Genomic DNA, 57,671 nt, shown 5'->3' with positions numbered 1-57,671 from the left:
TGGATAACCTGTGCGCCTTTTTCCTGACAAACGCTTTTTCTGCATTCTAACTACATGATTTACATACATATTTTATGAAAGAGCAAAATACCGAAAAACGTGCATAAGTTTTTTTTGGGCGCAAGAAAACCGGCTGATATAGCCGGTTTTTTTATGGCCGATTCATAGCGTCGCGTGAATGTCGCGCGCCTGCGCATGATCTCCGCTTGCAACAAGGCGCCGCTCAGGCAGAGTTCAGCACACAAGCCGCCCTGGGCCAGGTTGTAGAGCCGTAATTTGCAACCAATCTTGCGGCCGATCATCTGCACGATGGCCAACCCCAGACCGGCGCCGCGAAGGCACCTTTCCCATCATCGGCGGCGTCACTCAAGACTTCCTGCTGCAGATGCAGCACGACGGCATCTCATCGACGCTGCACAACCTGGCTTCGCTCACCCCCCGCGAAGACGTGGCCGACCGGCATCCCGAGGAGTTTCAACGCTTGCAGGCGCTGACCCGAGGGCTGCATGAAACCGCGCGACTGATGCTGCATCGCAACGTTCGGGAAGACGGCCATCCCCCCGCAGAGCGATAAAAGCGCGGCAAAAAAAAACCAGCGCAGAGCGCTGGTTTTTTTTTGAGCCTTGGCCCACCGCCAGGGTGGGCTGACTCATTGCTTGGCGAGTCTGTTGCCGGATCAGAAATCCAGGTTGGACACCGCCAGGGCGTTGCTTTCGATGAAGTCACGGCGAGGTTCGACCGCATCACCCATCAGGGTGTTGAAGATCTGGTCAGCGCCAATGGCGTCTTCGATGGTCACTTTGAGCATCCGGCGAACGCTTGGGTCCATGGTGGTTTCCCACAGCTGATCCGGGTTCATTTCACCCAGACCTTTGTAACGCTGGATGGTGTGACGCTTGGTGCTTTCCGCCATCAGCCAGTCCAGGGCTTCCTTGAACTCGGTAACCGACTTGCGACGCTCGCCGCGCTGTACGTACGCGCCTTCGTCCAGCAGAGTGCTCAGTTGTGCGCCCAGCGAGACGACGGTTTTGTAGTCGTTGCTGCCGAAGAAGTCGCGGTTGAAGGTGACGTAGCTCGACAGGCCATGGGAGGTCAGTTCGACTTCCGGCAGCCACACGCCACGCTCACGGTCTTCACGCAGGCTGGCTTTGTAGACCAGGCCCGACTTCTCGGACGTGCGCAGGCGGGTTTCGTATTGGGTCAGCCATTCCTGCATGGCGGCGTGATCGCCGAGTTTTTCCAGGCTCACGGCCGGCAGGTAGATGAAGTGCTCGGTCAGCTCCTGCGGGTACAGGCGCGACAGACGCTTGAGGGTCTTCATCACCATGCGGAAGTCATTCACCAGGCGCTCCAGCGCTTCACCGGAAATGCCAGGAGCATCTTCGTTCAGGTGCAGGCTCGCATCTTCCAGGGCCGACTGCGTCATGTACTCTTCCATGGCGTCGTCGTCTTTGATGTATTGCTCTTGCTTGCCTTTCTTGACCTTGTACAGCGGTGGCTGGGCGATGTAGATGTAGCCACGCTCGATCAGCTCCGGCAACTGACGGAAGAAGAAGGTCAGCAGCAGGGTACGGATGTGCGAACCGTCGACGTCAGCATCGGTCATGATGATGATGTTGTGATAACGCAGCTTGTCGATGTTGTACTCTTCGCGGCCGATACCGCAGCCCAGCGCGGTGATCAAGGTGCCCACTTCCTGGGAAGAGATCATCTTGTCGAAGCGTGCCTTCTCGACGTTGAGGATCTTGCCCTTGAGCGGCAGGATCGCTTGGGTGCGACGGTTACGACCCTGCTTGGCGGAACCGCCAGCAGAGTCACCTTCCACCAGGTACAGTTCGGAGAGGGCAGGGTCCTTTTCCTGGCAGTCAGCCAGTTTTCCCGGCAGGCCGGCGATGTCCAGCGCGCCTTTGCGGCGGGTCATCTCACGGGCCTTACGCGCCGCTTCACGGGCACGCGCCGCGTCGATCATCTTGCCAACGACCAGCTTGGCTTCGTTCGGGTTCTCCAGCAGGAAGTCGGAGAAGTACTTGCCCATTTCCTGTTCGACAGCGGTCTTCACTTCGGAAGACACCAGCTTGTCCTTGGTCTGGGAGCTGAACTTCGGATCCGGCACCTTCACCGAGATGATCGCGGTCAGGCCTTCACGGGCGTCATCACCGGTGGTGGCGACCTTGTGCTTCTTGGCCAGGCCTTCCTGCTCGATGTAGTTGTTCAGGTTACGCGTCAGCGCCGAACGGAAGCCCACCAGGTGAGTACCGCCATCGCGCTGTGGAATGTTGTTGGTGAAGCACAACAGGTTCTCGTTGAAGCTGTCGTTCCACTGCAGGGCGATTTCCACGCCGATGCCATCTTCACGCTGGATGTTGAAGTGGAACACCTGGTTGACCGCAGTCTTGTTGGTGTTCAGGTATTCAACGAACGCACGCAGGCCGCCTTCGTACTTGAACAGCTCTTCCTTGCCGCTGCGCTCGTCCTTGAGGACGATACCGACACCGGAGTTGAGGAAGGACAGTTCACGGATACGCTTGGCCAGGATGTCCCAGCTGAAGTGAATGTTCTTGAAGGTTTCCTGGGAAGCCTTGAAGTGAATCTGGGTACCGGTGGTGTCGCTGTCACCCACGATGGCCATCGGTGCCTGCGGCACGCCGTGGACGTAGGTCTGTTCCCAGATCTTGCCGCTGCGGCGAACGGTGAGCACCAGCTCTTCGGACAGGGCGTTCACTACCGATACACCTACGCCGTGCAGACCGCCGGATACTTTGTAGGAGTTGTCGTCGAACTTACCGCCGGCGTGCAGCACGGTCATGATGACCTCGGCTGCGGAAACGCCTTCTTCTTTGTGCACGTCTACCGGGATGCCACGGCCGTTGTCGCGAACGGTGATGGATTCATCCGGGTGAATGATGATGCTGATGTCGTCACAGTGACCGGCCAACGCTTCGTCGATCGAGTTGTCGACCACCTCGAACACCATGTGGTGAAGACCGCTGCCATCGTCAGTATCACCAATGTACATACCGGGACGTTTGCGCACGGCATCCAGGCCTTTCAGCACTTTAATGCTCGATGAGTCGTACGTGTTTTCTTCGCTCAATGCCTTCACTCCCGATGGTCGTGGGTCTGGGTGATACGGCCCTGTTCCACGTGGAACAGAGCGACTGGCGTTTCCGTCTGCCAGCCGTCCCTCAGTAATTCGTGGTCTACACAGGTGATGAACACCTGGCAGCGTAAGTCTTCCAGCAAGCGGCAGAGCGCGCGGCGATGCTGCTCGTCGAGTTCGGACGGCAAGTCATCCACCAGATAAATACACTGGCCGCGTCGAGCCTGGCTGACTAGATGCCCCTGGGCGATACGCAACGCACAGACCACCAGCTTCTGCTGACCGCGGGACAAGATATCCGCGGCATTGTTTGCCCCCAGTCTGAGGCGCAAATCAGCACGCTGTGGTCCGGCCTGGGTATGACCCATTTGCTGGTCCCGTTGAAGGGACCCGGCGAGCACTGCACTCAACTCGCGGTCTTTGTCCCAGCCTCGGTAATAGCTGAGCGTCAAACCCTCAAGCTCAACCAATTCGCTCAAGGTCTGTTCAAAGACTGGTTTCAAGGCTTTGATATAGGCGCGGCGGTATTCATCTATTTCAGCGCTGGCCTGGCACAGTTCCCTGTCCCAAACCGCTTGCGAAACGGCGTCAAGTGTACCATGTCGCAGCCAAGAGTTTCTCTGGCGCAGGGCCTTCTGCAACCGCTGCCAGGTCGACATGAATCGTGGTTCCACGTGGAACACACCCCAGTCGAGAAACTGCCGGCGGATCTTCGGTGCCCCTTCGAGCAGCCGAAAGCTGTCCGGGTTGATCAGTTGCAGTGGCAGTATTTCCGCCAGTTGCGCCGCGCTACGTGCATTCTGCCCGTCGATGCGAATCTGGAATTCGCCCTGGCGGTCCCGGGAGATCCCCAATGCGCTTTGCCCACCTTCAGCCAATTCGACCTGGCCAAAGACCGTGCAGGCCAACTGTTCGTATTGGATGACCGGCAACAAGCGGGTGCTACGAAACGAACGGGCAAGCCCCAGCAGGTGAATGGCTTCCAGAACACTGGTTTTGCCGCTGCCGTTGGCGCCGTAAAGAATGTTGATTCGGGGGGAGGGGGAGAAGGTCACCGGGTGCAGATTGCGCACCGCGGTGACCGAGACGCGACTTAAGGACATCTCGCTTTGCGCTGATTACAGACGCATCGGCATGACGACGTAGGCCGAATCATCGTTGTCCGATTCCTGCACCAGCGCACTGCTGTTGGAGTCGGACAGGATCAGGCGAACCTGTTCGGTGGTCATCACGCCCAGGACGTCGAGCAGGTAGCTCACGTTGAAGCCGATCTCCAGGTTGCCGCCGTTGTACTCAACGCCAACTTCTTCTTCCGCTTCTTCCTGTTCCGGGTTGTTGGCCTGGATTTTCAACTGACCGTTGGCCAGTTGCAGGCGAATGCCACGGTATTTCTCGTTGGACAGAATCGCGGTACGGCTGAATGCTTCACGCAGCGCCTGGCGATCACCCAGTACCAGTTTGTCGCCGCCCTTGGGCAGGACGCGCTCGTAGTCAGGGAACTTGCCGTCGACCAGTTTCGAGGTGAAGGTGAATTCGCTGGTGGTGGCACGAATGTGGTGCTGGCCCAGTACGATGCTGACATTGCCATCCGGCTCGGTGAGCAGGCGCGCCAGTTCAAGGATACCTTTGCGCGGCACGATCACCTGATGGCGATCCTGCTGGCCGATATCGGCTTGCATCGAGCACATCGCCAGGCGGTGACCATCGGTCGCCACGGCACGGATAACGTCGGTGGAAACTTCCAGCAGCATGCCGTTGAGGTAGTAGCGCACGTCCTGCTGAGCCATGGCGAAGCTGGTGCGCTCGATCAGGCGGCGCAGCTTGCTTTGTTCCAGGCTGGTCGTCAGCGAACCCGGACCTTCTTCAACAGTCGGGAAGTCGTTGGCAGGCAGCGTCGACAGGGTGAAGCGGCTACGGCCGGCCTTGACCACCAGCTTTTGCTCATCGACCTTGATGTCGATCAGCGCGTCGTTCGGCAAGCTCTTGCAGATGTCCATCAGCTTGCGCGCAGGCACGGTGATGGAACCCGGATCGGCCGGCTCTTCGAGCTCTACACGACCGACCAGCTCGACTTCCAGGTCGGTACCGGTCAGCGACAGTTGCTGGCCTTCGACAACCAGCAGCACGTTGGAGAGCACCGGCAAGGTCTGGCGGCGCTCGACGACGCCTGCGACCAGTTGCAGGGGTTTCAACAGGGCTTCGCGTTGAATGGTGAAATGCATGGTCTAGTCCCTTGCCTTAGTTAGCTGCGCTGGAGTTCATCAAGTGGTCAATGTACGCAGCAGGTTCTTGTAGTCCTCGCGGATGTCCGCGTCGGATTCCTTAAGCTCGTTGATCTTGCGACAGGCGTGCAAAACCGTGGTGTGGTCGCGGCCGCCAAACACATCGCCGATTTCCGGCAGGCTGTGGTTAGTCAACTCCTTGGACAACGCCATGGCAACCTGACGCGGACGTGCGACCGAGCGCGAACGGCGCTTGGACAGCAGGTCGGAAATCTTGATCTTGTAGTACTCGGCGACGGTGCGCTGAATGTTATCCACAGAGACCAGTTTATCTTGCAGCGCCAACAGGTCTTTCAGGGATTCGCGGATCAGCTCGATGGTGATGTCGCGGCCCATGAAGTGCGAGTGGGCGATGACACGCTTGAGCGCGCCTTCCAGCTCACGGACGTTGGAGCGAATACGCTGGGCGATAAAGAACGCCGCGTCGTGAGGCAGTTCGACTTTGGCCTGGTCGGCCTTCTTCATCAGGATCGCCACACGGGTTTCCAGCTCCGGCGGCTCGACGGCAACCGTCAGGCCCCAGCCGAAACGGGACTTGAGGCGCTCTTCGAGGCCTTCGATTTCCTTCGGGTAGCGGTCACTGGTGAGAATGACCTGCTGGCCACCTTCAAGCAGGGCGTTGAAGGTGTGGAAAAACTCTTCCTGGGAGCGTTCCTTGCGGGCGAAGAATTGAATGTCATCGATCAGCAACGCGTCCACCGAACGGTAGAAGCGCTTGAACTCGTTGATGGCGTTCAGTTGCAGCGCCTTGACCATGTCGGCCACGAAACGCTCGGAATGCAGGTAAACGACCTTGGCATTCGGATTCTTCTTCAGCAGATGGTTACCCACCGCGTGCATCAAGTGGGTCTTACCCAGGCCGACGCCACCATAAAGGAAGAGCGGGTTGTAACCATGCTTGGGGTTGTCCGCCACCTGCCAGGCCGCAGCCCGGGCCAGTTGGTTGGACTTACCCTCGACGAAGTTCTCGAAGGTGAACGTGCGGTTCAGGTAACTGGTGTGCTTGAGCGCACCTTCAACCTGGACCGTACGCTGTTCGGAACGAACCGGAGCCTGCTGCGAGCTGGCGCCCGCCATGGGATCGAAGCTGTCGCGCGACGGCTCTTCATCTTCCTGCGTCACGCTCTGGCTCGATGCCTTCGGTGCCGCTGCCGGCGCCGAGACGGGTGCCGGTGCGCTGACTGGCGCGTGGGCCGCCTGGGCTTGAGCCTGAGAGGCAGCGGCTGCCGCCAGTGGCGCATTGGGTGCGGCACGTGGGGCAGAGCTGCGCTTGCTGCCTATTAATAAGGAAAGCGCGGGCGCCATGCCGTTGCCATGCTCATCCAGCAGTTCGAGGACACGGCCCAGGTACTTTTCGTTGACCCAGTCGAGAACAAAACGGTTCGGTGCGTAGACACGCAACTCGTCGCCTTCGGCTTCGACCTGTAGTGGACGGATCCAAGTGTTGAATTGTTGGGCAGGCAGCTCATCGCGCAAAAGCTCCACGCACTGCTGCCAAAGTTCCACTGACACGGATATCCCCTAAGTTGAAAGCCGGTGCGGCAAAAACAAGCGGCCATTGTAGCGACCAGACGCCGACTTATCCACACGTAGGTGGGTCAGTGACCAAGAAGAATCAACGATTTATACGAAAAAAAGACGACCAGTGGTCTGTGAATAAGCTCTGTGGATAACCATCCTTGAGATCGTTGCACAACTCGAAGGGTAAGTCGGTGGATAACCTGCCTGTGGATAACCGCTCGTTTCACACACAGCTTATCCGCCATCGCAGCACAGGCTGAACACGGTTTTCCACTGTAGTTGTCATTCTCTGTACATCACGTGATAGAAGGCTTCGAGCTGGTTATCCACAGAAGATGGCGGCCTAAGCTTTTACAAGCTTTACAGAAAAGCTTTAAATACTTTCCTTCTTTATTTTTATGTTTAGCCAGGATGACAAGCGTGCCAGGGTCGTCACGGATCTATCTATAAGGAAATGCTGGTTGGAAATTGACCTGCGGGCTTGCTTTCTCTAGAATCCCCGGTCTCTTAAAACGGGGGCCATTCCGGCCCGTTGTGGACGAACCAGGTAACACGACATGAAACGTACTTTCCAACCAAGCACTATCAAACGCGCTCGCACCCACGGTTTCCGTGCTCGCATGGCTACCAAAAACGGTCGTGCCGTCCTGTCGCGTCGTCGCGCCAAAGGTCGTGCGCGTCTGGCAGTTTGATAATCCGGCACTGCAGGTGAGTCAGGACTTCAGTCGGGAAAAGCGTCTGCTTACACCCCGGCATTTCAAGGCAGTCTTTGACTCCCCTACCGGCAAGGTACCGGGGAAAAATCTCCTGCTCCTTGCGCGCAACAACGAACTCGATCACCCCCGTCTCGGGCTGGTTATCGGGAAAAAGAGCGTAAAGCTCTCCGTTGAGCGCAATCGCCTCAAACGTCTTATGCGCGAATCGTTCCGTCTGAACCAGGATTCACTGGTCGGCTGGGACATCGTTATCGTCGCGCGCAAAGGTTTGGGTGATGTAGAAAACCCCGAATTGATTCAGCATTTCGGCAAACTCTGGAAGCGTCTGGCACGCAGCAAGCCAGCACCAGCAGTCAAAACCGAAACTGTAGGGGTAGACAGTCCAGATGCGTAAACTGGCGCTCGTTCCGATCCAGTTTTATCGCTACGCCATTAGCCCACTGATGGCCAGTCACTGTCGTTTCTACCCCAGTTGTTCCTGCTACGCGTTGGAAGCCATCGAAAATCATGGCCTTCTGCGCGGTGGCTGGCTGACCTTTCGTCGTTTAGGTCGCTGTCATCCGTGGAATCCCGGTGGTTATGACCCGGTTCCACCTATCCCTACCTCCCGTTCTTCTTCGATGGCCGAGTAATCATGGATATCAAACGCACGATCCTGATCGTCGCCCTGGCAATCGTGTCCTACGTTTTGGTTCTCAAATGGAACCAGGACTATGGCCAGGCTGCCCTGCCGACTCAGAATGTTGCAGCCAGTACGACCACTGCCGGTCTGCCGGATACGCCAACTGGCAATAATGCTGCTGTCAGTGACGACATTCCGCGCGCCGCAAGCGATACCAGTGCACCGGCTGAAACGCCAGTGGCTGTGAGCAAGGACCTCATCCAGATCAAAACGGATGTGCTCAACCTGGCAGTCGATCCACAGGGTGGCGATGTTGCCCAGTTGACTCTGCCGCTGTATCCGCGTCGCCAGGACCATCCGGAAATTCCGTTCCAGTTGTTCGACAACGGTAACGAGCGTACTTATCTGGCCCAAAGCGGCCTGATCGGTACCAACGGTCCGGATGCAAATCCTGCCGGTCGTCCGGTTTACTCCTCGGAGAAGAAGGTTTATCAGCTGGCTGACGGTCAGGACCAATTGGTCGTGGACCTGAAGTTCAGCAAGGACGGCGTCAACTACATCAAGCGTTTCACCCTGAAGCGTGGCCTGTATGACGTCACCGTCACCTATCTGATCGACAACGAAAGCGCCCAGCCATGGTCGGGTGCAATGTTCGCGCAGTTGAAGCGCGATGCCAGCTCCGATCCGTCTTCCAGCACTGCCACCGGCACCGCGACTTACCTGGGCGCCGCCCTGTGGACAAGTTCCGAGCCGTACAAGAAAGTGTCGATGAAGGACATGGACAAGGCTCAGCTGAAAGAAACCGTCAACGGTGGTTGGGTTGCCTGGCTGCAACACTACTTCGTGACCGCGTGGATTCCGGCTAAAGGCGAAAACAACGTCGTCCAGACCCGTAAAGACAGCAAAGGCAACTACATCATCGGTTACACCGGTCCTTCGCTGACCGTGGCTCCGGGTGCCAAGGCTGAAACCAGCGCCATTCTGTACGCCGGCCCGAAAAGCCAGGCGGTGCTGAAAGAGTTATCCCCAGGCCTGGAACTGACTGTCGACTACGGCATTCTGTGGTTCATCGCTCAACCGATCTTCTGGTTGCTGCAACACATCCACGCAATTGTGGGTAACTGGGGCTGGTCGATCATTTTCCTGACCATGCTGATCAAGGGGATCTTCTTCCCGTTGTCGGCCGCCAGCTACAAATCCATGGCCCGCATGCGCGCTGTAGCCCCGAAACTGGCTGCGCTGAAAGAGCAACATGGCGACGACCGGCAGAAAATGTCGCAAGCCATGATGGAGCTGTACAAGAAAGAGAAGATCAATCCGCTGGGTGGTTGCTTGCCAATCCTCGTGCAGATGCCGGTTTTCCTCTCCTTGTACTGGGTTCTGCTGGAAAGCGTGGAAATGCGTCAGGCGCCGTTCATGCTGTGGATTACTGACCTGTCGATCAAGGATCCGTTCTTCATTCTGCCGATCATCATGGGTGCAACCATGTTCATCCAGCAGCAGTTGAACCCGACTCCTCCGGATCCGATGCAGGCCAAGGTGATGAAAATGATGCCAATCATCTTCACCTTCTTCTTCCTGTGGTTCCCGGCCGGTCTGGTGCTGTACTGGGTAGTGAACAACTGCCTGTCGATCGCCCAACAGTGGTACATCACCCGTAAAATCGAAGCAGCTACCAAAGCGGCTGCCTGATTTACACTGTGGATAACCACTCAAAACGCCCCCTAGTGGGGCGTTTTGCTATCTGTCACTTTTGTCTCTGGATACCGGTTTATGAGCGCTCCCCGTGAAACCATCGCTGCCGTCGCCACGGCTCAAGGTCGTGGCGGTGTCGGCATCGTGCGTATTTCCGGGCCGTTGGCCAGCGTTGCAGCCAAGGCTTTCAGCGGTCGCGAACTTAAAGCCCGCTTCGCTCACTACGGGCCGTTCCTCGGTGCAGACGACGAGGTCCTGGATCAGGGCATCGCGCTGTACTTCCCCGGGCCGAACTCGTTCACCGGCGAAGACGTGCTGGAGTTGCAGGGGCACGGCGGGCCGGTGGTCCTGGATATGCTCCTGCAGCGTTGCCTGGAACTGGGTTGCCGTCTGGCCCGGCCGGGGGAATTCAGCGAACGCGCCTTCCTCAATGACAAGCTCGACCTGGCACAGGCCGAAGCCATCGCCGACTTGATCGAAGCGAGTTCTGCACAGGCCGCGCGCAATGCATTGCGTTCGTTGCAGGGCGCGTTCTCCGCGCGCGTGCATAACTTGACCGAACAGCTGATCGGCCTGCGCATCTATGTTGAGGCAGCGATCGACTTTCCGGAGGAGGAAATCGACTTTCTCGCCGACGGCCATGTGTTGAGCATGCTCGACAAGGTACGTGGAGAGTTATCCACAGTGATGCGTGAAGCCGGGCAGGGCGCCTTGCTCCGTGATGGCATGACCGTGGTGATCGCCGGTCGGCCGAATGCCGGCAAATCCAGCCTGCTCAATGCCCTGGCCGGGCGCGAAGCGGCGATTGTCACCGAGATTGCCGGCACCACCCGTGATGTCCTGCGCGAACATATCCACATCGACGGCATGCCCCTGCACGTGGTGGACACCGCCGGCCTGCGCGATACCGATGACCATGTGGAAAAGATTGGCGTCGAACGGGCACTCAAGGCCATTGGCGAAGCCGATCGCGTGTTGCTGGTGGTCGATGCCACGGCCCCCGAGGCGCTCGATCCGTTTGCGCTGTGGCCGGAATTCCTCGAAAGCCGCCCGGATCCGGCGAAGGTCACGCTGATCCGCAACAAGGCCGACCTGACCGGTGAAGCCGTCGCCCTGGATGTCAGCGACGACGGCCACGTGACGATCAGTCTCAGTGCCAAGTCTGCCGACATGGGACTGGAACTGCTGCGCGATCACCTTAAGGCATGCATGGGTTATGAACAGACGTCGGAAAGCAGTTTCAGCGCACGCCGTCGTCATCTGGAGGCACTGCGCCATGCCAGTGATGCCCTGGAGCACGGCCGTGCCCAGCTGACCTTGGCGGGAGCGGGGGAATTGCTGGCCGAGGACCTGCGCCAGGCCCAGCAATCGCTGGGTGAAATCACCGGCGCGTTCAGCTCCGATGATTTGCTCGGCAGGATCTTCTCCAGTTTCTGCATCGGCAAGTGATGAAAGGCGCTGTGGACAACTTATCCACAGCGCCCTTCAGCCTTACCAGTTGTAAGACACCGTCCCCAGCAAGGTGCGTTCTTCGCCCCAGTAGCAGCGACCGGCGTCGTTACATCCAGACACGTATTCCTTATCGAACAGGTTCTTCGCGTTCAGGTCGACGCTCCAGTGGCTGTCGATCTGGTAGCCGATAGCCGCATCCACCAGAGTGACGTCGCCGGCATCGAGTTTTCCGTACAGGGTGGCCGGGGTGTAGGCGAAGGCACTGTCGAAGTAACGCACGCCACCACCGACATACAGACCTTTGAGGCTGCTTTCGAGAAAGCGGTATTTGGCCCACACCGACGCCTGGTTACGCGGGACGCCAGTCATCTGATGCCCTTCGACCAGCGACGTCGCGGAGTCCTTGGTAATCCGCGCATCGGTGTAGGTGTAGGCCGCCGTCAGGTTGAGGTTGGGCGTCAGGTTGCTGTTCAGCTCCAGTTCCACGCCCTTGGACCGGCTTTCGCCCACCTGGCGATAGGTCGAAGTGGTGGCGTCCAGGTAAGTGTCGTCCTTCTTGCGCAGGTCATACACCGAGGCGGTGAAGGAGGTATCCCAACCCACCGGTTCATATTTCAGGCCCACTTCATACTGGCTGCTGGTGATCGGGTCCAGCGGCCGGCCGGAGTTGGAGATCTGCTGTACCGGGACAAAGGCTGTGGAGTAACTGACGTAGGGCGTCAGGCCATTGTCGAACTGGTACATCACGCCGCCCTGGTAGGTGAACTTCTTATCCACAGAGCTGATGTTGCCGGCGCTGGCCACCTTGTCGCGGAAATCGCTGTCGACCCAGTCCTGACGACCACCCAGCAGGAACAGCCAGTGGTCATACTTACTCTGGATCTGTGCATAAACCCCCTTCATTTCCTGTTCCAGCAAGGTGTTCTGCACGGCAATCGGGGTAGTCGGATCACGCAGGTAAACCGGATTGTAGACGTCAATCGGCCCCACCAGCCCGGCGTTCCAGTCCTGATTGAACGAGGTGCGGTCAAAGCTGCCGCCAAACAGTACGGTGTTTTCCAGGCCACCGACCTGGAATTTGCCTTCCAGCTGGTTATCCAGCGAGTAGACCATCGACTTGTTGAAGCGATCGTAGGCGGTCATGTTCACGCGCGTACCAAACCCGGCGTTGTTCAGGTTGCCCGGCCAGGTTTCATGACGGTTGATGCGCGATTGCATGTAGCGCGAGTTCTGCCGGAACTGCCAGTCATCGTTGAAGCTGTGGCTGAACTCGTAGCCGGCACTCCAGGTTTCCCGTTCGAAGGTGTTCCAGTCCGGATCCCCCAGCATGGTGTCCTTGTCGAGTTTGCCGTTGGGGTTGTTCAACAGGGTGCCGGCGGCGGGCAGGCCAAGTTCCATGTTGGTGTGATCCTTCTGGTAGTTGGCCAGCAGGGTCAGCGTGTTGTAGTCATCGAAATTCAGGGTCAGGGAAGGTGCGATGTAGATCCGGTCGTCCGGCACATGTTTGGTTTGCGTGTCGGAATTGCGTCCCAGCATCACCACCCGGCCCAGCACATTGCCGCTGTCGTTCAACGGGCCGGAGACGTCGATACCCAATTGCCGACGGTTATTGGAACCGTAACCGAGCTGCACTTCGCCTTGCGGCGCGGCGGTCGGACGCTTGCTCACCAGGTTGACCAGGCCGCCCGGCGCGTTTTCGCCATACAGCAATGACGACGGGCCGCGGAATACTTCAACCCGCTCCAGGCCGTAGGGTTCGGTAGTGGTGTCATAGCGGTTGCCTTGCACACGCAGACCGTCGCGCAGCAGACCGTAGCCGTAGTCCGTCGCGTTGAAACCGCGGATGAAGAACAGGTCGCCGGCCAGGCTGTCACCGGCCGCGAACGGCGGGGCGAAGATACCGGGCACATAACCCAGGACCTCGGTCAGGGTCTGGGATTTCTGATCCTTCATGCGCTGGGCGGTGACCACCGAGATCGAGCGCGGGGTTTCCGACAGGGGCGTGCTGGTCTTGCTGCCCACCCGACTGTTGTTGGCCTTGTACCCTGTGTCAGCGGCGTAATCGAGGTTCATCGCGTTCGGCTGCTGGCCGTTGATGTTGGTGGTGCCGAGTACCAGGGGACCGCTGTCGGGGACCGTTTGCAGGATGTAACTGCCTGGCGCCTGGGGCACGGCCTGCAATCCGGAACCTTGCAACAGAATGGAGAAGCCCTGATCCACCGAATAACTGCCGGACAGACCCTGTGTGCGCAGGTTGGCGGTCTGTTGTGGCGAGAACGAAAGAATCACGTTGGCCACCGAGGCGAACTGGCTCAGGGCTTTATCCAGCGGGCCGGCCGCAATGGCGTAACGCTGCGTCGCATCGGCGGCCATCACCTGGGGAGCGAACAGCACGCCAGTGGCGGCGCTGGTCATCAGCAAACTGTAGGCGATGCAGTGGGGAGTAAAACGCTTACGCAAGTGAGGAAGTCGCATGGGTAGTCAAAGCCCTGAAGGTGGCAAATGCCGCGTTGAACCGCGATTACCTGTAGGGCCGTTACAGGGAAAAAAAAGATAACCCCCGACGTGAAAAAGTTTTGATCGGCTCAACCGACCTGCTTGATCGACACCCAATAACGCGTGAAATAACTGACACTGACCGGCAGTGAAGCTTGCAGGTTGGCCAGCACAGCCTCCGTGGAATCCAGGCGGAACGTTCCGGAAACCCGCAGGCGTGCCGCACGCTCATCACAATGCAGGACCCCGGCGCGGTAACGGCCGAGTTCTGCGATCACTTCCCCCAGGGGCGCATCGAGGACGATCAATTGGCCGTTGATCCAGGCCGCTTCGGTCGAGCGATAGGGGTGAATGACCCCTACGCCATGACTGTCGAAGTCCACGCCTTCCCCAGCAACCAGCACCTGGGAATGCCCCGGCTGATCATTCGGCTGCACGCTGACACGGTCCTCGAGCACGCCGATTCGCGATGATCCGGACAACTGCCGCACCGAAAAGCGCGTACCCAGTGCCCTGACCCGGCCTTCGCGGGTTTCGACGAAGAACGGTCGCTGATCGCCGAGTTTGCCGGTGCGGACCAGGATTTCCCCTTCACGCAAGCGGATCAGGCGTTGCTCGCCGTCGAACAGCACATCAATGGCGGTGCCGGTATTGAGGTGAACCTGAGTGCCGTCGGCCAGTTCGATCTTGCGCCGTTGCCCGACCTTGGTCCGGTAGTCCGCCCAGACATTGCCCAAGGGCGTGTGCTGCTGGACATTCCAGCCCAGGTAACCGGTACCGGCCACGATCAGCAACAGCTTGAGCACCTGGCGACGTTGTTGCGTCGAAGACAAGGCCCGCCGCGACACATCCCGGGGCAGCCCGCCCAGATGACGTTGCACCTGTTCCATCTGATTCCACGCCGCCAGATGCGCCGGGCTGCTGTCGACCCAGTGTTGCCAGGCCTGACGTTGGGCAGCCGTCGGCGGCTCGGCCTGAAACTGTACGTACCAGGTGGCGGCGGCTTCGAAGACCTTGCGATCCGGAGTCATCAGAGCGTCGCCATGATCATTGAACATTCGGTGAGGACACGGACCATGTGCTTTTTGACAGTGGTCAGCGACACCTTCATCTGCTCGGCGATCTGTTGATAAGTCAGCCCTTCGATCTGCGACAGCATGAAAATGCGCTGGGCCCGGGCGCCGAGGTTCGCCAGGGCTTTATCCACAGCGACCAGAGTTTCGATGATCAGCGCCTTGTCTTCTTCACTGATCGCGGTCGCTTCAGGCCGTGCGGCCAGGGATTCCAGATAAGCCACTTCGATGGCACGCCGACGATAACGGTCGATCACCAGCCCGCGTGCGACGGTGGCCAGGTAATCCCTGGGCTCGCGAATCTGACTGGCATCCCGTGAGCCGAGAATACGTACGAACGTATCGTGCGCCACGTCGGCCGCATCGCAGGCGTCATGCAGTTTTCCCTTCAACCATCCATACAGCCACGAATGGTGCTGCACGTAGATGCGCTCGATTGCTGCGGTGTGGGGTGGCATGGACATAAAAGGGAGAGGAGGGTGGCTTAATGATAATAGCTATTATTAGCTTTTGTTACACTTCCTCACAATACCCTGCCTTCACCCCTCTGCGATGGATTACGGCTGCCGTTTGTAACGGGAGGTGGTCATGCGTGCCGGATTTTGCCGCCATTGAGCGGTTTTCTGTGGATTAAGCCCTGTGAATAACCGTGCCTGAGGGCCGTTGATAACAGGCCTCGAAAGCTGAACATAACCGCCTCTGTGGATAACCACCACTTTAATCCACAGGCTTAAACCGGTTATCCAAGGGCCTCCTTCACACATGGGCACAGGGTTATAAATCTCTGTACACCTTGATTACAAAGGCCTGTGTCAATCTATCCACAGATTGGAGGGGCACTAAGAATAAACATAAAAACAAAGATTTAATAAATTTCTCTCTTTTTAATTTCTATAACTCCGACTTCTCCACAGCTGGTTAAATTTTGTGCAAAGGGTTCTTTAGAGAAGGCGAAGTCCCTATACTTGTCGACCAGGTCCAAAAACCTGTCCCAAATTTTCCTGAATTACCTACTTAAGCAGGCACGAGGTGCGTGGTGGATTTCCCTTCCCGTTTTGAAGTGATCGTCATCGGCGGCGGTCATGCCGGTACCGAGGCAGCACTGGCCTCAGCACGTATGGGGGTCAAGACCCTGTTGCTGACGCATAACGTGGAAACCCTCGGTGCCATGAGCTGCAACCCCGCCATTGGCGGTATCGGCAAAAGCCATCTGGTCAAGGAAATCGACGCCCTCGGCGGCGCGATGGCCCTGGCTACCGATAAAGGCGGTATCCAGTTCCGCGTGTTGAACAGCCGTAAAGGCCCGGCCGTGCGTGCAACCCGCGCCCAGGCTGACCGCGCGCTCTATAAGGCGGCCATCCGGGAAATCCTGGAAAACCAGCCGAACCTGTGGATATTCCAACAGGCGGCGGATGACCTGATCGTCGAGCAGGACCAGGTGCGCGGTGTCGTCACCCAAATGGGCCTGCGTTTCCTCGCAGATTCGGTGGTTTTGACCACAGGCACCTTCCTTGGTGGACTTATCCACATCGGCATGCAGAATTTTTCCGGCGGTCGTGCCGGTGATCCGCCGTCGATTGCCCTGGCACACCGCTTGCGCGAGTTGCCACTGCGCGTCGGCCGCCTGAAAACCGGTACGCCGCCGCGTATTGACGCCCGATCCGTGGATTTCTCGGTGATGACCGAGCAGGCCGGTGACACACCGATCCCGGTCATGTCGTTCATGGGTTCCAAGGAACTGCATCCACAGCAGATCAGTTGCTGGATTACCCACACCAATGCGCGTACCCACGAAATCATCGCGGCCAATCTCGATCGGTCGCCGATGTATTCCGGGGTGATCGAAGGCATTGGCCCGCGTTATTGCCCGTCGATCGAAGACAAGATCCACCGCTTTGCCGACAAGGAAAGCCACCAGGTGTTCATCGAGCCTGAAGGCCTGACCACCAACGAGCTGTACCCGAACGGGATATCCACATCCCTGCCGTTCGACGTGCAATTGCAGATCGTCCAGTCGATCCGCGGCATGGAAAACGCGCACATCGTGCGTCCGGGTTACGCCATCGAATATGACTACTTCGACCCAAGGGACCTGAAGTACAGCCTGGAAACCAAGGTCATCGGCGGTCTGTTTTTCGCCGGTCAGATCAACGGCACCACCGGTTACGAAGAAGCCGGCGCCCAGGGTTTGCTGGCCGGAACCAACGCCGCGCTGCGTGCCCAGGGCAAAGAAGCCTGGTGCCCGCGTCGCGATGAAGCCTACCTCGGCGTGCTGGTCGACGACCTGATTACCCTGGGTACCCAGGAGCCGTACCGGATGTTCACGTCCCGCGCCGAATACCGCCTGATCCTGCGCGAAGACAACGCCGACCTGCGCCTGACCGAAAAAGGTCGCGAGCTGGGCCTGGTCGATGACGCGCGCTGGGCGGCTTTCTGCACGAAACGCGAAGGCATCGAGCAGGAAGAGCAGCGGCTGAAAAGCACTTGGGTCCGGCCGAACACCGAGCAGGGCGATGCCATTGCCGAAAAATTCGGCACGCCGCTGACCCACGAATACAACCTGCTCAACCTCTTGAGCCGTCCGGAAATCGACTACGCTGGCTTGGTCGCTGTGACCGGTGGCGGGGCAGAAGATCAACAAGTCGCCGAACAGATCGAGATCAAGACCAAGTACGCCGGCTACATCGATCGTCAACAGGACGAAATCGCCCGTCTGCGCGCCAGTGAAGACACCAAACTGCCTGTGGATATCGACTACACGAGCATTTCCGGCCTGTCCAAGGAGATCCAGAGCAAGCTGGGCGCCACCCGTCCGGAAACCCTGGGCCAGGCTTCGCGCATCCCGGGCGTTACGCCGGCGGCGATTTCCCTGTTGATGATTCACTTGAAAAAACGCGGCGCGGGCCGTCAGTTGGAGCAAAGCGCTTGAGTTCGTTGGTCACCTCGAAACACGCCGAAGAGTTATCCACAGGCGCTCGCCAGCTCGGTGTCGCACTGACCGAAACCCAGCACGCGCAGTTGCTGGGTTATCTGGCCCTGTTGATCAAATGGAACAAGGCCTACAACCTGACCGCCGTGCGTGATCCGGACGAAATGGTCTCGCGGCATCTGCTCGACAGTTTGAGCGTGATGTCATTCATCGAAGACGGTCGCTGGCTCGACGTCGGTAGCGGCGGCGGCATGCCGGGTGTGCCGTTGGCCATCCTGTTCCCGCAGGCGCAAGTCACCTGCCTGGACGCCAATGGCAAGAAAACCCGCTTCCTGACCCAGGTCAAACTCGAACTCAAGCTGGATAACCTGCAAGTTATCCACAGTCGTGTCGAAGCCTTCCAGCCTGCCCAGCCGTTCAACGGGATCATTTCCCGGGCCTTCAGCAGCATGGAGAACTTCACCGGCTGGACCCGCCACCTCGGCGATGCCGATACGCGCTGGCTGGCAATGAAGGGCGTTCATCCGGCCGATGAACTGGTAGCATTGCCCGCGGACTTCCACCTCGATAGCGAACACGCCCTGGCCGTACCCGGTTGCCAAGGCCAACGCCATCTGCTGATACTGCGCCGCACGGCATGATTGGGAACACAAGCAAGAATGGCTAAGGTATTCGCGATAGCGAACCAGAAAGGTGGTGTGGGTAAAACCACCACCTGCATCAACCTCGCAGCTTCCCTGGTCGCTACCAAGCGTCGGGTGCTGCTGATCGATCTCGATCCACAGGGCAACGCCACCATGGGTAGCGGTGTGGATAAACACGGCCTGGAAAACTCGGTCTACGACCTGCTGATCGGCGAATGCGACCTGGCGCAAGCCATGCATTTCTCCGAGCACGGTGGCTATCAGCTGCTGCCGGCCAACCGCGACCTGACTGCGGCGGAAGTGGTTCTGCTGGAAATGCAGATGAAGGAAAGCCGCCTGCGCAGCGCATTGGCGCCCGTGCGTGATAACTACGACTACATTTTGATCGACTGCCCGCCGTCGCTGTCGATGCTGACACTGAACGCGCTGGTTGCCGCCGATGGGGTAATTATCCCCATGCAGTGCGAATATTTTGCGCTGGAAGGCTTGAGCGACCTTGTGGATAACATCAAGCGCATCGCCGAGCTGCTCAACCCGGACCTGAAAGTCGAAGGCCTGCTGCGCACCATGTACGACCCGCGACTGAGCCTGATGAACGACGTATCGGCCCAGCTCAAGGAGCATTTCGGCGAGCAGCTGTACGACACGGTCATTCCGCGCAACATCCGCCTGGCGGAAGCACCCAGCTACGGCATGCCGGCGCTGGCGTACGACAAGACATCGCGGGGCGCCATTGCCTATCTGGCGCTGGCGGGCGAGATGGTTCGCCGTCAACGCAAAAATCCACGCACCGCCGCTGCCCAGGCAATTTAAGGAATCCCCATGGCCGTCAAGAAACGAGGTCTCGGACGAGGACTGGATGCACTGCTCAGTGGTCCGACTGTCAGTGCGCTGGAAGAACAGGCGGTACAGGCCGACGAGCGTGAATTGCAACACCTGCCCCTGGACCTGATCCAGCGCGGCAAATACCAGCCGCGTCGGGACATGGACCCGCAGGCGCTGGAAGAGCTGGCGCAGTCGATCCGCACCCAGGGCGTCATGCAGCCGATCGTGGTGCGTTCCATCGGCAGCGGTCGCTTCGAAATCATCGCCGGCGAACGCCGCTGGCGCGCCAGCCAGCAGGCCGGCCAGGAAACCATCCCGGCGATGGTGCGCGATGTACCGGATGAAACCGCGATCGCCATGGCGCTGATCGAGAACATCCAGCGCGAAGACCTCAACCCGATCGAAGAAGCGGTGGCCCTGCAGCGTTTGCAGCAGGAATTCCAGCTGACCCAGCAACAGGTGGCCGAGGCGGTGGGCAAGTCCCGCGTGACCGTGGCCAATCTGCTACGCTTGATCGCGTTGCCGGAAGTCATCAAAACCATGCTGTCTCACGGCGACCTGGAAATGGGTCATGCACGTGCTTTGCTCGGATTGCCGGAAAATCAACAGGTTGAAGGGGCGCGACATGTTGTCGCACGAGGTCTGACGGTACGTCAGACCGAGGCACTGGTTCGCCAGTGGCTCAATGGCAAACAGGAGCCTGCGGAACCTGCCAAACCGGACCCGGATATCGCTCGACTCGAGCAGCGCCTGGCCGAGCGGCTAGGCTCTGCGGTGCAGATTCGCCACGGTAAGAAGGGAAAGGGACAGTTGGTGATCGGGTACAACTCTCTGGATGAACTTCAGGGTGTGCTCGCGCACATTCGCTGAAACATTTCCTCATGTAGCGCGCAGTCGGAAATCACTACCTGACAGTTGAATAGGGGCTGAACCGCCCCTATACTCTGCGCGCATTTTGTCGGCACAAATTATGCCAAGTTATTGATTTCTGGCAGCCGACCATTGGAGAGCAATAGTGATGGAAAGCCGCACGCCAAACCGCTTGCCGTTCCATCGACTGGCAGTTTTTCCGGTGTTGATGGCTCAGTTTGTCGTCCTGCTGATCGCCGCTTTGGCGCTTTGGCAATGGCGCGGAGTCGTTGCCGGATATTCGGGACTTTGCGGAGGCCTGATAGCCTTGCTGCCCAATGTTTACTTCGCTCACAGGGCATTTCGGTTTTCCGGAGCCCGAGCAGCCCAGTCCATCGTCCGGTCTTTTTATGCCGGCGAGGCAGGCAAACTGATTTTGACGGCAGTGCTGTTTGCACTGGTGTTTGCAGGTGTGAAGCCATTGGCGCCGATAGCAGTATTCGGTGCCTTCGTGCTGACCCAGTCGGTCAGCTGGTTCGCTCCCCTGCTGATGAGAACAAGACTTTCGAGACCTTAGGGCGTTTGAGGCAACCATGGCAGAAACAACCGCTTCGGGCTATATCCAGCACCACTTGCAGAACCTGACCTTCGGTCAGCACCCTACCGGCGGCTGGGGCTTTGCTCACACCGCAGCAGAAGCCAAGGAAATGGGCTTCTGGGCTTTCCACGTCGATACACTCGGCTGGTCGGTCGCTTTGGGTCTGATCTTCGTTTTCCTTTTCCGCATGGCGGCGAAGAAAGCGACCTCCGGTCAACCTGGCGCTTTGCAGAACTTCGTTGAAGTCCTGGTCGAATTCGTCGATGGCAGCGTGAAAGACAGCTTCCATGGCCGTAGCCCGGTGATTGCACCGCTGGCACTGACCATCTTCGTCTGGGTGTTCCTGATGAACGCCGTCGACCTGGTACCGGTCGACTGGATTCCTCAACTGGCCATCCTGATCTCCGGCGATGCTCACATTCCATTCCGTGCCGTGTCGACCACCGACCCGAACGCGACCCTGGGTATGGCGTTCTCGGTTTTCGCACTGATCATTTTCTACAGCATCAAGGTCAAGGGCCTCGGCGGCTTCATCGGCGAGCTGACCCTGCACCCGTTCGGCAGCAAGAACATCTTCGTTCAGGCGCTGCTGATCCCGGTGAACTTCCTGCTGGAATTCGTGACCCTGATCGCCAAGCCGATCTCCCTGGCTCTGCGTCTGTTCGGCAACATGTATGCCGGCGAGCTGGTGTTCATCCTGATCGCTGTGATGTTCGGCAGCGGCCTGCTCTGGCTCAGTGGCCTGGGCGTTGTACTGCAGTGGGCGTGGGCGGTGTTCCACATCCTGATCATCACCCTGCAGGCGTTCATCTTCATGATGCTGACCATCGTCTACCTGTCGATGGCGCACGAAGAAAACCATTAAGACCAGTTTCGACTAGTCTGATGTCCCTCTCGGTCAAACGAGAGGGGGTCCTTACGGGGCCACTGAAACGATTTGTTTTACCCGCTTTAAATTAAAAAAACCTAAACCATACGACGTAAAAGTCGGGAGGAAAGATGGAAACTGTAGTTGGTCTAACCGCTATCGCTGTTGCACTGTTGATCGGCCTGGGCGCACTGGGTACCGCAATTGGTTTCGGCCTGCTGGGCGGCAAGTTCCTGGAAGGCGCTGCGCGTCAACCAGAAATGGTTCCAATGCTGCAAGTTAAAATGTTCATCGTTGCCGGTCTGCTCGACGCCGTAACCATGATCGGTGTTGGTATCGCTCTGTTCTTCACCTTTGCGAACCCGTTCGTTGGTCAGATCGCTGGCTAATTACTCGGATCTTCCGGGTAATTTGGTGTGATGGACAACGTAACTGCGAGGTGTTGGCGTGAACATTAATGCGACCCTGATTGGCCAGTCCGTTGCGTTCCTGATTTTTGTTGTTTTCTGCATGAAGTTCGTATGGCCTCCGGTCATCGCGGCTCTGCACGAACGTCAAAAGAAGATCGCTGATGGTCTGGACGCTGCCAGCCGAGCAGCTCGCGACCTGGAGTTGGCCCAAGAGAAAGCGGGTCAGCAACTGCGCGAAGCGAAAGCTCAGGCAGCTGAAATCATCGAGCAAGCCAAGAAACGCGGTACCCAGATTGTCGACGAAGCCCGTGAACAGGCTCGCGTCGAAGCTGACCGTGTGAAGGCTCAGGCTCAGGCCGAGATCGAACAGGAACTGAACAGTGTCAAAGACGCGCTGCGCGCCCAAGTGGGTAGCCTGGCCGTTGGTGGTGCTGCGAAGATCCTGGGTGCCACAATCGATCAAAACGCGCACGCAGAGCTGGTTAACCAACTGGCTGCTGAAATCTAAGCGAGGGCGATCATGGCAGAACTGACCACGTTGGCCCGACCTTACGCTAAGGCGGCCTTCGAGCACGCTCAGGCCCACCAGCAACTGGCCAATTGGTCAGCCATGCTCGGCCTGGCAGCAGCGGTGTCGCAAGACGACACCATGCAGCGCGTGCTCAAGGCCCCGCGACTGACGAGCGCAGAAAAGGCCACCACGTTCATTGACGTGTGTGGCGACAAGTTCGATGCCAAGGCACAGAATTTCATTCACGTCGTTGCCGAAAACGACCGTCTCTCGCTTTTGCCAGAGATCAGCGCTCTGTTCGACCTGTACAAGGCCGAGCAAGAGAAGTCGGTAGACGTTGAAGTGACCAGTGCTTTTGCATTGAACCAAGAACAGCAAGACAAACTCGCCAAGGTTCTCAGTGCACGACTCAACCGGGAAGTGCGCCTGCAAGTCGAGGAAGACAGTACCCTTATTGGTGGTGTTGTCATCCGCGCCGGCGACCTGGTTATCGATGGCTCGATTCGCGGCAAAATCGCGAAACTTGCCGAAGCATTGAAATCTTGAGTTTGAAGGGGCAGCAGAGCAATGCAGCAACTCAATCCTTCCGAAATTAGTGAAATTATCAAGGGCCGCATCGACAAGCTCGATGTGACCTCCCAAGCCCGTAACGAAGGCACTGTCGTCAGCGTATCTGACGGCATCGTGCGGATTCACGGTCTGGCCGACGTCATGTACGGCGAGATGATCGAGTTTCCGGGCGGCGTCTACGGTATGGCCCTCAACCTGGAGCAAGACTCCGTAGGTGCCGTTGTACTGGGCGCATACACCAGTCTGGCTGAAGGCATGAGCGCCAAGTGCACAGGCCGCATCCTGCAGGTTCCGGTTGGTAAGGAACTGCTGGGTCGCGTAGTCGACGCACTGGGTAACCCAGTTGACGGCAAAGGTCCGCTGAACAACACCGAGACCGACGCGGTCGAGAAAGTTGCTCCAGGCGTGATCTGGCGTAAGTCGGTAGACCAGCCTGTACAGACTGGCTACAAGGCTGTCGATGCCATGATCCCTGTCGGCCGTGGCCAGCGTGAGCTGATCATCGGTGACCGTCAGATCGGTAAAACCGCTCTGGCGATCGACGCGATCATCAACCAGAAAGACAGCGGCATTTTCTGCGTCTACGTGGCAATCGGTCAGAAGCAATCGACCATCGCCAACGTGGTTCGCAAGCTGGAAGAAAACGGCGCCCTGGCCAACACGATCATCGTGGCTGCCAGTGCTTCGGAATCTCCTGCACTGCAATACCTGGCACCGTACTCCGGTTGCACCATGGGCGAATACTTCCGCGACCGCGGTGAAGACGCGCTGATCGTTTATGACGATCTGTCCAAGCAAGCAGTGGCTTACCGCCAGATTTCCCTGCTGCTGCGCCGTCCACCAGGACGTGAAGCTTACCCAGGCGACGTGTTCTATCTCCACTCCCGTCTGCTGGAGCGCGCATCCCGCGTTTCGGAAGAGTACGTAGAGAAGTTCACCAACGGCGCAGTGACTGGCAAAACCGGTTCCCTGACCGCACTGCCGATCATCGAAACCCAGGCTGGCGACGTTTCCGCGTTCGTTCCGACCAACGTGATTTCCATCACCGACGGTCAGATCTTCCTGGAATCGGCCATGTTCAACTCGGGCATCCGCCCTGCAGTGAACGCCGGTGTTTCGGTATCCCGTGTGGGTGGTGCCGCTCAGACCAAGATCATCAAGAAGCTGTCCGGTGGTATCCGTACCGCTCTGGCTCAGTACCGTGAACTGGCGGCATTCGCCCAGTTCGCTTCTGACCTGGACGAAGCGACCCGTAAGCAACTTGAGCATGGTCAGCGCGTAACCGAGCTGATGAAGCAGAAGCAATACGCGCCAATGTCGATCGCCGACATGTCGCTGTCGCTGTATGCCGCTGAGCGTGGGTTCCTGACTGACGTTGAAAACGCCAAGGTCGGCAGCTTCGAGCAAGCGCTGATTGCTTACTTCAACCGCGATCACGCCGACTTGATGGCGAAGATCAACGTGAAGGGTGATTTCAACGACGAAATCGACGCTGGCCTCAAAGCCGGTATCGAGAAGTTCAAGGCCACCCAAACCTGGTAAGCCGCAGCGGGGGCCGCGAGGCTCCCGCTTGCTAACCTGATAGGTGTTACATGGCAGGCGCAAAAGAGATTCGCAGTAAGATTGCGAGCATCAAAAGCACGCAAAAAATTACCAGCGCCATGGAAAAAGTGGCGGTCAGCAAAATGCGCAAGGCACAAATGCGCATGGCTGCTAGCCGTCCTTATGCGGAGCGCATCCGCCAGGTTATTGGTCATCTGGCCAACGCTAACCCGGAATATCGCCACCCGTTCATGATCGACCGCGAAGTAAAGCGCGTCGGTTATGTCGTAGTGAGCAGTGACCGTGGTCTGTGTGGTGGCTTGAACACCAACCTGTTCAAGGCTTTGGTCAAGGACATGGCGGTAAACCGCGAAAACGGCGTCGAGATCGACCTGTGTGTCGTTGGTAGCAAGGGTGCGGCATTCTTCCGCAACTTCGGCGGTAACGTCGTTGCAGCTATCAGCCATCTGGGTGAAGAGCCGTCGATCAATGACCTGATCGGCAGCGTCAAGGTGATGCTGGATGCTTATCTGGACGGCCGTATCGATCGCCTGTCCGTGGTATCCAACAAGTTCGTCAACACCATGACGCAATCGCCTACCGTGGAGCAGTTGATTCCACTGGTGGCAACCCCGGATCAGGAACTCAAGCACCACTGGGATTATCTGTACGAACCGGACGCCAAAGAGCTGCTTGACGGCTTGATGGTGCGTTACGTGGAGTCGCAGGTCTACCAGGCGGTGGTCGAGAACAACGCGGCTGAACAAGCTGCGCGGATGATCGCGATGAAGAACGCTACCGACAACGCCGGTGATTTGATCAGCGAATTGCAGCTGGTCTACAACAAGGCGCGTCAGGCTGCGATCACCCAAGAGATCTCGGAAATCGTCGGCGGCGCTGCCGCGGTTTAACGGTTCAAATATTCAGAGGATCCAGCTATGAGTAGCGGACGTATCGTTCAAATCATCGGCGCCGTTATCGACGTGGAATTCCCACGCGACAGCGTACCGAGCATCTACGACGCTTTGAAAGTTCAAGGCGCCGAAACCACTCTGGAAGTTCAGCAGCAGCTGGGCGACGGCGTGGTTCGTACCATTGCGATGGGCTCCACCGAAGGCTTGAAGCGCGGTCTGGACGTCAACAACACTGGCGCAGCCATCTCCGTACCGGTCGGTAAAGCGACTCTGGGCCGGATCATGGACGTACTGGGCAACCCGATCGACGAAGCGGGTCCAATCGACACCGAAGAGCGTTGGGGTATCCACCGCGCCGCTCCTTCCTTCGCAGAACAGGCAGGCGGCAACGACCTGCTGGAAACCGGCATCAAGGTTATCGACCTGGTTTGCCCGTTCGCCAAGGGTGGTAAGGTTGGTCTGTTCGGTGGTGCCGGTGTGGGCAAAACCGTAAACATGATGGAACTGATCCGTAACATCGCCATCGAGCACAGCGGTTATTCCGTGTTCGCCGGTGTGGGTGAGCGTACTCGTGAGGGTAACGACTTCTACCACGAGATGAAGGATTCCAACGTTCTGGACAAAGTGGCGCTGGTTTACGGCCAGATGAACGAGCCGCCGGGAAACCGTCTGCGCGTTGCTCTGACCGGCCTGACCATGGCCGAGAAGTTCCGTGACGAAGGTAACGACGTTCTGCTGTTCGTCGACAACATCTATCGTTACACCCTGGCCGGTACCGAAGTATCCGCACTGCTGGGCCGTATGCCTTCGGCAGTAGGTTACCAGCCGACCCTGGCTGAAGAGATGGGCGTACTGCAAGAGCGCATCACTTCGACCAAGCAAGGTTCGATTACTTCGATCCAGGCCGTATACGTACCAGCGGACGACTTGACCGACCCGTCGCCAGCGACCACCTTCGCCCACTTGGACGCCACCGTCGTACTGTCCCGTGACATCGCTTCCCTGGGTATCTACCCAGCGGTAGACCCACTGGACTCGACTTCGCGTCAGCTGGATCCGAACGTGATCGGCAACGAGCACTACGAAACCGCTCGCGGTGTTCAGTACGTGCTGCAGCGTTACAAGGAACTGAAGGACATCATCGCGATCCTGGGTATGGACGAGCTGTCGGAAGCCGACAAGCAGTTGGTAAACCGTGCTCGTAAGATCCAGCGTTTCTTGTCGCAGCCGTTCTTCGTGGCTGAAGTCTTCACCGGTTCTCCAGGCAAATACGTTTCCCTGAAAGACACCATTGCTGGCTTCAAAGGCATCCTCAACGGTGACTACGACCACCTGCCAGAACAAGCGTTCTACATGGTTGGCGGCATCGAAGAAGCGATCGAGAAAGCCAAGAAACTGTAATCCCGGCGCCCGGCAACGGGCGCTAATTTAGGTTGAGGCAATCAGATGGCTATGACAGTCCATTGCGATATCGTCAGCGCGGAAGGAGAAATCTTTTCCGGTCTGGTCGAGATGGTGATTGCGCACGGTGCACTGGGTGATCTTGGTATCGCCCTGGGTCACGCGCCGCTGATCACTAATCTGAAGCCAGGTCCGATCCGCCTGGTCAAGCAGGGCGGGGAAGAGGAGGTGTATTACATCTCCGGCGGTTTCCTCGAGGTTCAGCCGAACATGGTCAAGGTTCTTGCCGACACCGTGCAACGTGCTGCCGACCTGGACGAAGCCTCCGCTCAGGAAGCCGTCAAGGCTGCCGAGAAAGCCCTGCATGAGCGGGGCGCGGAATTCGATTACGGTTCTGCTTCCGCACGTCTGGCCGAGGCTGCAGCTCAGCTGCGCACCGTCCAGCAGATCCGCAAGAAGTTCGGCCACTAACAGGTCGTCTTGTTGCGCGATTGATTAAAAAGGGTAGCCTCGGCTACCCTTTTTTCTTTTTCGATGTTCATCACTTTGGTCGCAGCCGCTGACCACCCAGGATTGGTAGCCAGTCATGTCTCTTGAAATTGTTATCCTCGCCGCTGGCCAGGGCACTCGTATGCGCTCGGCGCTGCCAAAGGTTCTGCACCCGATTGCCGGCAACTCGATGCTCGGCCATGTTATCCACAGCGCGCGACAGCTCGATCCACAACGTATTCACGTGGTGATCGGTCATGGTGCGGACGCCGTGCGCGAGCGTCTGGCGGCGGATGACCTGAATTTCGTCCTGCAAGACAAACAACTCGGTACTGGCCACGCGGTGGCTCAAGCCGTGCCCTACATCAAGGCCGATACCGTACTGATTCTCTACGGCGATGTGCCGTTGATCGAAGTGGATACCCTGCAACGCCTGCTCGAAAAAGTCGCGCCGCAGCAGCTGGGCCTGCTCACCGTCGAGCTCGACGACCCGACTGGTTACGGCCGTATCGTGCGTGATGCCGCCGGCAAGGTCACCGCCATCGTCGAGCAAAAAGACGCCAACGAAGCGCAGCGGGCGATCACTGAAGGCAATACCGGCATTCTTGCGCTGCCATTCGCGCAGATGAGCGGCTGGATGAGCCGACTCTCCAACAACAATGCCCAGGGCGAGTACTACCTCACCGACGTGATTGCGATGGCCGTCAACGATGGGCTGGTGGTCGCCACCGAACAGCCGCACGACGCCATGGAAGTGCAGGGCGCCAACGATCGCAAGCAACTGGCCGAGCTGGAGCGCCACTATCAGCTGCGCGCCGCCCGCCGTTTGATGGCGCAAGGCGTGACGCTACGCGACCCGGCGCGTTTCGATGTGCGCGGTGAAGTCACCGTTGGCCGCGACGTGCTGATCGACATCAACGTGATCCTCGAAGGCAAGGTGGTCATCGAAGACGACGTGGTGATCGGGCCCAATTGCGTGATCAAGGACAGTACCCTGCGCAAAGGCGTGGTGATCAAGGCCAACAGCCACATCGAAGGTGCGGTGCTCGGCGAAGGCAGCGATGCCGGGCCATTCGCCCGCCTGCGTCCAGGCTCCGTGCTGGAGGCTCGCGCGCATGTGGGTAACTTTGTTGAACTGAAGAATGCCCATCTGGGCGAAGGCGCAAAAGCCGGCCACCTGTCTTACCTCGGCGATGCCGAGATCGGCGCGCGGACCAACATCGGCGCGGGCACCATCACCTGCAACTACGACGGTGTGAACAAGTGGAAAACCGTGCTGGGCGAAGACGTGTTCATCGGTTCCAACAACTCGCTGGTGGCGCCTGTGGATATCTCCAGTGGTGCAACCACTGCAGCGGGCTCGACCATCACCCAGAATGTGGATAAAGCCCAGTTGGCGGTCGGTCGTGCTCGTCAGAAGAACATCGACGGCTGGAAACGGCCGGAGAAGGTCAAGAAAGGCTGAGTTATCCACAATTGAAACAAGTGTGATTCCCGCCCCCCTGTAGGAGCGAGCTTGCTCGCGATGACGGTGTGACAGTTGATATCAATGTGACTGACACACCCTATCGCGAGCAAGCTCGCTCCTACAGGTATCTCCTTTTATCCACAGATGTTTTTTATCGCACCCCGCTTGACGAAATTTCGCCAATAGGTTTTGATTGCTTACGTTATCTTTCGAATCGAAACTTACTAAGCCATGTCGAAACGCAACACCCCCCAACGACGCCACAATATCCTTGCCTTGCTCAATGAGCAGGGTGAAGTCAGCGTGGACGAGTTGGCCAAGCGTTTCGAAACTTCGGAAGTTACGATTCGCAAGGATCTGGCGGCGCTCGAAAGCCATGGCCTGCTGCTACGCCGTTACGGCGGGGCGATCACCATGCCTCAAGAGCTGGTGGCCGATATCGGCCAGCCCGTTTCGACTTATAAACAGGCCATCGCCCGTGCGGCGGTCAAGCGCATTCGCGAACATGCGCGGATCATCATCGACAGCGGCAGTACCACGGCGGCGATGATCCCCGAACTCGGCCAGCAGCCGGGCCTGGTGGTGATGACCAATTCCCTGCACGTCGCCAACGCCTTGAGCGAGCTCGAGCACGAACCGGTGCTGTTGATGACCGGTGGCACCTGGGACCCGCATTCCGAATCCTTCCAGGGCCAGGTCGCCGAACAGGTACTACGCTCCTACGATTTCGACCAGTTGTTCATCGGTGCCGATGGCATCGACCTGGTACGCGGCACCACCACGTTCAATGAACTGCTGGGGCTCAGCCGGGTCATGGCTGATGTCGCCCGCGAAGTGATCGTAATGGTCGAAGCCGACAAGATCGGCCGCAAGATCCCCAACCTGGAACTGCCCTGGAGCAGTGTCCATACCCTAATTACCGATGATCGCCTGCCGCTCGAGGCACGGGATCAGATTCAGGCCCGCGGCATCAACTTGATTTGCGCGGCTGTCAGTCAGGAGAAATAGCATGTGTGGAATTGTCGGCGCAGTTGCAGAACGTAGCATCACCGCCATCCTGCTCGAAGGCCTCAAGCGCCTTGAATACCGCGGTTACGACAGTGCCGGTGTCGCGGTGCTGACCAACGACGCCAAGCTCGAACGCATGCGTCGCCCGGGCAAGGTCAGTGAGCTGGAAGCCGCTCTCGAAGCCGAGCCTCTGGTCGGCCGCCTCGGCATTGCCCACACCCGTTGGGCGACCCACGGTGCGCCGTGCGAACGCAACGCCCACCCGCATTTTTCCGGCGACCTGGCGGTGGTGCACAACGGCATTATCGAGAACCACGAAGTCCTGCGCGAACAGCTCAAAGGCCTGGGTTACGTGTTCACCTCCGACACTGACACCGAAGTGATCGCGCACCTGCTGAACCACAAACTCAAGGACCTGGGTGACCTGACCGTGGCCCTCAAAGCCACCGTCAAAGAGCTGCATGGCGCCTACGGCCTGGCCGTGATCAGCGCTGCGCAACCGGATCGCCTGGTTGCCGCCCGCAGCGGCAGCCCGCTGGTGATCGGTCTGGGCCTGGGGGAAAACTTCCTGGCTTCCGACCAGTTGGCGCTGCGCCAGGTCACTGACCGCTTCATGTACCTGGAGGAGGGCGATATCGCCGAAATCCGCCGTGACAGCGTGCAAATCTGGGACATCAGCGGCAAAGCCGTCGAGCGTGAAACCGTGCAGTATCGCGACGGTGCCGAAGCCGCCGACAAGGGCGAATTCCGCCACTTCATGCTCAAGGAAATCCACGAACAACCGGCCGTCGTGCAGCGCACCCTCGAAGGTCGCCTGAGCCCGACGGGCGTGCTGGTGCAGGCGTTCGGCCCACAGGCCGCCGAGCTGTTCGCCAAAGTGCGCAACGTGCAGATCGTCGCGTGCGGCACCAGCTACCACGCCGGCATGGTTGCCCGTTACTGGCTGGAAGAGCTGGCCGGCATTCCGTGCCAGGTCGAAGTCGCCAGCGAATTCCGCTACCGCAAGGTGGTGGTGCAACCTGACACGCTGTTCGTGACCATCTCCCAGTCCGGCGAAACCGCCGACACCCTGGCCGCGCTGCGCAACGCCAAGGAGCTGGGTTTCCTCGCCAGCCTGGCCATCTGCAACGTCGGCATCAGCTCGCTGGTGCGTGAATCCAACCTGACCCTGTTGACCCAGGCCGGCCGCGAAATCGGCGTCGCCTCGACCAAGGCGTTCACCACCCAACTGGTAGGCCTGCTGTTGCTGACCCTGTCCCTGGGTCAGGTGCGCGGGACGCTGGCCAAAGGCGTGGAAGCCACGCTGGTCGAAGAACTGCGTCGCCTGCCAACCCGCCTGGGCGAAGCCCTGGCCATGGACAGCACCGTCGAGAAAATCGCCGAACTGTTCGCCGAGAAGAACCACACGCTGTTCCTCGGCCGTGGCGCGCAATTCCCGGTGGCCATGGAAGGGGCGCTCAAGCTCAAGGAAATCTCCTACATCCACGCGGAAGCCTACCCGGCCGGTGAACTCAAACACGGTCCGCTGGCCCTTGTGGATAACGACATGCCGGTGGTCACCGTTGCGCCGAACAACGAATTGCTGGAAAAGCTCAAGTCCAACCTGCAGGAAGTCCGCGCCCGTGGCGGCCAGTTGATCGTGTTCGCCGACGAGAAGGCCGGCATGACCAACGGCGAAGGCACCCATGTTGTGCACATGCCGCACATCCACGACATCCTGTCGCCAATCCTCTACACCATTCCGCTGCAACTGCTGTCGTACTACGTCGCCGTGCTCAAGGGCACCGACGTCGACCAGCCGCGCAATCTGGCGAAGTCGGTGACTGTGGAATAAGTTATCCACAGGCTTGCCTGAAACCATCCAATCTCCCACAGGTCTTGCGGTACACGCAGTCACTGTGGGAGCTGGCCTGCCAGCGATAGGGCCCGAACGGTCAACTCACAATCAGAATTTGTAATCCAGGCTCATCAGCACATTGCGTGGGTCGCCATAGAAGTTGTGGTCATAGTCCACCGCCTCGTAGTAGCGCCGGTCGAACACGTTGTTGAGGTTCAGCGCCGCCGTCAGGTGCTCGTCGAAGTCATAGGCCACCCGCGCGTTCCACACGGCGTAACCACCTTGCTCGCGCCCGTAGTAGCCATACCCCGCCGCCCGGCTCTGGGCATTGACCCCGCCACCCACTGACAGCGCCTTCAAGTCGCCCGGCAGGCGGTAGTTGGCCCAGGTGCGCAGGATGTGCTTCGGCGTATCCGTGGTCCCGGTGATGTTCGCTGCGGTGGTCGCCGGTGCTTCGTCCATGTACTTGATCAGGTTCAGGGTATAGGCCGCATACAGTTCCAGGCCCTGCGCCACTTCTCCGCTGATTTCCGCCTCGAAGCCCCGGCTGCGAATGGTTCCCGACGGTACATAGCAGGTTCCGCCACACGTCTCGCCAGTCACTGAAGAATCCACCAGGCCGATATTGTCCTGTTCCATCTGGTACAGGGCGAAGCTGGTGTTGAGGCGTCCATCGGCCAGCTCACCCTTGAGGCCGATCTCGTAGCTGGTACCGGTACGCGGTTCGAGGATCGCCCCGGCGGCGGTGCGCTGGGTCTGCGGCTTGAAGATCTCGGTGTAGCTGGCGTAGGCGTTCCAGTCCTCGTTGAGGGCGTAGACCAGGCCGGCGTACGGCGTCAGCTTGCCGGTCTTGTTCGCTTCGCTGCGGGTGACGCCCCACGGACCGTCCGAGTCGAACACGGTGCGATAGGTGGACAGCCGGCTGCCGAGGATGAACGACAGGCGATCGGTCAACTGGTAGTCGCCCACCGCATAAATGCCTTTCTGGGTCGAGGTATAGCCGTCGTCCCATTTGTTCGCGGCATAGATGGACGCATCACTCGGCTCGGCGACATCCGAATCGAAGTTGAATACATTCAGCGGTCGTACCACGTTGTAGCGCGCGCCCCAGATATCGCGGCTCTTCAACCGCGAATAGTTGCCGCCGACGGTCACCCCCAGACGCCGGTCGAACACCTGCAGATCGCCGGTGACATTGAGGTCGCCGCCCCAGTGCTCGGAGAAGTAGTCGAAGGCGTAGGCATCGCCGGAGAAGCCGGTGGCCGAGTCGATGCGACCGCGTCGTTGCAGGTATTTGAAATCGTTGAACTCGCGAATGTTGACCAGGCTGCCCTTGAGTCTCCAGTTGTCGTCGAGGTGGTGGGTCAGGTCCAGGTAGTAGGTGTCCTGGCGCTTGTCCCAGTTATCCCAATCGGTTCCCAGGTAGGTGGAGCGGCCGAAGCGCGGCATGCTGCCATCGCCGTAGTTGGGCAGGCCCATGGTGTAGGGCGTGGCGTCGGTGCGCTCGTGGCTGTAGCCAAGGCCCAGGGTGGTGGCGTCGCTCAGGTCGAAGTCGAGGGCGGCGTAGTACGTCTGGTTGTCGGCGCCGACTTGATCGACGAAGGAGTTGGTGGTGTCGTAATCCGCCACGAAGCGCCCGCGTACACGCCCTTCGCTGTCCAGCGGCCCGCTGGTGTCCAGTTGCGCACCGTAGTGGTCCCAGGAGCCGGCCTTGGCGCTGAGGTGGGTCTGCGCCTCGGCGGTTGGGCGCTTGCGCACCAGATTGACCGCGCCGGACGGATCGCCGCCGCCTTCGAGCAAACCCTGGGGACCGCGCAACACTTCGACCCGGTCGAAGATCGCGGTCTGCCCGCTGAAGCTCGAACCACGGGCGTACAGCTGACGCTCCAGGGGCACGCCGTCGTACTGGAAGCTGTTGATGAAGAAACCACGGGAATAGAACTGGCTGCCGGTGAACGACGGCACCACGGTGATACCTGGTGTCTGCCCAAGGGCTTCGGTGACCGTGCGCAGGTTCTGTTCATCCATGCGCTCACGGGTGACTACGCTGACTGACTGGGGAATGTCCTTGACCCGCTTGGTGCCCTTGCCGATAGAGGTCACCGGTGAGGTGAAGGAGCCGGTGCCTTCGGTGGTGGCAGGGTCCAGGAGGGCGCCGATGGTGGTTGCCCCCAGTTGCAGGGCCGAGTCGCCTTGAGTGATGGCTTGCAGCAGGTAGCGGTTGTCGCCGAGTGGTTGCGCGCTCAGGCCGCTGCCGGCCAGCAGGATCGCCAGCGCCTGTTGCGGGCTGTGGCTGCCGCGCAGGGCGTTGGCTTGCTTGCCCTCGGTCAGGCGGGTATCGCCGCTGAGGTAGATTCCGGCCTGCTCGGCGAACTGGTTGAGCCGCGCGCTGAGCGGGCCGGCAGGAATGTCGAAGGCGAGTACGCGGGCCTGCTCGGCGGCCAGCACGGCCGCACCGGGCAGCACCATGGCCGGCAGCACAAGGGCCGTGGCCAGGGCAAGCGGGTGGAGACGAAGGCGGGAAAGTGACGACATGCTGGGTTCCTTGAAAAAGTCCTGATGCAGTGGCTATTGGTTGAATCGAGCGAGTCGAAAAAACCGGAAAGCCAAATGCGAATTTTTTCAGGAAGTCATCCGGGCGGCAGTTTCCAGCGGTTCGATGCTGACCCACCAGGACAGGCGGCGATGGACTTTGACCGGCAGCGTTCGCTCCAGCATGTCCAGGGCCTGATCGGTATCGTGCAGGGGGAAGGTGCCCATGATCTTCAGGTGCTTGAGCGCCGGATCGAGGCCCAGGTAACCGCGACGATAGCGGCCCAGCTCGACGACGAAGCGGCTTAGCTCGATATCCTCGGCCAGCAGCAGGCCACGGCTCCAGGCTTCGCGGGCGGGGGAGGCGGGCAGCAGCGGCGCGAACGACTGGCGGTCGAAGCTCACGCCAAAGCCTGCCGCCACTTCCTGTTGCACGGTCGAGCCGGCACAGCGTGCCAGCACCCGGCCCTCGAACACGGCCAGGCGTGTGGCATCGTCTTCCAGCGCCACGTTGAAGCGGGTGCCCAGCGGTTGCAGGCTACCCTGGGCGGTGTGCAGCAATAGCGGGCGAGGGTCGCTGGCGGTGCTGATCAGCACTTCGCCGCGATACAGGTGCAGGGCGCGCTGGTGCGCGTCGAAACGCACGTCCAGTGCCGTGTCGCTGGCCAGCCACAGGCGGGTACCGTCGGCCAGATGGTGTTCGATGATCTCGCCAGTGGCGCTGCGCAGATCGGCCTGCCAGGCCAGCAAGGGCTCGCGCAGCAACGGCCGCCAGGCGAAGGCGCCTAGAAAACCGACCCCGGCGATGGTTGCAATACCGCGCATCAGGCGCCGTCGCTCGATGCCTTGGCGGCGCAGTTGGTCGAGGGTCCGTGCGGCGTTCTGGGCATCGTCGTGCAGCGGTGCGAAGCGCTGGCTGACGCGCTCGACGAACTGCCAGGCCTGGCGATGCTGTTCGTGTTGCGCATGCCATTGTTGCCAGCCCTGGCGCAGCTCGTGGTCATCGGGTTGGCCGGCCAGACGCGCATACCAGTCGGCGGCCTGTTGCAGGATGGCGTGGTCGGGAGTGGAGGTGTTCATGTCAGGGCCGCGTCCAGTTCGGCTTCCAGCAGCATGCACTGAAACATCGCCTTGGCCATGTAGCTGGTCACCGTGCGTTCGCTGACGCCCATGCGCTCGGCGATCGCGCGATAGCCCAGGCCGTGCAATTGGGCGAGGAGAAAGGCTTCGGCCACCGGCGCTGGCAGTTGTTCCAGCATGGCCTGCACCTGGCCCAGCGCCTCGAGGACGATGGCCTGGTGTTCTTCGCTGGGCATGCAGGCTTCGGGACGACAGGCCAGGGTCTCCAGCCAGGCCTGCTCCACCCGCCGGCGGCGCCAGAAATCCACGCAGACATTGCGCGATACCGCGCCCAGCCAGGCCCGGGCGTGAGCCTCGCTGGGAAATTCACGGGGTTGGGCGAGCAGGCGGACGAACACATCATGGGCCAGTTCCGCGGCATCGCTGGCATTGCCCAGCTTACGCTTGAGCAGGGAACGGACCCAGCCGTGGTGTTCCTGGTAGAGCCAGCCGACATCGGAGGGCGAAGGAGATCGAGGCATGGAGGGAAATGCACTTTGATATCAAATGTGAATTATTCTCGATAATACGTTGATATCACCGTGCCGCACAATCGACGGGTGGGGCGATCAGGTGCAAGCGACTGGCAAGGAGCAGAGACCCCCGCATTCGCGGGGGTTGTTGTTTGAGCGACACCTGGGGGTCAAATGCGGAAATGACTGACCATCATCTGCAACTGATTGCCCAGGCGCGCCAGCTCGACGCTGCTCGCTGCCGTTTCTTCACTGGCCGCTGCCGTCTGTTCGGAAATGTCGCGCACGTTGATCACGCTGCGGCTGATCTCTTCGGCCACTGAGCTTTGCTGCTCGGCAGCGGCGGCGATCTGTTGGTTCATCGACTGGATGTTCGACACCGTGCGGGTGATCTTGTCCAGGGAGGCACCGGCCTTGCGGGTCAGTTCGACGCTGCTGTCGGTCAGGGTGCGGCTGTTGTTCATCACGACCGCCACTTGTTGCGTGCCGTTCTGCAAGGCCGCCACCAGACCTTCGATTTCTTCGGTGGATTTCTGTGTGCGCTGTGCCAGCCCGCGAACCTCGTCGGCGACCACGGCAAAACCACGGCCGGCCTCGCCGGCGCGCGCTGCTTCGATGGCGGCGTTGAGCGCCAGCAGGTTGGTCTGTTCGGCTACGGCCTTGATCACGTCCATGACGCTGCCGATCTTGTCGCTTTCCTGCTGCAGTACGGCCATGGCTTGGGTGGAACGTTCCACTTCCAGGGCCAGCCTTTCGATCTGGGCAATGGCTTCGCCCACCACCTTGTCACCCTCGCGGGCATCGCCATCGGCGGAGGCCGCAGCCTGGGACGCTTCCTCGGCGTTGTGCGCAACTTCCTGCACGGTGGCGGTCATTTCATGCATGGCGGTGGCCACCTGATCGGTCTCGACTTTCTGGCTGTTCACACCGGCGCTGGTTTGCTCGGTCACGGCAGACAATTCCTCAGCCGAGCTGGCGATCTGGGTGACGCCGTCGCGGATGCTGCTGATCAGGTCCCGCAGGGTGGCGCCCATTCGCTGGATGCCTTGCTGCACTTCGCCCAGCTCATCGCGGCGAGTCACTGGCGCGTTCAGGGTCAGGTCACCGGAGGCGATTTTTTCTACCACCGCCAGGGTCTCGCGCAGCGGATGGGTGATCTGGCGGGTGATGATCACGGCGGCCAATGCGCCAAAGATCAGCGCCAGCAGCGCACTGATGACTTGCTGGGTGCGAGCGACGCTGCTTTCCTTGTCGCGAAATTCGATCTGCACCTGATAGAGGCGGTCGCTGGTTTTTTCGATGTCGGCGGCTTGCGCTTTCATCGCATCACCGGCTGCATTGACCTGTGCGGTGGCGCCGATGAGTTGGCGCAGGGCGTCGCGGTAGGCGCGCACAGCCTTGTCCAGTGGCTCGGCCTGAGCCGCTGCGCTCGGCAAGCGCTGGGCGAGAGTGGCGATGTCGGCCAGGGCCGTTTCGAACTGCTGCAAGGCGTCGCGCTCGGTTTCCGGCGTGAAGTTGGCCAGGTAGCCTCGGACTTTCAGGCGGATCAGCATCAACTGGTCCTTGGTGCCGGTGGCGGCCTTGAACTGTTCCAGGCGCGAAGCATCGTCACCGGATGCGGCCTGCGCGTCGCGGTTGATGGTGTCGACCAGCTCGATGGCGCGATCGGCTGCCACAGTCATGGCGTCGCGCGCGGCGAGTATGATGCGATAGCTTTCGCGCATCTTGTTCAGTGACGCTTGAAACGCATGGGTCGCCTCGCTCTGCTCCTGGAGCAGCTTGACGTTCTCCGGCGCGGTGGAGACCTTGATCAGCGCTTTCTGCTGCTCGATGAAAGTGTCGAGTTTGTTCTGGACGAGGCTGGCGCTGGCGTCGTTGCCGCTGCTGAGCATGTATTCCAGGCGTGCGGCGCGTAGGGCGGTCAGGTCGTTGTTGAGTTGGGTAATCTCACCCATCCGGTTGCTGCGGTCGATGACACCGCCCAAACTGGTCCAGCCGGTCAGCGCGAGAACGCCCGTGAGCACCAGCACTACGCCGAAACCCAGGCCGAGTTTCACATTCACTTTAAGATTTGCGAACCAACTATTCATGAGTTCTCCAGCCGTGTGTGTATGAACCGCTTGTCGCTGGAGCCTCGAATTTTCGGACCCAACCTCCGTTGGATCGGCAGCCAAGGCTGAAGCTAAAGTGCATTCCAGAGCGGTTGTACGATCTCTTTGGGGGAAATAATCGGTTAAAGCCCGTTTTTCATCCGCTGCCCTGTGGCGGCTTTTTTCAATCTGATCAAGGAACGCCCATTGGACCGATTCCAGGAAATGCAGGTTTTTTCCGTGGTTGCCCAAGAGCAAGGGTTTTCGGCCGCATCGCGACGTCTGGGAATGTCGGCGGCCAGCGTGACCCGCGCGGTGGCGGCGCTGGAAAAACGCATCGGCACCTCGTTGCTGACGCGCACCACCCGCAGCGTGCACCTGAGCGAAGCCGGCCAGCGTTACCTGGATGATTGCCGGCGGATTCTGGCCGAGGTGCAGGAGGCCGAGGACTCGGCGGCGGGTAGCCACGCAGAGCCCCGTGGACAGCTGACGATCACCGCGCCGGTGTTGTTCGGCGAGCTGTTCGTCACGCCGGTGGTCGTGAGTTATCTGGCGCAGTTTCCCGAAGTGATCATCAATGGCCTGATTGTCGATCGTGTGGTGAGCATGGTCGAGGAGGGCGTGGACGTGGCTGTGCGCATCGGTGAGTTGCCGGATAGCAGCCAGCACGCGCTGCGTGTCGGTGAAGTGCGGCGGGTGATCTGTGCATCGCCGCACTTTCTGCAAACGCAGGGGCGGCCCATGCATCCTCAGGATCTGGTCCGTGCGCCGGTGATTGGTACGTCCTCCATTGGCCAGCAGCGCCATTGGCCGTTTCATGAAGCCGGCGAAGTGCTCAGCGTGCGTACGGAACCGCGCCTGGTCGTGACCTCTAATCAGGCTGCAATCCGCGCCGCCAGCCTTGGCTTTGGTTTCACCCGCGTGCTGTCGTATCAGATCGCCAACCAGATCGCTTCGGGGGAGTTGGAGATTGTCCTGGCTGACTTCGAACTACCGCCGTTGCCTATCCATGTCGTCTACCAGGGAGGGCGCAATGCGCCGGCACGGATTCGCAGCTTCGTCGACTTCACGGTCAAGGCGCTGCGCGAACACCCGGCCCTGCAACACTGACGGTTTATTGCGGGAGCTGAAATAATTGATTGCGTTTGCTGGTTATTCTGTTGTTTTGGCTGTGGGGGGAAGATAGCGTCCATCGGTGCTGATCACTCCTGAGCGGCGCCACTCACTAGCGGAGTCGACCATGCAAGCGATCAAACTCTACAACTTCCCCAAGTCCGGCCATGCACACCGCGTGGAACTGATGTTGTCCCTGCTGCAACTGCCGACCGAGCTGATCTTCGTCGATCTGGCCAAAGGCGAACACAAGCAGCCGCAATTCCTCGCGGTCAACCCGTTCGGGCAGGTGCCGGCCATTGATGATCAGGGTGTGGTACTCGCCGACTCCAACGCCATTCTGGTGTACCTCGCCCAGAAATACGGCAAGGGCCGCTGGCTGCCTGCCGATCCGGTTGGTGCCGCCAACGTTCAGCGCTGGTTGTCGGTCGCTGCAGGGCCGATCGCCTTCGGTCCGGGCCGTGCTCGTCTGATTACCGTATTCGGCGCGCCTTACGACGCTGAAGAAACCATCGCTTACGCCCACCTCTGGCTCAAGCTGATCAACGACGAACTGGATAATTCGGCTTATCTGGTTGGCGACGAACCTACCATCGCCGACGTGGCTGCCTACAGCTACATCGCCCATGCACCGGAAGGCAATGTTTCGCTGGATGACTACGCCAACGTGCGTGCCTGGCTGGCGCGGGTCGAAGCCCTGCCTGGTTTCGTCGGCATGCCCCGCACTGTTGCCGGTCTGCAAAAGACCGCCTGATCGCGGTAATCGTCGAAATAAGGCCGCGAGCCCCCACCCGGGCTCGCGGCCTTTGGTGCTTGACCTGTAGCATCTGCCGGACGCTGACTTCAGCCGCTCCAAAGGATGCTTTATGGTTTTTATCGCACGGCTGACGGTCCTGCTGACGTTGCTGGCGCTGCTCACGGGTTGTGAACGGCAGGAGGCGCCGCCGCTCGATCAGCAGCTTTATGTCTGGCAGCGGCAATGGACGCCGTCCCATCAGGCCGCCCTCGACGCCAGTCGGGCAGATTTTTCCACCTTGCGGGTGCTGGCCTTGCAGGCGTTTCCCCGTGCCGGGTGGAGTCGGGCGCGCATTGATGCGGCGCTGCTCAAGCATGATGGTCGACCGCTGATTGCGGTGGTGCGCCTGGATGGTCAGCTGGCGTCGCTGGACCAGGAGCAGATCACTGCGCACATCCTGCAACTGCTCGGCGATTGGCAAGGGCAGGGGCTGGTGCTGGCGGGGGTGGAAGTCGATCACGATGCGGGTATCGCCCGGCTACCGGCCTATCGGAAATTTCTCACGGATTTGCGGGCGACTCTGCCGGCGTCCCTTTCTTTAAGCATTACCGCGTTACCTGCCTGGCTCGACAGCCCTGAACTGCCAGCGTTGTTATCCACAGTCGACAGCAGCGTCCTGCAGGTGCATGCGGTGAGTGATCCACGTCGGGGGCTGTTCGATCCGGACCAGGCGAAAAAATGGGCCAGTGCCTGGGGCCGAATCACCACTCGGGACTTCTATCTGGCGTTGCCGGCCTACGGCGTCGCCCTGTTGCCCCAGACAGGCGGCGTGCCGGTGGTGGAAAGCGAAGTACCCGTTGAAGGCAACGGTGAGCGTCGCGAATTGCTCGCTGACCCACAACAATTGCGTACCCTGGCGCTTGAACTGCGCGACGACCCTCCGGCCCATCTGGCGGGGCTGATCTGGTTTCGCCTGCCGCTGGCCAATGACCGCCGGGCGTGGAGCCTGACGACCCTGGGTGCTGTCGCCCGTGGCGATCGCCTCGACAGTCGGCTGACGCTGCAACTCTCGGCGCAAAACGGCCTCTATGACGTCAGCATCAGCAACCAGGGCAATCTCGACAGTGCCTGGCCCGAGCGCCTGACGCTGGCGGGGCAGGGCTGCGATGGCGCCGATGCCCTGGCCGGTTATGCGTTGCAACAAAGCCCGGATCTGCTTACCTTCACCCGCCTGCGCGATGGGCGCCTGCCGGCTGGCGGGCAGCGGGCCATCGGCTGGGCGCGCTGCACCCACATTGATCAAGGAGGTTCGAATGTTCACCCGTAACTGGCCGCGTCATCTGCTCTGCCTGAGCCTGAGCTTGCCGCTGGGTTCGGCACTGGCCTGCGGGCCGGACTTTCCCATGCGCCTGCTCGATAACCGGAGCCAGTCACTGGCGGAATTGCCGGAAGGCAGTTTCCGCTTCGAGGTCAGCCGCCTGGGGCAGGCAATCGCGGGCCTGAAGAGCGTCAATGACGCCCTGCACAGCGGTGACCCGGCCGAATATGCCGAACAGCGCGAATATGCCGAGCAGGCCGATCTGACCGCCCCGCAGCAGGAACTGGTCAAACGCCTGCGCGGTTTGACCGATGCCCGTCAGGTCGAAGCCGAGGGGGCTGGCCTGCCGAAGGAGCTCTCGTTGTACCTGGCCGGCGCTGTTGCGTTCAACGCGGGTGAGCATGGATTGGCCGCCGATTACTTTCGCCAGGTGCTGGCGCTGCCGGCCGATCAGCGTGGCTTGCGCAGCACCTGGGCCGCCTACTCGCTGGGCCGGGCGCTGTTTGCCCTGAGCGCTGAAGCCGATGCCAGCCCGGACCTGCTGGCGCAAGCGCGCAAGGCTTTTGAACAGGCTCGGCAATTGACCATCGACGGTTTCAGCGATCCGCTGGAACTGGGCGTCGCCAGCCTCGGCGAAGAGGCGCGTGTGGCGCGCACGGCGGGTGACTGGAACAGCGCCATCGAACTCTACGCCGCGCAGAATCGCCACGGTTCGGGCGTCGGCTACACCTCGCTGAAGCTGCTGGTGGCCGATCTGGTGGCGATGCCTGAGGCGCAGCTGAAGCCGCTGCTTGAGGGCAAGGCGGTGCAGCAACTGATCACGGCGTCTTTGATCAGTCGGTTGAACTGGTCATTCGGTGAACAGCCTGAAGTTGAACGAAAAATGATCAAGCTGTTGCAGGCCAGCACGCGTGGCAGCCTGGATAACGCCGATCGGCTGGCGGCGATGAATTATCAACAGGGCGACTACGCCACTGCCAAAACCTTCCTCGAACATGCCGGCGATGGCGGCCTGGCGTGGTGGTTGCGAGCCAAGCTGGCATTGCGCGACGGCGACAAGGCCGCAGCCGTCGCGGCGTATGCCAAGGCTGCGCAGGCGTTCCCGCAGGATGAGTCCTGGGGGGAGCGGCGCACACCGGACTGGGCTTTCGAAACCGTCGAACCCAAATGCCGGGTCGAGGGCGAAAGTGCGATCCTGGCCCTGCAACGGGGCGATTACCTGCAAGCCTTCGACCAGTTGTATCGCAGCAAGGACATCTATTGGTTCGACGCCGCGACCGTTGCCGAACGCGTATTGACCGTCGATGAGCTCAAACAGTACGTCGATACCCAGGTGCCGGCGCCACCGGCGCTGACCCAGCAGGACCGCGACAACTATGTGCCGCTGCCGGTGGCTGCGCAATTACGCAACTTGCTTGGCCGTCGCCTGCTGCGCGAGGAACGTTATGACGAAGCCGTGGCGTACTTCGACAGCGACACGCTGCAAAAGAAGGCCAAGTGGTACGGTGAGTTGCGCCACGACGCCGAGTCGAAATGGTGGCCGAGCAAGCGCGCCTTTGCGTATTTTCACGCGGCGAACCTGGCCCGCTTCGATGGCATGGAGTTGCTGGGGTACGAGATGGCGCCGGACTACGCCACCTTCGGTGGTAATTACAGCCTGGAAAGTACCGAGCTCAAGGTCGGCCCGCTGGTGGCGGACGAAGAGGTCAAGCGCCAGCAAGCCAGCGCTGCGCAACCCGATCAGCGCTATCACTACCGCTATGTCGCCAACGCTCTGGCCAGCCAGGCTGCCGATCATTTGCCACAGACCAGCCAGGCCTTCGCGGCAGTGCTGTGTGCGGCGACGGGCTGGAGCCCCGATCAGCCTGAAAAAACGGCCCTCTATAAACGCTATGTAAAAGAAGGGCCCTACGTGCAGTGGGCCGTCTCATTTGGTGAGCATTGTCCTGAGCCGGACTTCCAGAACGCCGACAAGCGTTATGTCACCCAGGCCCTGAGCCCGCTGCGGGAGACGTTGCGCCCGTATAAACGCTGGCTGGAAATCGGCGCCGGGGTGGTGCTCGCCGCAGTTGTACTGCTGCTGGTCAACCGTCATAGACGTCGGGTGCGCCAGTAATCAGGCCTGTTGGACGAAGGTCAGGCGCACCGCAAAACCGATCAGCAAACTGCCGAACAGCCATTGCTGGAAGCGTTGGGCCGAAGGGCTGCGTTGCAGCCAGCGGCCCAGGGCGGCTCCGGTCAAGGCATAGGCGCAATCGAACAGCAGACCGACACTCACCAGCACCACGCCCAGGGTCGCGAACTGCAAAAGCACCGGGCCGGCGTGCGGGTTGATGAACTGCGGTAGCAGCACCGAGCAGAACAGCAGGGCCTTGGGGTTGAGCAGGTTGGTCAGCAAACCGCGCCGGATTGCCTGGCCCCACCGGGGGTTGGCGCGGGGCGCATCGACGGGGTTCAGATCCGGCAGCATCGTGGTGCGCAGGCACTGCACACCGATCCACAACAGGTAAGCGGCTCCTGCCAGGCGCACCACATCGAAGGTCCAGGGCGCAGCCTTGAATAACGCTGCCAGCCCCAGTGCCGCCAGCGCCACATGACAACCCCGCGCGATGCCCAGCCCCAGCGCCGTGGCGAGCGCCGCGCCTTTGCCCTGACGGGCACCGGTTTGCAGCAGCAGTATCATGTCCGGGCCTGGCAACAGGTAAACCACCGCCAATGCCATGAAAAACAGCCACAGTCCCACCATGTTGCACCCCAATGCGTTGTCGATTCGGTGAGGCCAGTCTAGGGCGGAAGGGCAGGGCAGGTGGTTGCGTAGTTTGCTTCTATGACCTTTCTTATTGGCATAATCTGCTTCATATGAATGCAGCAACCATCGGGATCTGCCAAAAATGAAACTGGATGCCTACGACCGCAAGATTCTCGCGGCCCTGCAACGTGATGGTCGTTTGAGCAATGTGCAATTGGCCGATGAAATCGGCCTGTCCGCGTCTCCGTGCCTGCGGCGTGTGCGGATGCTCGAAGAAGCCGGGGTGATTCGCGGCTACCAGGCCAACCTCGATCGTGATGAGGTCGGGCTGGGGTTGACGGTGTTTGTCGGGGTCAAGGTCGAGCGCCACAATGACGAACAGGCCGAAGCCTTTCGCCTGGCCGTGACGGCGCTACCGGAAGTGATATCGGCGTTTCTGGTGTCCGGGGAATCGGATTTCCTGTTGCAGGTGGTGGTGCCTGACCTGCGGGCCTACGATCGTTTTCTCACCGGGCGCCTGCTGAAATTGCCCGGCGTGAGCGATATCCGCAGCAACTTCGCGATCCATACGGTGAAGACGCCGGGGGCTTTGCCTCTGGGGCATTTGCCCGCCTGAACCGAGGCGCGTCCATCGCGGGCAAGCCCGCTCCTACAATTGATCTGTGGTGTAAACAAATCCCCTGTAGGAGCGGGCTTGCCCGCGATGGGCGCGACTCAATCCCAAGCCCTACATCTGCGTAGCCATTCCCTCGACATCCATCGCCGCCTGGCGCAACGCCTCGGACCGTGTCGGGTGCGGATGACAGGTCAGCGCGATGTCTTCCGCCGAAGCGCTGAACTCCATCGCCACGCAATATTCGCCAATCATCTCGCTGACGCTCGGGCCCACCAGATGCACCCCGAGCACTTCATCGGTGCGTTCATCGGCGAGCACCTTGGCGAAGCCTTCGGTCTCGTGGTTGATCTTCGCCCGGCTGTTGGCGGTGAACGGGAATTTACCGACTTTGTAGGCGCGACCTTCTGCATTGAGCTGTTCTTCGGTCTTGCCGACACTGGCCAGCTCCGGCCGGGTGTAGATGACATTGGGGATCAGCTCGTAATTGACCTCGCCGGCCTTGCCGACGATCTGCTCGACGCAGGCCATGGCCTCATCTTCAGCCTTGTGCGCGAGCATCGGCCCGGACGTGACATCGCCGATCACCCACACCCCTGGCGCTTCGGTGCGATGGCCCCGGTTGGCAAGCATCCCGCGTTTTTCCGTGACGAGGCCGACGTTCTCCAGGCCCAGGCCTTGGGTATAAGGCCGGCGCCCGATGGCCACCAGCACATAGTCGGCTTCCAGTAATTCGGCGGTGCCACCGGCGGCGGGTTCGACGCTGAGCTGGACGCCCTCGGCCGATGAAGCGGCGCGGGTGACCTTGGCGCTCAATTTGAAGCTGATGCCCTGCTTGCTCAACGAACGCTGCAAGGCTTTGCCCGCTTCCGCGTCCACACCAGGACAGATGCGGTCGAGATATTCGACGACGGTCACTTTCGCCCCCAGGCGCCGCCACACCGAACCCAGTTCCAGGCCGATCACACCGGCGCCGATCACCACCAGGTGCCCAGGCACTTCGCTAAGCGACAGAGCGCCGGTGGAGTCGAGGATGCGCTGGTTGTCGATCTCAACACCGGGAAGGGGCGTAGGTTCGGAGCCGGTGGCGATGATGATGTCCTTGGCGGTCAGCTCGGTTTTACCTCCCTCGCTGTCCGTTACCGTCACCTTGCCTGGGCCGTCGATATGGCCCCAGCCCTTGATCCAGTCGACTTTGTTTTTACGGAAAAGAAACTCGATGCCTTTAGTCAGCCCGGTCACGCTTTCATCTTTCTGCTTCATCATCTGCGCAAGATTCAGCGTGGGTTTGACCTCGATGCCCAGGTTGGCGAATTCCGACCCCATGGCCGCGTCGTACAGTTCAGAAGCGTGCAAAAGCGCCTTGGACGGCATGCAGCCGACGTTCAGGCAGGTCCCGCCCAAGGTGGCGCGTCCTTCGACGCAGGCGGCTTTCAAGCCGAGCTGTCCGGCGCGGATCGCTGCGTTGTAACCACCGGGGCCGCCGCCCAGAATCACGACGTCATAGTTGCTCATGGCTGTACTCCTGGATGAGTAAAGGGATTGGTAAACGTAAACTGGAGAAAAATTATGATCGTAATATGTGCGCTTCCCAGGCTTTCGGTCAAGGCTTCAGCAACGCGACAGCTTTGGCGCCTTTAGATAGAAGGTTAGATACGAAATATTCACGTCATTCGTTATATCGTAACGAAATGTGATTCGGGCAAAGATGCCGGGGTATTATGCAAGTTGATCTTGAGAGTGACGGCGCCGCGATCGCCGGGTTGCCACGCTTCCAGCAAGCGGCCTTCCATAGGCGGCGCCTGGGCTGGTGGGTGATCGGCCTTGGCGTGCTGGTGGGCGTGGGGCTGGTGCTGGCTTTTTTCACTGCGCTGTTTGCGCCGCAATCGTTGTGGCCGGCGCTGCTGGTCAATCAGTGCGCCAGCCTACTGGTGCTGATGGCGGGCCTGCAATCGGCGGGGTGGGTGGCGAAGTGGCGCGCCAGGGCGATGAACCCTTTGGAGTCAGTGGCGGACGTCGAGGCCGTTGAGCCCGCAGTGGGTTGGTATGATCGACTGCTGGAGCGCATCAGCCAACGCAGCAAACAACTATTGATCAACATTGGCGCGCCGACGTTGTGGCTGGCTGGTTGGGCCCTGTTGGCACTGCTGAGTATCGAGCAGATCTGGAACCTGTCCCTGCCCGCTGCGGCATTGGGCTTTTCAGCGAATGTCGGCGCAGCAGTGTCGCTGTTGCTGGCGTTCGGCCTGCTGGTGCTGGAGCGTCAATTGGCCCAGCAATCGGCTGCCCAGTGGCCTGAGGCCGGTGCATTGGCGCAACTGGCGCGCGTCGCTATCGTCAGCCTGGTGCTAAGCGCGCTGTGCCTGTTGTTCGCCAGCAGCGAAACGGTGTGGCCGGCACGCCTGGCCGTGTTGATCGGCCTGCTGCCGGGGTTGGTCGCCGCCGAACTGTTGCTGCGCGCCTTGCTGTCCTTGTTCACCCCGCGCCGCGAACAGCTGGAGCCGCCGCTGTTGGCCAGAAGTTTCGCTGCTGATCTGTTGCGCTGGCCGCCGCAACCCTTGCTGGCGTTGCAGCACGAATTGCACAACCGCTTCGGCATCGACCTGCGACAAATCTGGGCATTCAGCTACATGCGCCGCGCCTTGCTACCGGTGCTGGCGGTGGTGGCCGTGGTCGGTTGGGCGCTGACCGGTGTTCATGAAATCGCCTTGCAGGAACGGGGCATCTACGAACGTTTCGGCAAGCCGGTGGCAGTGTTCGGCCCGGGCCTGCATGTCGGTCTGCCCTGGCCGTTGGGCCGCGTGCTGAGTGTCGAGAATGGTGTGGTGCACGAGCTGGCCACCAGTGTCGGTGAAGTAGCGGCGCCGGTTGCCGCGCAGCCGGCAGAAGGCCCGGCACCGGACGTGGCCAACCGCTTGTGGGATGCCAGTCACGTCAACGACAAATCCCAGGTCATCGCCAGCAGTCGTGCCGACAAACAGAGCTTCCAGATCGTCAACATGGACGTGCGGTTCGTCTACCGCATCGGTTTGACCGATCAAGCGGCATTGGCCGCCACGTACAACAGTGCCGATGTGCCGACACTGATCCGCAGCACCGCGAGCCGGATCCTGGTGCACGATTTTGCCTCGCGCACCCTCGACGGTTTGCTGGGAGAGGACAGGGTAGGGCTCGCCGAAGACATTGGCCGGGCCGTGCAAGCGGACCTGACATCGCTCGACAGTGGCGTGGAAATTCTCGCCACGGTAGTGGAGGCCATTCACCCACCGGCGGGTGCGGCCAATGCCTATCACGGTGTGCAAGCGGCGCAGATCGCCGCGCAGGCGCTGATTTCACGCGAGCGCGGAGCGGCGGCGGAAGCGACCAACCAGGCGCAGTTGCGGGCCAGCATCGCCAGCGACCAGGCCAGCGCCAGCGCAAGGGAAACCCATGCAGCGGCGCAGGCGGCGAACCTGAAATTCTCCGCCGAGCAAAAAGCCTATGCCAGCGCCGGTCAGGCGTTCGTGCTGGAGCAGTATCTGAGCCAGCTGTCCCAAGGCCTGGCCAGCGCGAAGCTGCTGGTCATCGATCATCGCCTGGGCGGTAGCGGCAACGCGCCGACCATCGACCTGCGCACGTTCACCTCGCCAGCCGACCCCACGCCCTCGCCTAAAACCGCTCAACCAGGAGCTGCCAATTGAGCCACTCACACACTCACGATAATGATCACGGTCATGGCGGGCATCACCACGGGCACCACCATCATCACCATCACGGCGAGCCGCAAGAGGCTGGCCCCTTTGCCTGGCGACGCATGGGCTGGGCGGCGCTGCTGGTGGCCTTCGCCATCGCGGCGGCGAGCCTGGTGCAGGTGCGTTCCGGCGAGGCGACGGTGATCACCCGTTTTGGCAATCCGTCGCGGGTGCTGCTGGCCCCCGGCTTGAGCTGGCGCTGGCCGGCGCCGTTCGAGGCGGCGATCCCTGTAGATCTGCGGTTGCGCACCACCTCCAGCGGGTTGCAGGACGTCGGTACACGCGATGGCTTGCGCATCATCGTCCAGGCTTATGTGGCGTGGCAGGTCCAGGGGGATCCGGACAATGTGCAGCGTTTCATGCGCGCGGTGCAGAACCAGCCGGACGAAGCCGCGCGGCAGATTCGTACCTTTGTCGGTTCCGCGCTGGAAACCACCGCCAGCAGTTTCGATCTGGCTAACCTGGTCAACACCGATGCCAGCCAGGTGCGCATCGCCGATTTCGAAGCGCAACTGCGCCAGCAAATTGATCAGCAATTGTTGGCCACCTATGGGGTGCGCGTGCTGCAAGTGGGTATCGAACGTTTGACCTTGCCGTCAGTGACGCTGACCGCCACGGTCGATCGCATGCGCGCCGAGCGTGAAACAATCGCCACCGAACGCACGGCCATCGGCAAGCGCGAAGCGGCGCAAATCCGTTCTGCTGCCGAAAGGGATGCGCGGATCGTCCAGGCAGATGCCACCGTGAAAGCGGCCGAGATCGAGGCGCAGTCCCGGGTCGAAGCGGCGCAGATCTACGGGCGCGCCTACGCCGGCTCGCCGCAGTTGTACAACCTGCTGCGTTCGCTGGACACCCTCGGCACTATCGTCGGCCCGGGAACGAAGCTGGTATTGCGCACCGACGCGGCGCCCTTCCGGGTGTTGGTGGACGGCCCCACGAGTCTCGACAACAAACCTGGGTCGCAGCCATGAGTTTGGTTCCACGTGGAACACATGAGTTGAGTAGCCCGTGGATTCAGGCCGGGCGCTTGGCCTTTCTCGCGTTGTATGCGGTGACCGTGCTGGCGGCATTGGCCTGGGCATTTTCCAATGTGCGGCAAATTGATCCGCAGAATCGCGCGGTGGTGTTGCACTTCGGTGCGCTGGATCGCATTCAGAATGCCGGCCTGTTGCTGGCGTGGCCTCGGCCCTTCGAGCAGGTGATTCTGTTGCCGGCGGCGGATCGAGTGATCGAGCGGCGGGTCACCAATCTGTTGCGCAGTGATGCTGCATTACAGGCCGACAGGTCTGCGACCTTCGCCTCGCCGATCAGTGATGCGTTGGCTGGCTCTGGCTATTTGCTCACCGGTGATGCCGGCGTCGTGCAGCTGGATGTGCGGGTGTTCTACAAGGTCACCGAACCATACGCCTTCGTACTTCAAGGTGAACATGTGCTGCCAGCGCTGGATCGCCTGGTAACTCGCAGTTCGGTTGCCCTGACGGCAGCGCGGGACCTGGACACCATCCTGGTCGCACGACCCGAGCTGATCGGGGCCGACAGTCAGGCCGCTGAACGCCGTGAGCGACTGCGCGGCGATCTGGTGCAAGGCATCAATCAGCGCCTGGCTGAACTGGCCGCGACAGGGCAGGGGCTGGGTATCGAAGTGGCGCGGGTGGATGTGCAATCGAGCCTGCCGGATCCGGCGGTCAACGCCTTCAATGCGGTCCTGACGGCCAGCCAGCAGGCTGACAAAGCGGTGGCCAATGCACGCACCGACGCTGAGAAACTCAACCAGACCGCCAACGAACAAGCTGATCGCACCTTGCAGGTCGCCCATGCCCAGGCGAGCGAACGACTGGCCAAGGCCTCCGCCGACACCGCCACGGTGCTGGGCCTGACCAAGGCGCAACAGCAAGGCACCGACCCGCAGATGCTATTGCGCATCTACCGCGAACGCATGCCGAAAATCCTCGGGCAGGCCGGCTCGGTGACAACGGTCAATCCGAAAGACGATTCCCGCCTGATCCTTCAGGGAGCTGCACAATGACTGCTTCTACCGCCGCGGCACCGAGCCTGCTGTCTTCAGCCGAGCAATGCAGCGCCGCCCGTCAACTGACCCTGGCCATGCTCGCCCTGGGGCTGCTGGCGCTCGGATTGATCTGGCGCTGGGTCTCACCGCAGCAGCTCGGCGTCAGTCAATTGCTGCTCGGCGTCGCGTCGATCCTGGTGGCCGTGCCGGTGATGCGCTCGGCGTGGTTCAGCCTGCGCTACCCGAGCCTGCATGGCATTACCGATCAGTTGATTGCCCTGGCCATGCTCGGCGCCTGGGCGACCGGTGATCTGCTGACCGCCGCGTTGTTGCCCATCATCATGATCTTCGGCCACGTGCTGGAAGAGCGCAGCGTGATCGGCTCCCAGGAAGCCATCCATGCGTTGGGCAAACTCACCCGCAGCCAGGCACGCCGGGTGCAGGCTGATGGCTCAATCGTCGAAGTGGATAACGGCACGCTCAAGTCCGGTGATTGCGTGGAGGTTCGCGCCGGTGATCGCGTGCCGGCCGATGGCCGAGTACTGTCCGGCCAGGCCAGCCTCGATACGGCATCAATCACCGGTGAGTCGGTGCCGGTGGAGGCGGGCGTCGGCCAATCGGTGTTTGGCGGGGCGATCAACCTCGATGGCCTGCTGCGCATTGAAGTGACGCGCACGGGCAGCGAATCGACCCTGGGCAAGGTCATCGCGCTGATGCAGAGTGCCGAGCGCTCCAAGCCGCCGATTACCCGGCTGCTTGAACGCTACGCCGGCAGCTACATGGTGCTGGTGTTGCTGCTGGCCGCCGTAACCTGGTTTGTCACCAACGATGCCCAGGCGATGCTCGCGGTGTTGGTGGCGGCGTGCCCGTGTGCGCTGGTGTTGTCGGCGCCGGCCACGGCCATTGCCGGCGTAGCGGTGGCGGCGCGCCACGGCATCCTGATTCGCAGCTCGGCGTTTCTCGAAGAGCTGGCCGACCTCACCTCACTGGTGGTCGACAAGACCGGGACCCTGACCTTCGGCACGCTGCGCCTGCAGTCGATCGACAGCCCGCTGGAGGATCGCAGCCACGTGCTGAGGCTCGCGGCCAGCCTCGGCTCGGCCAGCAGCCACCCGGTCAGCCGCGCACTCGCCGGCCTGGTCAGTCAGGAGGATTGCCTGCAGCTTGAGGACATTCACGAACGCCAGGGTCTGGGTGTGGTGGCCATGACCGAGCAGGGCGAAGCAGCGTTGGGTCGCCCCGAGTTGTTCAGCCAATTGGGGATCGTCACCAGCACCGTGCCTGAACACGATGGTCCGATTGCCGGGCTCGCCCTGGACGGCAGATTTCTCGCCTGGTTGTTGCTGGCCGACAGCGTCAAACCCGAGGCGCGTTTTGCCCTGGGCGAGTTGCGCGAGCTTGGTTTGGGCCGCCAGTTGTTGCTCACCGGCGATCGCCAGAGCGTGGCGCAGACCCTGGCCCACGACGTTGGCTTGCACGACGTCCAGGCCCAGGCCTTGCCCGAAGACAAACTCAATCGGGTACTCCAGGAAATCGACAGTGGCTTTCGACCCATGGTGGTCGGCGACGGCATCAACGATTCGCTGGCCCTCAAGGCCGGGGTGGTGGGGGTGGCCATGGGGGCGGGCGGGGCGGACATCGCCCTGGCGTCGGCCGACATCGTGTTGATTGGCAGCGACTTGCGCCGCCTCGGCACCTGCGTGCGCCTGAGTCGCCAATGCCGCCATACCCTGCAGGTCAACGTGATCATCGGCCTGGGCTGGACCCTGGCGATCGTCGTGTTCGCGGCGTTCGGCTGGCTCGGCGCGGCGGGTGCGATGATCGCTGCCGTGCTGCATAACCTCAGCACTTTGCTGGTGCTGGGCAACGCCGGGCGTCTGCTGCGGTTTCAGGAACCGCTGCTCAAGGTGCAGGACGACGCCTGAGCGCCGCCAGGTTTTGCGAACTGTGCGACAGATTTGCAGTCATCTGAACAAGGGTCATGACTTCTTTGTGTCGACGACAGTGGACAGCGCTGGCGGCCATAGAGAAGGGCTATCAATTCGATAGCCTGCTATTTTTCATGGATGGTCTAACCTCACTCCAGACGTCTGAAACCAGGGGGATATTCCATGCTCGCGCAACTTCCACCGGCCTTACAGAATCTGCAGTTACCGTTACGCCTGAGGCTATGGGACGGCCACGAGTTCAATCTGGGACCGACCCCCAGCGTCACGATTGTGGTCAAGGATCCGCAAGTGGTGACCCAGTTCACTCACCCCAGCCTGGATGCGCTCGGCGCAGCCTTCGTCGAAGGCAAGCTGGAGCTGGAAGGCTCGATGAGCGACGTGATTCGCGTCTGCGATGACCTGAGCCAGGCGCTGCTCGGCGAGGATGACGACAGCAACCCTGTACGCACCTCGCACGACAAGGAAACCGACGCCAAGGCGATTTCCTATCACTACGACCTTTCCAACGAGTTCTATCAGCTGTGGCTCGACAGCGACATGGCGTATTCCTGCGCCTACTTCGAGACCGGTAGCGAAACCCTGGAACAAGCCCAGCAAGCCAAATTCCGCCACCTGTGCCGCAAGCTGCGTTTGCAGCCAGGCGAGTACCTGTTGGACGTCGGTTGCGGTTGGGGCGGGTTGTCACGGTATGCGGCGCGGGAGTTCGGTGTAAAGGTGTTCGGCATCACGCTGAGCAAGGAACAACTGGCGCTGGCCCGTGAGCGGGTGGTCGCTGAAGGCCTGGAAGATCAGGTTGAACTGCAACTGCTCGACTACCGCGATCTGCCTCAGGACGGGCGGTTCGACAAGGTCGTCAGCGTTGGCATGTTCGAGCATGTCGGCCATGCGAACCTGGCCGAGTACTGCAAAACCCTGTTCGGCGCGGTGAAGGAGGGTGGCCTGGTGATGAACCATGGCATCACCGCCAAGCACACCGACGGTCGTCCGGTGGGGCGTGGTGCGGGTGACTTCATCGAGAAGTACGTGTTCCCCAACGGTGAGCTGCCGCACCTGTCGATGATCTCCGCCGAGATCAGCGAGGCCGGTCTGGAAATCGTCGATGTCGAGAGTCTGCGCCTGCACTACGCGCGCACCCTGGATCACTGGAGCGAACGCCTGGAAGACAATCTGGAAACCGCCAGCAAACTGGTGCCGGAACAGGCGCTGCGTATCTGGCGGTTGTACCTGGCGGGATGCGCCTATGCGTTCGCCCGGGGCTGGATCAACCTGCACCAGATCCTGGCGGTTAAAGCCCACCCTGACGGCAGCCACGAACTGCCCTGGACCCGCGACGACATCTACACGCCTTAAAGGATCGGCGAAATGAGCCGGGCGATCCGCATGCCGATCTGTTGCAGGCGGTGGGTCTCCCGGCTTTCTTCTTTGGCGACTTCGTGGGCCTGGGCAAAGTCGTCGTTGAGCATTCGTTCCACCTCTGCGGCAAACGCACTGTCGACGGTTAGCAGCATCGCTTCAAAATTCAGCCGGAACGAGCGGTTGTCCAGATTGGCGCTGCCGATGGCGCTGATTTCGCGGTCGATCAACACCACCTTCTGATGCAAAAAACCGGGTTCATAGCGGAACACCCGCACGCCCGCGCGCACCGCTTCGAACGCGTACAGGCTGGAGGCGGCGTAGACGATCCGGTGATCGGGGCGCGACGGCAGCAGAATCCGCACGTCCACCCCTCGCAGGACGGCCAGGCGTAACGCCGCGAAAACAGCTTCGTCAGGAATGAAATAGGGGCTGGTGATCCACACCCGTTCCGTTGCCGCATGGATGGCTTCGACGAAGAACAGCGAGCAGGTTTCATAAGGATCCGCCGGGCCACTGGCGAGCAACTGACAGAGCACGCCGTCGTCGGGGTACACGTCCGGCAGGATCAACGGCGGCAATGAGCGTGCGGCCCAGAACCAGTCTTCGGCGAAGGACTCCTGCATGCAGGCCACCACAGGGCCACGAACACCGACGTGGGTATCGCGCCACGGGGCCAGGGGTGGCTTCTCGCCCAGGTACTCGTCGCCGACGTTGTGACCGCCCACGAAACCCAACTCCCCATCGACCACCACGATCTTGCGGTGATTGCGGAAATTGACCTGAAAGCGGTTGAGCCAGCCGCTGCGTGTCGCAAAGGCTTTGACCTCGACACCGGCATCGCGCAATGGCTGTACGTAACTGTGGGGCAGAGAGTGGCTGCCGATGCGGTCGTACAGCAGATACACGGCGACGCCTTCCGCTGCTTTTTTCAGCAACAGCGTTTGCAGGCGTTGACCCAGGCGGTCGTCGTGGATGATGAAAAACTGGATCAGCACGGCTTCCCTGGCTTGGCTGATGGCCTCGAAAATCGCTTCGAAGGTGGCGGGCCCATTGATCAACAGGCGCACCTCATTGTTGGCCAGGCACGGCATGCGCCCCAGTTTGGGCATGGCCCGCAGTGTGTCGTAGGCGCTGGATGCCCGGGCGGCGAGTGCTTCCTCGACCCAGGGGCGCCAGTTCAATTCGGCAATGGCCTTGCGCATTTCTTCGTTGGCCTGGCGCCGTGCCTTGATGTAGCCATCGAAGGTGCTGCGGCCGAACACCAGATATGGAATGAGCGTGAGGTAAGGCATGAACAGCAACGACAGGGCCCAGGCAATCGAGCCCTGGGCGGTCCTGACGGTCAGGACGGCATGGATGGCGGCAATCAGCCCCAGTGAATGCAGCAGCGCAATCAGATAACCGAAAACATGCGGTCCGAAGTAATCCATGGGGCGACCTTGCTCCTGAAGATTCAATGCCTAACAGACCATGTTCCGTGCAGAATGTCGCTAATTAATTGGCCCCTGAACCGAAGCCCGTGGCTGACGTCTAACGGCCACTACTATCAGGAGTGACTCGATGAACGTTCGTCTGCTGGGTTTGGCCGTGGCTTTTGGTTTGGCGCTTCCCGTGGCCGCTCAGGCGCAGATGTTGCAGCCGGGGTTGTGGGAGCTGACCTCGAGCAACATGAAAGTGGATGACCAGAACCTGCCGGACCTGAGTTTGATCCTCGGGCAGATTCAGAGCCAGATGACCCCTGAACAGCGCGCGCAATTGGAGAAGCAGGGCATCACCATGGGCGGCAAAGGCATTCGCGCTTGCCTCACGCCGGAGCAGGTCAAGAGTGACAACATCCCGCTGACGGATCCGCAGTCCGGCTGCCGCCAGGAAATCACCGAGCGTACCGGCAACCAGTGGAAATTCCGTTTCAGCTGCCCGAAAGCACAAGGTGCAGGTGTGGCGACGTTCCTCAGTGATCGTGAGTTCACCACCAAGGTCAATGGCACCTTCAATGCCACCGGTATTCAGCAGAAGGGGAGTATGGATACCCGGGCTGTCTGGTTGGGGCAGGATTGTGGGACGGTGAAGCCCCGGGCTTAAAAAGCATCGCGAGCAAGCTCGCTCCTACAGGGGGCGAGCTTCAAACCACTGCAGGCTCAACCGGCCGCAACCACGCACACACCGCTTCAATCGCCATCGTGCCGAAATCCTCGCCGTTCTGGCTGCGCAAGCTGACGAATCCACCTTCCTTTTCCTTCTCGCCGACTACTACCAGGTAGGGCACCAGTTGGCTGTGCTCGCGGATCTTGTGGTGAATCTTCTCGTTACGCAGGTCGGCGCGGGCGCGTACGCCGTGGCGTCGCAGGGCTTCGGTGACCGATTGGGCGTAGTCGGATTGGCGATCATCCATGCTCACAATCATCACGTGCGGCGGCGCCCGCCAGTTTTCCAGTTCTTCCTGGCTCGACCAGCAACTGCCGTAGATGCGTTGTGACGCGGTACCGCTGATGTGGTCGAGGGCGAACGCTTGCAACACCCTTGTTGCCGGGACATGTGGGCCCACCGACAGACACTCGAAATCTCCGAGTACGTAGGGCATCAGCTCGCCGATGGGGATTGACGGCTCACGCCGACGAATCGAATGGTTGGTCGCCGCCAGCGTTTTCATGCGCGCTTCAATGCCCGCCAGATCGACCAGGTTCAGCGGTCGCTCAAAAGCGAACTCGTGGAAGAAGCCGTCACCGAGCACTGATCCATTGAGCAACTGCGCCTTGGGGTAAAGCTGTTTAACGGCCATTGCCAGCATCAGCACACAGGAGCGTCGCAGGATCTCCAGCCCATCGGGCTCGCGCGGCGTGACGATGCTGACGCGCGCGTCGGCCTTGAGCATGAACTCGCAATCCACCAGCACCCCGTCGACCCGACCCGCCACTGCGGCCTTGGCCAGGCCGGCACTGATGCTTGCGGCGAGTTCGTACACCGACAACGGCTGATCGTATTCAAGCAATGAGCCATCGCTGAGGGTGATGTGGATCATGTCGGTGTTCTCGAGTACTAGCGCATAAACCGTAGTGGTAAACCCTGGCAGTTGTCATTAAGACATTTGTCGTGCCATGCGATCTGGCCGGACACCAGCGTCGTGCTGACGCTGTGGCGAAACCGGTGCCGGGCAAATGGCGTCCAGCCACACTGGGAAAGAATCGGCTCCGGGCCGACGGCCACGCCGCCCGGTTCGGGCTTGATCAATACCAGGTCCGCCCAATACCCCTCACGCAGGTAGCCACGGTCGGGAATCGCAAACAGGTCCGCGACACTGTGGCTGGTCTTGGCCACGAGCGTGGTGATCGGGAGCAAGTTATCCGCCACCAGTTCCAGTAACGCGGGGAGGGCGTGTTGCACCAATGGTAGGCCAGATGGCGCGTGTTGGTAGTCGCGTTGTTTTTCAGCCCATGTATGAGGCGCGTGATCGCTGCCGATCACATCCAGTCGATGACTCGACAAGGCTTGGCGCAGTGCGTCGCGATCGGCCTGGGTCTTGATCGCCGGGTTGCACTTGATCTGGTTGCCGAGCGCCGCGTAATCGCGATCGTCGAACAGCAAATGGTGCAGGCACACTTCGGCGGTAATGCGTTTATGCGCCAGCGGTTTATCTTCGAACAGCGCCAGTTCGCGCGCCGTGGTCAGGTGCAGCACGTGCAGTCGTGTGCCGTGACGCCTGGCCAGGTTCACCGCCATGGAGGACGAGTGAAAGCAGGCCTGGGCATCGCGAATCAAAGGATGGTCGGCGGCGCTGATGGCCTCGCCGAACAGGGCGCGGTGTTCGGCCAGGTTGGCTTCGATGCTCGGCGTGTGTTCGCAGTGGGCCAACAGGATTGTCGGCACCTCGGCGAACAACCTTTCGAGCACCTTGGGGTCGTCCACCAGCATGTTGCCGGTGGAGGCGCCCATGAACACTTTCACCCCGGCCACTTCGCTGGGATTGAGCGCGGCGATGGTGTCGAGGTTGTCGTTGCTCACGCCGAAGTGAAAGCCGTAGTTGGCCACGGAGTTGATCGCGGCGCGGCGTTTCTTGTCGGCCAGTG

Annotated in this window: 49 protein-coding genes and 1 pseudogene (1 of these 50 running past the window's edge); 33 read left to right on the top strand and 17 right to left on the bottom strand. The window is 60.5% G+C overall.

The features are described from left to right. Positions 1 to 59: 59 nt before the first annotated feature. Positions 60 to 308, bottom strand: coding sequence for a hypothetical protein (locus ABVN20_RS13970; RefSeq protein ID WP_368556304.1), 249 nt, complete (start codon positions 306 to 308; stop codon positions 60 to 62). Between the two features lie 23 nt (positions 309 to 331). Here ABVN20_RS13970 and ABVN20_RS13965 point away from each other — a divergent pair. Then, positions 332 to 574: pseudogene (locus ABVN20_RS13965) on the top strand (sulfatase); the annotation flags it as partial. Between the two features lie 102 nt (positions 575 to 676). On the opposite strand, the gene gyrB reads toward ABVN20_RS13965, so the two are convergent. Genes gyrB through dnaA form a run of 4 tightly spaced genes read right to left on the bottom strand, consistent with a single transcriptional unit; the run spans position 677 to position 6,894 of the window. After that, positions 677 to 3,094: a DNA topoisomerase (ATP-hydrolyzing) subunit B gene (gene gyrB / locus ABVN20_RS13960; RefSeq protein WP_368556303.1), complete on the bottom strand. Its 2,418-nt coding sequence runs from the start codon at positions 3,092 to 3,094 to the stop codon at positions 677 to 679. Between the two features lie 5 nt (positions 3,095 to 3,099). Beyond that, positions 3,100 to 4,203 carry a DNA replication/repair protein RecF gene (gene recF / locus ABVN20_RS13955; RefSeq protein WP_368556302.1) on the bottom strand — a complete coding sequence of 368 codons (1,104 nt, stop codon included), beginning with the start codon at positions 4,201 to 4,203 and terminating at the stop codon, positions 3,100 to 3,102. Positions 4,204 to 4,218: 15 nt separating this feature from the next. Continuing rightward, positions 4,219 to 5,322, bottom strand: a complete 1,104-nt coding sequence (gene dnaN, locus ABVN20_RS13950) for a DNA polymerase III subunit beta (protein WP_368556300.1) — start codon at positions 5,320 to 5,322, stop codon at positions 4,219 to 4,221. A 39-nt stretch (positions 5,323 to 5,361) separates the two neighbouring features. After that, entirely contained in the window at positions 5,362 to 6,894 is a 1,533-nt protein-coding gene (gene dnaA, locus ABVN20_RS13945; RefSeq protein ID WP_368556298.1) for a chromosomal replication initiator protein DnaA, read from the bottom strand. A 566-nt stretch (positions 6,895 to 7,460) separates the two neighbouring features. On the opposite strand from dnaA, the gene rpmH reads away from it, so the two are divergent. The 5 genes from rpmH (at position 7,461) to mnmE (ending at position 11,385) form a co-directional block, all read left to right on the top strand. Then, entirely contained in the window at positions 7,461 to 7,595 is a 135-nt protein-coding gene (rpmH, locus tag ABVN20_RS13940) for a 50S ribosomal protein L34 (protein WP_003213577.1), read from the top strand. A 16-nt stretch (positions 7,596 to 7,611) separates the two neighbouring features. Further along, positions 7,612 to 8,013, top strand: a complete 402-nt coding sequence (gene rnpA / locus ABVN20_RS13935) for a ribonuclease P protein component (RefSeq protein WP_368557707.1) — start codon at positions 7,612 to 7,614, stop codon at positions 8,011 to 8,013. Next, entirely contained in the window at positions 8,006 to 8,251 is a 246-nt protein-coding gene (gene yidD / locus ABVN20_RS13930; protein WP_010207715.1) for a membrane protein insertion efficiency factor YidD, read from the top strand. The genes rnpA and yidD overlap by 8 nt, the downstream gene beginning before the upstream one ends. 2 nt (positions 8,252 to 8,253) lie before the next feature. After that, a complete protein-coding gene (gene yidC / locus ABVN20_RS13925; protein ID WP_368556297.1) occupies positions 8,254 to 9,933 on the top strand; it encodes a membrane protein insertase YidC in 1,680 nt (559 codons plus the stop codon). A gap of 81 nt (positions 9,934 to 10,014) precedes the next feature. Then, entirely contained in the window at positions 10,015 to 11,385 is a 1,371-nt protein-coding gene (gene mnmE / locus ABVN20_RS13920) for a tRNA uridine-5-carboxymethylaminomethyl(34) synthesis GTPase MnmE (RefSeq protein ID WP_368556295.1), read from the top strand. A 42-nt stretch (positions 11,386 to 11,427) separates the two neighbouring features. Here the strand turns inward: mnmE and ABVN20_RS13915 are convergent, their stop codons facing one another. The 3 genes from ABVN20_RS13915 to ABVN20_RS13905 form a co-directional block, all read right to left on the bottom strand. Further along, positions 11,428 to 13,863 (bottom strand): TonB-dependent siderophore receptor, encoded by a 2,436-nt coding sequence (locus ABVN20_RS13915; protein ID WP_368556294.1) that lies wholly within the window; start codon positions 13,861 to 13,863, stop codon positions 11,428 to 11,430. A gap of 110 nt (positions 13,864 to 13,973) precedes the next feature. Further along, a complete protein-coding gene (locus tag ABVN20_RS13910; protein ID WP_368557706.1) occupies positions 13,974 to 14,918 on the bottom strand; it encodes a FecR domain-containing protein in 945 nt (314 codons plus the stop codon). Beyond that, positions 14,915 to 15,421 carry a sigma-70 family RNA polymerase sigma factor gene (locus ABVN20_RS13905; RefSeq protein WP_368556292.1) on the bottom strand — a complete coding sequence of 169 codons (507 nt, stop codon included), beginning with the start codon at positions 15,419 to 15,421 and terminating at the stop codon, positions 14,915 to 14,917. Before ABVN20_RS13905 ends, ABVN20_RS13910 begins: the two co-directional genes overlap by 4 nt. 572 nt (positions 15,422 to 15,993) lie before the next feature. Between ABVN20_RS13905 and mnmG the strand changes: the two genes are divergently transcribed. The 16 genes from mnmG to glmS all read left to right on the top strand — a co-directional run bounded on the left by mnmG (position 15,994) and on the right by glmS (position 31,817). Further along, positions 15,994 to 17,886 (top strand): tRNA uridine-5-carboxymethylaminomethyl(34) synthesis enzyme MnmG, encoded by a 1,893-nt coding sequence (gene mnmG, locus ABVN20_RS13900; protein ID WP_368556291.1) that lies wholly within the window; start codon positions 15,994 to 15,996, stop codon positions 17,884 to 17,886. Continuing rightward, complete coding sequence (gene rsmG / locus ABVN20_RS13895; protein ID WP_368556290.1) at positions 17,883 to 18,527, top strand: 16S rRNA (guanine(527)-N(7))-methyltransferase RsmG; 645 nt, start codon at positions 17,883 to 17,885, stop codon at positions 18,525 to 18,527. The genes mnmG and rsmG overlap by 4 nt, the downstream gene beginning before the upstream one ends. An 18-nt stretch (positions 18,528 to 18,545) precedes the next feature. Further along, complete coding sequence (locus ABVN20_RS13890) at positions 18,546 to 19,343, top strand: ParA family protein (protein ID WP_368556289.1); 798 nt, start codon at positions 18,546 to 18,548, stop codon at positions 19,341 to 19,343. 9 nt (positions 19,344 to 19,352) lie between these two features. Further along, complete coding sequence (locus tag ABVN20_RS13885; protein ID WP_368556288.1) at positions 19,353 to 20,225, top strand: ParB/RepB/Spo0J family partition protein; 873 nt, start codon at positions 19,353 to 19,355, stop codon at positions 20,223 to 20,225. Between the two features lie 148 nt (positions 20,226 to 20,373). Further along, positions 20,374 to 20,781: a F0F1 ATP synthase subunit I gene (locus ABVN20_RS13880; RefSeq protein ID WP_368556286.1), complete on the top strand. Its 408-nt coding sequence runs from the start codon at positions 20,374 to 20,376 to the stop codon at positions 20,779 to 20,781. A gap of 16 nt (positions 20,782 to 20,797) precedes the next feature. Further along, a complete protein-coding gene (gene atpB, locus ABVN20_RS13875) occupies positions 20,798 to 21,667 on the top strand; it encodes a F0F1 ATP synthase subunit A (RefSeq protein WP_368556284.1) in 870 nt (289 codons plus the stop codon). Positions 21,668 to 21,801: 134 nt separating this feature from the next. Beyond that, positions 21,802 to 22,059, top strand: coding sequence for a F0F1 ATP synthase subunit C (atpE, locus tag ABVN20_RS13870; protein WP_003097235.1), 258 nt, complete (start codon positions 21,802 to 21,804; stop codon positions 22,057 to 22,059). Positions 22,060 to 22,117: 58 nt separating this feature from the next. Further along, positions 22,118 to 22,588, top strand: coding sequence for a F0F1 ATP synthase subunit B (locus ABVN20_RS13865; protein ID WP_368556282.1), 471 nt, complete (start codon positions 22,118 to 22,120; stop codon positions 22,586 to 22,588). Between the two features lie 12 nt (positions 22,589 to 22,600). Continuing rightward, the gene (locus tag ABVN20_RS13860; RefSeq protein ID WP_368556281.1) at positions 22,601 to 23,137 is read left to right on the top strand and encodes a F0F1 ATP synthase subunit delta; all 537 of its coding nucleotides are present in this window, start codon (positions 22,601 to 22,603) and stop codon (positions 23,135 to 23,137) included. Between the two features lie 21 nt (positions 23,138 to 23,158). Further along, a complete protein-coding gene (gene atpA / locus ABVN20_RS13855; RefSeq protein WP_217829078.1) occupies positions 23,159 to 24,703 on the top strand; it encodes a F0F1 ATP synthase subunit alpha in 1,545 nt (514 codons plus the stop codon). A 50-nt stretch (positions 24,704 to 24,753) separates the two neighbouring features. Further along, on the top strand, positions 24,754 to 25,614 hold the full coding sequence (atpG, locus tag ABVN20_RS13850) for a F0F1 ATP synthase subunit gamma (RefSeq protein WP_368556279.1): 861 nt from the start codon (positions 24,754 to 24,756) through the stop codon (positions 25,612 to 25,614). 27 nt (positions 25,615 to 25,641) lie between these two features. Further along, complete coding sequence (atpD, locus tag ABVN20_RS13845; protein ID WP_368556278.1) at positions 25,642 to 27,018, top strand: F0F1 ATP synthase subunit beta; 1,377 nt, start codon at positions 25,642 to 25,644, stop codon at positions 27,016 to 27,018. 45 nt (positions 27,019 to 27,063) lie between these two features. Continuing rightward, positions 27,064 to 27,489: a F0F1 ATP synthase subunit epsilon gene (locus ABVN20_RS13840; RefSeq protein ID WP_075946957.1), complete on the top strand. Its 426-nt coding sequence runs from the start codon at positions 27,064 to 27,066 to the stop codon at positions 27,487 to 27,489. A gap of 115 nt (positions 27,490 to 27,604) precedes the next feature. Further along, positions 27,605 to 28,972 carry a bifunctional UDP-N-acetylglucosamine diphosphorylase/glucosamine-1-phosphate N-acetyltransferase GlmU gene (gene glmU / locus ABVN20_RS13835; RefSeq protein WP_368556277.1) on the top strand — a complete coding sequence of 456 codons (1,368 nt, stop codon included), beginning with the start codon at positions 27,605 to 27,607 and terminating at the stop codon, positions 28,970 to 28,972. Positions 28,973 to 29,206: 234 nt separating this feature from the next. Continuing rightward, positions 29,207 to 29,983 carry a DeoR/GlpR family DNA-binding transcription regulator gene (locus ABVN20_RS13830; protein ID WP_368556276.1) on the top strand — a complete coding sequence of 259 codons (777 nt, stop codon included), beginning with the start codon at positions 29,207 to 29,209 and terminating at the stop codon, positions 29,981 to 29,983. A gap of 1 nt (position 29,984) precedes the next feature. Continuing rightward, on the top strand, positions 29,985 to 31,817 hold the full coding sequence (gene glmS, locus ABVN20_RS13825) for a glutamine--fructose-6-phosphate transaminase (isomerizing) (RefSeq protein ID WP_368556275.1): 1,833 nt from the start codon (positions 29,985 to 29,987) through the stop codon (positions 31,815 to 31,817). Positions 31,818 to 31,928: 111 nt separating this feature from the next. Here the strand turns inward: glmS and ABVN20_RS13820 are convergent, their stop codons facing one another. From ABVN20_RS13820 to ABVN20_RS13805, 4 genes are all read right to left on the bottom strand, one after another. Next, the gene (locus ABVN20_RS13820) at positions 31,929 to 34,355 is read right to left on the bottom strand and encodes a TonB-dependent siderophore receptor (RefSeq protein ID WP_368556274.1); all 2,427 of its coding nucleotides are present in this window, start codon (positions 34,353 to 34,355) and stop codon (positions 31,929 to 31,931) included. Positions 34,356 to 34,442: 87 nt separating this feature from the next. Continuing rightward, positions 34,443 to 35,432, bottom strand: a complete 990-nt coding sequence (locus ABVN20_RS13815) for a FecR domain-containing protein (protein ID WP_368556273.1) — start codon at positions 35,430 to 35,432, stop codon at positions 34,443 to 34,445. Next, entirely contained in the window at positions 35,429 to 35,953 is a 525-nt protein-coding gene (locus ABVN20_RS13810) for a sigma-70 family RNA polymerase sigma factor (protein ID WP_368556271.1), read from the bottom strand. Before ABVN20_RS13810 ends, ABVN20_RS13815 begins: the two co-directional genes overlap by 4 nt. A gap of 161 nt (positions 35,954 to 36,114) precedes the next feature. Beyond that, positions 36,115 to 38,034, bottom strand: a complete 1,920-nt coding sequence (locus ABVN20_RS13805) for a methyl-accepting chemotaxis protein (protein WP_368556270.1) — start codon at positions 38,032 to 38,034, stop codon at positions 36,115 to 36,117. Between the two features lie 207 nt (positions 38,035 to 38,241). Between ABVN20_RS13805 and ABVN20_RS13800 the strand changes: the two genes are divergently transcribed. From ABVN20_RS13800 to ABVN20_RS13785, 4 genes are all read left to right on the top strand, one after another. After that, positions 38,242 to 39,144 (top strand): LysR family transcriptional regulator, encoded by a 903-nt coding sequence (locus ABVN20_RS13800; protein WP_368556269.1) that lies wholly within the window; start codon positions 38,242 to 38,244, stop codon positions 39,142 to 39,144. A gap of 130 nt (positions 39,145 to 39,274) precedes the next feature. Continuing rightward, complete coding sequence (locus tag ABVN20_RS13795; protein ID WP_368556267.1) at positions 39,275 to 39,901, top strand: glutathione S-transferase family protein; 627 nt, start codon at positions 39,275 to 39,277, stop codon at positions 39,899 to 39,901. Between the two features lie 112 nt (positions 39,902 to 40,013). Then, complete coding sequence (locus ABVN20_RS13790; protein ID WP_368556265.1) at positions 40,014 to 41,210, top strand: DUF3142 domain-containing protein; 1,197 nt, start codon at positions 40,014 to 40,016, stop codon at positions 41,208 to 41,210. Next, positions 41,197 to 43,317 (top strand): hypothetical protein, encoded by a 2,121-nt coding sequence (locus ABVN20_RS13785; RefSeq protein ID WP_368556264.1) that lies wholly within the window; start codon positions 41,197 to 41,199, stop codon positions 43,315 to 43,317. Before ABVN20_RS13790 ends, ABVN20_RS13785 begins: the two co-directional genes overlap by 14 nt. Here ABVN20_RS13785 and ABVN20_RS13780 read toward each other — a convergent pair whose 3' ends face one another. Further along, positions 43,318 to 43,947 carry a LysE family translocator gene (locus ABVN20_RS13780; RefSeq protein ID WP_368556262.1) on the bottom strand — a complete coding sequence of 210 codons (630 nt, stop codon included), beginning with the start codon at positions 43,945 to 43,947 and terminating at the stop codon, positions 43,318 to 43,320. Between the two features lie 145 nt (positions 43,948 to 44,092). On the opposite strand from ABVN20_RS13780, the gene ABVN20_RS13775 reads away from it, so the two are divergent. Continuing rightward, the gene (locus ABVN20_RS13775; RefSeq protein ID WP_046053936.1) at positions 44,093 to 44,566 is read left to right on the top strand and encodes an Lrp/AsnC family transcriptional regulator; all 474 of its coding nucleotides are present in this window, start codon (positions 44,093 to 44,095) and stop codon (positions 44,564 to 44,566) included. A 111-nt stretch (positions 44,567 to 44,677) separates the two neighbouring features. Here ABVN20_RS13775 and lpdA read toward each other — a convergent pair whose 3' ends face one another. Further along, complete coding sequence (gene lpdA, locus ABVN20_RS13770) at positions 44,678 to 46,078, bottom strand: dihydrolipoyl dehydrogenase (RefSeq protein WP_368556260.1); 1,401 nt, start codon at positions 46,076 to 46,078, stop codon at positions 44,678 to 44,680. A 206-nt stretch (positions 46,079 to 46,284) separates the two neighbouring features. Between lpdA and hflK (ABVN20_RS13765) the strand changes: the two genes are divergently transcribed. From hflK (ABVN20_RS13765) to cfaB, 5 genes are all read left to right on the top strand, one after another. Continuing rightward, on the top strand, positions 46,285 to 48,243 hold the full coding sequence (hflK, locus tag ABVN20_RS13765) for a protease modulator HflK (protein WP_368556259.1): 1,959 nt from the start codon (positions 46,285 to 46,287) through the stop codon (positions 48,241 to 48,243). Then, positions 48,240 to 49,265 (top strand): protease modulator HflC, encoded by a 1,026-nt coding sequence (gene hflC, locus ABVN20_RS13760; protein ID WP_368556258.1) that lies wholly within the window; start codon positions 48,240 to 48,242, stop codon positions 49,263 to 49,265. Before hflK (ABVN20_RS13765) ends, hflC begins: the two co-directional genes overlap by 4 nt. Beyond that, on the top strand, positions 49,262 to 50,320 hold the full coding sequence (hflK, locus tag ABVN20_RS13755) for a protease modulator HflK (protein ID WP_368556257.1): 1,059 nt from the start codon (positions 49,262 to 49,264) through the stop codon (positions 50,318 to 50,320). Before hflC ends, hflK (ABVN20_RS13755) begins: the two co-directional genes overlap by 4 nt. Continuing rightward, entirely contained in the window at positions 50,317 to 52,227 is a 1,911-nt protein-coding gene (locus tag ABVN20_RS13750; protein ID WP_368556256.1) for a cation-translocating P-type ATPase, read from the top strand. Before hflK (ABVN20_RS13755) ends, ABVN20_RS13750 begins: the two co-directional genes overlap by 4 nt. A 186-nt stretch (positions 52,228 to 52,413) precedes the next feature. Further along, positions 52,414 to 53,601 carry a C17 cyclopropane fatty acid synthase CfaB gene (cfaB, locus tag ABVN20_RS13745; protein ID WP_368556255.1) on the top strand — a complete coding sequence of 396 codons (1,188 nt, stop codon included), beginning with the start codon at positions 52,414 to 52,416 and terminating at the stop codon, positions 53,599 to 53,601. On the opposite strand, the gene cls is transcribed toward cfaB, so the two are convergent. Continuing rightward, positions 53,598 to 55,037 (bottom strand): cardiolipin synthase, encoded by a 1,440-nt coding sequence (gene cls, locus ABVN20_RS13740; protein WP_368556253.1) that lies wholly within the window; start codon positions 55,035 to 55,037, stop codon positions 53,598 to 53,600. The genes cfaB and cls overlap by 4 nt on opposite strands. Positions 55,038 to 55,167: 130 nt before the next feature. Here cls and ABVN20_RS13735 point away from each other — a divergent pair, with 130 nt between their 5' ends. Beyond that, entirely contained in the window at positions 55,168 to 55,689 is a 522-nt protein-coding gene (locus ABVN20_RS13735; protein ID WP_368556252.1) for a DUF3617 domain-containing protein, read from the top strand. 40 nt (positions 55,690 to 55,729) lie between these two features. On the opposite strand, the gene ABVN20_RS13730 is transcribed toward ABVN20_RS13735, so the two are convergent. Then, on the bottom strand, positions 55,730 to 56,626 hold the full coding sequence (locus tag ABVN20_RS13730; protein WP_368556251.1) for a His/Gly/Thr/Pro-type tRNA ligase C-terminal domain-containing protein: 897 nt from the start codon (positions 56,624 to 56,626) through the stop codon (positions 55,730 to 55,732). Between the two features lie 17 nt (positions 56,627 to 56,643). After that, on the bottom strand, positions 56,644 to 57,671 hold the 3' portion of the coding sequence (locus ABVN20_RS13725) for a dihydroorotase (protein WP_368556250.1). Its footprint extends 310 nt past the window's final position; only the last 1,028 of its 1,338 coding nucleotides appear in the window; its start codon lies beyond the right edge, outside the window; its stop codon occupies positions 56,644 to 56,646.

It is taken from the genome of Pseudomonas sp. MYb118, assembly GCF_040947875.1.
Lineage (GTDB): Bacteria > Pseudomonadota > Gammaproteobacteria > Pseudomonadales > Pseudomonadaceae > Aquipseudomonas.
This window is presented reverse-complemented; position numbering and strand designations above follow the sequence as displayed.

Excerpts from the sequence above, each read along its gene's own strand:
- yidD (WP_010207715.1), top strand. The coding sequence starts at position 8,006 with ATGCGTAAACTGGCGCTCGTTCCGATCCAGTTTTATCGCTACGCCATT.
- cfaB (WP_368556255.1), top strand. The coding sequence starts at position 52,414 with ATGCTCGCGCAACTTCCACCGGCCTTACAGAATCTGCAGTTACCGTTA.
- ABVN20_RS13805 (WP_368556270.1), bottom strand. The coding sequence starts at position 38,034 with ATGAATAGTTGGTTCGCAAATCTTAAAGTGAATGTGAAACTCGGCCTG.
- atpG (WP_368556279.1), top strand. The coding sequence starts at position 24,754 with ATGGCAGGCGCAAAAGAGATTCGCAGTAAGATTGCGAGCATCAAAAGC.
- ABVN20_RS13885 (WP_368556288.1), top strand. The coding sequence starts at position 19,353 with ATGGCCGTCAAGAAACGAGGTCTCGGACGAGGACTGGATGCACTGCTC.
- hflK (WP_368556259.1), top strand. The coding sequence starts at position 46,285 with ATGCAAGTTGATCTTGAGAGTGACGGCGCCGCGATCGCCGGGTTGCCA.
- ABVN20_RS13830 (WP_368556276.1), top strand. The coding sequence starts at position 29,207 with ATGTCGAAACGCAACACCCCCCAACGACGCCACAATATCCTTGCCTTG.
- ABVN20_RS13750 (WP_368556256.1), top strand. The coding sequence starts at position 50,317 with ATGACTGCTTCTACCGCCGCGGCACCGAGCCTGCTGTCTTCAGCCGAG.
- mnmE (WP_368556295.1), top strand. The coding sequence starts at position 10,015 with ATGAGCGCTCCCCGTGAAACCATCGCTGCCGTCGCCACGGCTCAAGGT.
- hflK (WP_368556257.1), top strand. The coding sequence starts at position 49,262 with ATGAGTTTGGTTCCACGTGGAACACATGAGTTGAGTAGCCCGTGGATT.
- atpA (WP_217829078.1), top strand. The coding sequence starts at position 23,159 with ATGCAGCAACTCAATCCTTCCGAAATTAGTGAAATTATCAAGGGCCGC.
- lpdA (WP_368556260.1), bottom strand. The coding sequence starts at position 46,078 with ATGAGCAACTATGACGTCGTGATTCTGGGCGGCGGCCCCGGTGGTTAC.
- rpmH (WP_003213577.1), top strand. The coding sequence starts at position 7,461 with ATGAAACGTACTTTCCAACCAAGCACTATCAAACGCGCTCGCACCCAC.
- cls (WP_368556253.1), bottom strand. The coding sequence starts at position 55,037 with ATGGATTACTTCGGACCGCATGTTTTCGGTTATCTGATTGCGCTGCTG.
- glmU (WP_368556277.1), top strand. The coding sequence starts at position 27,605 with ATGTCTCTTGAAATTGTTATCCTCGCCGCTGGCCAGGGCACTCGTATG.
- yidC (WP_368556297.1), top strand. The coding sequence starts at position 8,254 with ATGGATATCAAACGCACGATCCTGATCGTCGCCCTGGCAATCGTGTCC.
- ABVN20_RS13905 (WP_368556292.1), bottom strand. The coding sequence starts at position 15,421 with ATGTCCATGCCACCCCACACCGCAGCAATCGAGCGCATCTACGTGCAG.
- ABVN20_RS13775 (WP_046053936.1), top strand. The coding sequence starts at position 44,093 with ATGAAACTGGATGCCTACGACCGCAAGATTCTCGCGGCCCTGCAACGT.
- atpB (WP_368556284.1), top strand. The coding sequence starts at position 20,798 with ATGGCAGAAACAACCGCTTCGGGCTATATCCAGCACCACTTGCAGAAC.
- ABVN20_RS13785 (WP_368556264.1), top strand. The coding sequence starts at position 41,197 with ATGTTCACCCGTAACTGGCCGCGTCATCTGCTCTGCCTGAGCCTGAGC.
- ABVN20_RS13795 (WP_368556267.1), top strand. The coding sequence starts at position 39,275 with ATGCAAGCGATCAAACTCTACAACTTCCCCAAGTCCGGCCATGCACAC.
- glmS (WP_368556275.1), top strand. The coding sequence starts at position 29,985 with ATGTGTGGAATTGTCGGCGCAGTTGCAGAACGTAGCATCACCGCCATC.
- atpD (WP_368556278.1), top strand. The coding sequence starts at position 25,642 with ATGAGTAGCGGACGTATCGTTCAAATCATCGGCGCCGTTATCGACGTG.
- ABVN20_RS13730 (WP_368556251.1), bottom strand. The coding sequence starts at position 56,626 with ATGATCCACATCACCCTCAGCGATGGCTCATTGCTTGAATACGATCAG.
- ABVN20_RS13780 (WP_368556262.1), bottom strand. The coding sequence starts at position 43,947 with ATGGTGGGACTGTGGCTGTTTTTCATGGCATTGGCGGTGGTTTACCTG.
- atpE (WP_003097235.1), top strand. The coding sequence starts at position 21,802 with ATGGAAACTGTAGTTGGTCTAACCGCTATCGCTGTTGCACTGTTGATC.
- ABVN20_RS13915 (WP_368556294.1), bottom strand. The coding sequence starts at position 13,863 with ATGCGACTTCCTCACTTGCGTAAGCGTTTTACTCCCCACTGCATCGCC.
- ABVN20_RS13860 (WP_368556281.1), top strand. The coding sequence starts at position 22,601 with ATGGCAGAACTGACCACGTTGGCCCGACCTTACGCTAAGGCGGCCTTC.
- ABVN20_RS13735 (WP_368556252.1), top strand. The coding sequence starts at position 55,168 with ATGAACGTTCGTCTGCTGGGTTTGGCCGTGGCTTTTGGTTTGGCGCTT.
- ABVN20_RS13790 (WP_368556265.1), top strand. The coding sequence starts at position 40,014 with ATGGTTTTTATCGCACGGCTGACGGTCCTGCTGACGTTGCTGGCGCTG.
- ABVN20_RS13820 (WP_368556274.1), bottom strand. The coding sequence starts at position 34,355 with ATGTCGTCACTTTCCCGCCTTCGTCTCCACCCGCTTGCCCTGGCCACG.
- ABVN20_RS13890 (WP_368556289.1), top strand. The coding sequence starts at position 18,546 with ATGGCTAAGGTATTCGCGATAGCGAACCAGAAAGGTGGTGTGGGTAAA.
- recF (WP_368556302.1), bottom strand. The coding sequence starts at position 4,203 with ATGTCCTTAAGTCGCGTCTCGGTCACCGCGGTGCGCAATCTGCACCCG.
- ABVN20_RS13880 (WP_368556286.1), top strand. The coding sequence starts at position 20,374 with ATGGAAAGCCGCACGCCAAACCGCTTGCCGTTCCATCGACTGGCAGTT.
- dnaN (WP_368556300.1), bottom strand. The coding sequence starts at position 5,322 with ATGCATTTCACCATTCAACGCGAAGCCCTGTTGAAACCCCTGCAACTG.
- ABVN20_RS13810 (WP_368556271.1), bottom strand. The coding sequence starts at position 35,953 with ATGCCTCGATCTCCTTCGCCCTCCGATGTCGGCTGGCTCTACCAGGAA.
- ABVN20_RS13840 (WP_075946957.1), top strand. The coding sequence starts at position 27,064 with ATGGCTATGACAGTCCATTGCGATATCGTCAGCGCGGAAGGAGAAATC.
- ABVN20_RS13815 (WP_368556273.1), bottom strand. The coding sequence starts at position 35,432 with ATGAACACCTCCACTCCCGACCACGCCATCCTGCAACAGGCCGCCGAC.